The sequence below is a fragment of the Streptomyces olivochromogenes genome (genome assembly GCF_021538895.1).
Lineage (GTDB): Bacteria > Actinomycetota > Actinomycetes > Streptomycetales > Streptomycetaceae > Streptomyces > Streptomyces olivochromogenes_A.
In genome coordinates this window covers 1-57671 of sequence record NZ_JADDRL010000045.1, presented here as the reverse complement: position 1 = coordinate 57671, position 57671 = coordinate 1, and the positions used below count along the sequence as shown (strand labels likewise).

Annotated in this window: 44 protein-coding genes (1 of these 44 running past the window's edge); 16 read left to right on the top strand and 28 right to left on the bottom strand. The window is 71.7% G+C overall.

What is annotated here, in order from left to right; genetic code table 11:
* Together glmS and IPZ69_RS23040 are read right to left on the bottom strand one after the other, a co-directional pair.
* Positions 1–1621, bottom strand: partial view of a glutamine--fructose-6-phosphate transaminase (isomerizing) gene (gene glmS / locus IPZ69_RS23045; protein ID WP_235456191.1) — the 5' portion only. The gene continues 197 nt to the left of window position 1, outside the view; only the first 1621 of its 1818 coding nucleotides appear in the window; it begins with the start codon at positions 1619–1621; its stop codon lies beyond the left edge, outside the window.
* Positions 1622–1647: 26 nt separating this feature from the next.
* Positions 1648–1905, bottom strand: a complete 258-nt coding sequence (locus IPZ69_RS23040) for a hypothetical protein (protein ID WP_235456190.1) — start codon at positions 1903–1905, stop codon at positions 1648–1650.
* A gap of 186 nt (positions 1906–2091) precedes the next feature.
* Here IPZ69_RS23040 and IPZ69_RS23035 point away from each other — a divergent pair, with 186 nt between their 5' ends.
* Positions 2092–3657, top strand: coding sequence for a purple acid phosphatase family protein (locus IPZ69_RS23035; RefSeq protein WP_235456188.1), 1566 nt, complete (start codon positions 2092–2094; stop codon positions 3655–3657).
* Between the two features lie 32 nt (positions 3658–3689).
* Here IPZ69_RS23035 and IPZ69_RS23030 read toward each other — a convergent pair whose 3' ends face one another.
* A complete protein-coding gene (locus IPZ69_RS23030) occupies positions 3690–4577 on the bottom strand; it encodes a DUF4429 domain-containing protein (RefSeq protein ID WP_235456187.1) in 888 nt (295 codons plus the stop codon).
* 62 nt (positions 4578–4639) lie between these two features.
* On the opposite strand from IPZ69_RS23030, the gene IPZ69_RS23025 reads away from it, so the two are divergent.
* Positions 4640–6241 (top strand): beta-N-acetylhexosaminidase, encoded by a 1602-nt coding sequence (locus tag IPZ69_RS23025; protein WP_308407533.1) that lies wholly within the window; start codon positions 4640–4642, stop codon positions 6239–6241.
* Positions 6242–6314: 73 nt separating this feature from the next.
* Here IPZ69_RS23025 and IPZ69_RS23020 read toward each other — a convergent pair whose 3' ends face one another.
* The 10 genes from IPZ69_RS23020 to IPZ69_RS22975 all read right to left on the bottom strand — a co-directional run bounded on the left by IPZ69_RS23020 (position 6315) and on the right by IPZ69_RS22975 (position 19193).
* A complete protein-coding gene (locus IPZ69_RS23020; RefSeq protein ID WP_235456186.1) occupies positions 6315–8084 on the bottom strand; it encodes an IucA/IucC family protein in 1770 nt (589 codons plus the stop codon).
* Positions 8081–8620 (bottom strand): GNAT family N-acetyltransferase, encoded by a 540-nt coding sequence (locus tag IPZ69_RS23015; protein ID WP_235456185.1) that lies wholly within the window; start codon positions 8618–8620, stop codon positions 8081–8083. Before IPZ69_RS23015 ends, IPZ69_RS23020 begins: the two co-directional genes overlap by 4 nt.
* The gene (locus IPZ69_RS23010; protein ID WP_235456184.1) at positions 8617–9903 is read right to left on the bottom strand and encodes a lysine N(6)-hydroxylase/L-ornithine N(5)-oxygenase family protein; all 1287 of its coding nucleotides are present in this window, start codon (positions 9901–9903) and stop codon (positions 8617–8619) included. Before IPZ69_RS23010 ends, IPZ69_RS23015 begins: the two co-directional genes overlap by 4 nt.
* A complete protein-coding gene (gene desA, locus IPZ69_RS23005) occupies positions 9887–11353 on the bottom strand; it encodes a lysine decarboxylase DesA (protein WP_235456183.1) in 1467 nt (488 codons plus the stop codon). Before desA ends, IPZ69_RS23010 begins: the two co-directional genes overlap by 17 nt.
* 138 nt (positions 11354–11491) lie before the next feature.
* Entirely contained in the window at positions 11492–12331 is an 840-nt protein-coding gene (locus IPZ69_RS23000; protein ID WP_235456182.1) for a siderophore-interacting protein, read from the bottom strand.
* A gap of 9 nt (positions 12332–12340) precedes the next feature.
* The gene (locus IPZ69_RS22995) at positions 12341–13390 is read right to left on the bottom strand and encodes an ABC transporter substrate-binding protein (RefSeq protein WP_235456181.1); all 1050 of its coding nucleotides are present in this window, start codon (positions 13388–13390) and stop codon (positions 12341–12343) included.
* Positions 13391–13529: 139 nt separating this feature from the next.
* Positions 13530–14690: an acyl-CoA dehydrogenase family protein gene (locus IPZ69_RS22990; protein ID WP_235456180.1), complete on the bottom strand. Its 1161-nt coding sequence runs from the start codon at positions 14688–14690 to the stop codon at positions 13530–13532.
* Between the two features lie 5 nt (positions 14691–14695).
* The gene (locus IPZ69_RS22985) at positions 14696–15616 is read right to left on the bottom strand and encodes a hydroxymethylglutaryl-CoA lyase (RefSeq protein WP_235456209.1); all 921 of its coding nucleotides are present in this window, start codon (positions 15614–15616) and stop codon (positions 14696–14698) included.
* A gap of 17 nt (positions 15617–15633) precedes the next feature.
* The gene (locus tag IPZ69_RS22980; RefSeq protein ID WP_235456179.1) at positions 15634–17565 is read right to left on the bottom strand and encodes an acetyl/propionyl/methylcrotonyl-CoA carboxylase subunit alpha; all 1932 of its coding nucleotides are present in this window, start codon (positions 17563–17565) and stop codon (positions 15634–15636) included.
* A gap of 11 nt (positions 17566–17576) precedes the next feature.
* A complete protein-coding gene (locus IPZ69_RS22975) occupies positions 17577–19193 on the bottom strand; it encodes a carboxyl transferase domain-containing protein (RefSeq protein WP_235456178.1) in 1617 nt (538 codons plus the stop codon).
* Positions 19194–19288: 95 nt separating this feature from the next.
* Here IPZ69_RS22975 and IPZ69_RS22970 point away from each other — a divergent pair, with 95 nt between their 5' ends.
* From IPZ69_RS22970 to IPZ69_RS22955, 4 genes are all read left to right on the top strand, one after another.
* Complete coding sequence (locus IPZ69_RS22970) at positions 19289–19885, top strand: SACE_7040 family transcriptional regulator (protein WP_235456177.1); 597 nt, start codon at positions 19289–19291, stop codon at positions 19883–19885.
* Positions 19886–19980: 95 nt separating this feature from the next.
* Positions 19981–21138, top strand: coding sequence for an acyl-CoA dehydrogenase family protein (locus tag IPZ69_RS22965; RefSeq protein ID WP_235456176.1), 1158 nt, complete (start codon positions 19981–19983; stop codon positions 21136–21138).
* Between the two features lie 47 nt (positions 21139–21185).
* Positions 21186–22052, top strand: coding sequence for an acyl-CoA thioesterase (locus tag IPZ69_RS22960; protein ID WP_235456175.1), 867 nt, complete (start codon positions 21186–21188; stop codon positions 22050–22052).
* Positions 22053–22402: 350 nt separating this feature from the next.
* Positions 22403–22816 carry a hypothetical protein gene (locus tag IPZ69_RS22955; RefSeq protein WP_235456174.1) on the top strand — a complete coding sequence of 138 codons (414 nt, stop codon included), beginning with the start codon at positions 22403–22405 and terminating at the stop codon, positions 22814–22816.
* A gap of 84 nt (positions 22817–22900) precedes the next feature.
* Here the strand turns inward: IPZ69_RS22955 and IPZ69_RS22950 are convergent, their stop codons facing one another.
* Complete coding sequence (locus tag IPZ69_RS22950; RefSeq protein WP_235456173.1) at positions 22901–23689, bottom strand: phosphatase; 789 nt, start codon at positions 23687–23689, stop codon at positions 22901–22903.
* Positions 23690–23788: 99 nt separating this feature from the next.
* Complete coding sequence (locus IPZ69_RS22945) at positions 23789–25393, bottom strand: PucR family transcriptional regulator (RefSeq protein WP_235456172.1); 1605 nt, start codon at positions 25391–25393, stop codon at positions 23789–23791.
* A gap of 201 nt (positions 25394–25594) precedes the next feature.
* Between IPZ69_RS22945 and IPZ69_RS22940 the strand changes: the two genes are divergently transcribed.
* From IPZ69_RS22940 to IPZ69_RS22930, 3 genes are read left to right on the top strand one after another with little or no spacing between them, the layout of a single operon-like run.
* Entirely contained in the window at positions 25595–27073 is a 1479-nt protein-coding gene (locus IPZ69_RS22940; RefSeq protein WP_235456171.1) for a sodium:solute symporter, read from the top strand.
* A gap of 56 nt (positions 27074–27129) precedes the next feature.
* A complete protein-coding gene (gene speB, locus IPZ69_RS22935) occupies positions 27130–28098 on the top strand; it encodes an agmatinase (RefSeq protein WP_235456170.1) in 969 nt (322 codons plus the stop codon).
* A gap of 22 nt (positions 28099–28120) precedes the next feature.
* Positions 28121–29806, top strand: coding sequence for a thiamine pyrophosphate-binding protein (locus tag IPZ69_RS22930; protein WP_235456169.1), 1686 nt, complete (start codon positions 28121–28123; stop codon positions 29804–29806).
* Positions 29807–29971: 165 nt separating this feature from the next.
* Here IPZ69_RS22930 and IPZ69_RS22925 read toward each other — a convergent pair whose 3' ends face one another.
* Positions 29972–30322, bottom strand: coding sequence for a peptidase inhibitor family I36 protein (locus IPZ69_RS22925; RefSeq protein WP_235456168.1), 351 nt, complete (start codon positions 30320–30322; stop codon positions 29972–29974).
* 401 nt (positions 30323–30723) lie between these two features.
* Between IPZ69_RS22925 and IPZ69_RS22920 the strand changes: the two genes are divergently transcribed.
* The 3 genes from IPZ69_RS22920 to IPZ69_RS22910 all read left to right on the top strand — a co-directional run bounded on the left by IPZ69_RS22920 (position 30724) and on the right by IPZ69_RS22910 (position 36591).
* Positions 30724–31647 (top strand): serine hydrolase, encoded by a 924-nt coding sequence (locus IPZ69_RS22920; RefSeq protein ID WP_235456167.1) that lies wholly within the window; start codon positions 30724–30726, stop codon positions 31645–31647.
* Between the two features lie 53 nt (positions 31648–31700).
* A complete protein-coding gene (locus IPZ69_RS22915; protein ID WP_235456166.1) occupies positions 31701–32762 on the top strand; it encodes an esterase-like activity of phytase family protein in 1062 nt (353 codons plus the stop codon).
* An 88-nt stretch (positions 32763–32850) separates the two neighbouring features.
* Complete coding sequence (locus tag IPZ69_RS22910) at positions 32851–36591, top strand: ABC transporter ATP-binding protein (RefSeq protein ID WP_235456165.1); 3741 nt, start codon at positions 32851–32853, stop codon at positions 36589–36591.
* Between the two features lie 49 nt (positions 36592–36640).
* On the opposite strand, the gene IPZ69_RS22905 is transcribed toward IPZ69_RS22910, so the two are convergent.
* The 4 genes from IPZ69_RS22905 to IPZ69_RS22890 form a co-directional block, all read right to left on the bottom strand.
* Positions 36641–38065: a S28 family serine protease gene (locus tag IPZ69_RS22905; protein WP_235456164.1), complete on the bottom strand. Its 1425-nt coding sequence runs from the start codon at positions 38063–38065 to the stop codon at positions 36641–36643.
* A gap of 96 nt (positions 38066–38161) precedes the next feature.
* Positions 38162–38515, bottom strand: coding sequence for a hypothetical protein (locus IPZ69_RS22900; RefSeq protein WP_235456208.1), 354 nt, complete (start codon positions 38513–38515; stop codon positions 38162–38164).
* Between the two features lie 217 nt (positions 38516–38732).
* On the bottom strand, positions 38733–39359 hold the full coding sequence (locus tag IPZ69_RS22895) for a hypothetical protein (RefSeq protein WP_235456163.1): 627 nt from the start codon (positions 39357–39359) through the stop codon (positions 38733–38735).
* 89 nt (positions 39360–39448) lie between these two features.
* Positions 39449–41311 (bottom strand): glycoside hydrolase family 3 protein, encoded by a 1863-nt coding sequence (locus IPZ69_RS22890; protein WP_235456162.1) that lies wholly within the window; start codon positions 41309–41311, stop codon positions 39449–39451.
* Positions 41312–42057: 746 nt separating this feature from the next.
* On the opposite strand from IPZ69_RS22890, the gene aroA reads away from it, so the two are divergent.
* Positions 42058–43296 (top strand): 3-phosphoshikimate 1-carboxyvinyltransferase, encoded by a 1239-nt coding sequence (gene aroA / locus IPZ69_RS22885; RefSeq protein ID WP_235456161.1) that lies wholly within the window; start codon positions 42058–42060, stop codon positions 43294–43296.
* Between the two features lie 13 nt (positions 43297–43309).
* Here aroA and IPZ69_RS22880 read toward each other — a convergent pair whose 3' ends face one another.
* From IPZ69_RS22880 to IPZ69_RS22860, 5 genes are all read right to left on the bottom strand, one after another.
* Entirely contained in the window at positions 43310–44542 is a 1233-nt protein-coding gene (locus tag IPZ69_RS22880) for an MFS transporter (protein WP_235456160.1), read from the bottom strand.
* Between the two features lie 108 nt (positions 44543–44650).
* Positions 44651–45451 (bottom strand): sugar phosphate isomerase/epimerase family protein, encoded by an 801-nt coding sequence (locus IPZ69_RS22875; RefSeq protein WP_235456159.1) that lies wholly within the window; start codon positions 45449–45451, stop codon positions 44651–44653.
* An 18-nt stretch (positions 45452–45469) separates the two neighbouring features.
* A complete protein-coding gene (locus IPZ69_RS22870; RefSeq protein WP_235456158.1) occupies positions 45470–46405 on the bottom strand; it encodes a bifunctional helix-turn-helix transcriptional regulator/GNAT family N-acetyltransferase in 936 nt (311 codons plus the stop codon).
* Positions 46406–46501: 96 nt separating this feature from the next.
* The gene (locus tag IPZ69_RS22865) at positions 46502–46699 is read right to left on the bottom strand and encodes a hypothetical protein (protein ID WP_235456157.1); all 198 of its coding nucleotides are present in this window, start codon (positions 46697–46699) and stop codon (positions 46502–46504) included.
* Positions 46700–46882: 183 nt separating this feature from the next.
* Entirely contained in the window at positions 46883–47929 is a 1047-nt protein-coding gene (locus tag IPZ69_RS22860) for a LacI family DNA-binding transcriptional regulator (RefSeq protein ID WP_235456156.1), read from the bottom strand.
* Between the two features lie 304 nt (positions 47930–48233).
* On the opposite strand from IPZ69_RS22860, the gene IPZ69_RS22855 reads away from it, so the two are divergent.
* Genes IPZ69_RS22855 through IPZ69_RS22845 form a run of 3 tightly spaced genes read left to right on the top strand, consistent with a single transcriptional unit; the run spans position 48234 to position 51378 of the window.
* Positions 48234–49385, top strand: a complete 1152-nt coding sequence (locus tag IPZ69_RS22855; protein WP_235456154.1) for a Gfo/Idh/MocA family protein — start codon at positions 48234–48236, stop codon at positions 49383–49385.
* Entirely contained in the window at positions 49382–50533 is a 1152-nt protein-coding gene (locus IPZ69_RS22850; protein WP_235456152.1) for a dihydrodipicolinate synthase family protein, read from the top strand. Before IPZ69_RS22855 ends, IPZ69_RS22850 begins: the two co-directional genes overlap by 4 nt.
* 41 nt (positions 50534–50574) lie before the next feature.
* Positions 50575–51378 carry a sugar phosphate isomerase/epimerase family protein gene (locus IPZ69_RS22845; RefSeq protein ID WP_235456207.1) on the top strand — a complete coding sequence of 268 codons (804 nt, stop codon included), beginning with the start codon at positions 50575–50577 and terminating at the stop codon, positions 51376–51378.
* 25 nt (positions 51379–51403) lie between these two features.
* On the opposite strand, the gene IPZ69_RS22840 is transcribed toward IPZ69_RS22845, so the two are convergent.
* The 3 genes from IPZ69_RS22840 to IPZ69_RS22830 all read right to left on the bottom strand — a co-directional run.
* The gene (locus IPZ69_RS22840; RefSeq protein ID WP_235456151.1) at positions 51404–52804 is read right to left on the bottom strand and encodes a DUF6177 family protein; all 1401 of its coding nucleotides are present in this window, start codon (positions 52802–52804) and stop codon (positions 51404–51406) included.
* The gene (gene eccCb / locus IPZ69_RS22835; RefSeq protein WP_235456150.1) at positions 52801–56775 is read right to left on the bottom strand and encodes a type VII secretion protein EccCb; all 3975 of its coding nucleotides are present in this window, start codon (positions 56773–56775) and stop codon (positions 52801–52803) included. The genes IPZ69_RS22840 and eccCb overlap by 4 nt, the downstream gene beginning before the upstream one ends.
* Positions 56776–56827: 52 nt before the next feature.
* The coding region (locus IPZ69_RS22830) for a hypothetical protein (RefSeq protein ID WP_235456149.1) at positions 56828–57671 on the bottom strand (844 nt) is incomplete at its 5' end.

Below are 57671 nucleotides of genomic sequence, written 5' to 3'. Positions count from 1 at the left end.
TGCGGGCCTTGATCTCCTCCAGGGCGGCGCGGTTCTTCTCCAGCAGGTCGTCGTCGGGGACGATCGCCACGGTCGGCAGGGCGGGCTCGATCAGCGCCAGCGGGCCGTGCTTGAGCTCGGAGGCCGGGTAGGCCTCGGCGTGGATGTAGGAGACCTCCTTGAGCTTGAGGGAGGCCTCACGGGCCACCGGGTAGCCCCGGACGCGGCCGATGAAGAGCATCGAGCGGGCCTCGGCGTACTGCTCGGCCAGCTTCTTGACCTCGTCCTCCTGCTCCAGGATCTCGGTGATCTGCGCGGGCAGCCGGCGCAGGCCCTCGATGATCCGCTTGCCGTCGCGCACCGAGAGGTCACGGGTGCGGCCGAGGTGCAGGGCGAGCAGCGCGAAGGCGACCGTCGTGTTCGTGAAGCACTTGGTGGACACCACGCACACCTCGGGCCCGGCGTGCACGTAGATGCCGCCGTCCGCCTCGCGGGCGATCGCGGAACCGACCACGTTGACCACGCCGAGGACCCGCGCGCCCTTGCGCTTCAGCTCCTGCACGGCGGCCAGCACGTCGTACGTCTCACCGGACTGGGAGACCGCGACGTACAGCGTGTCGGGGTCCACGACCGCGTTGCGGTAGCGGAACTCGGAGGCCGGCTCGGCGTCGGCGGGGATGCGGGCCAGCTCCTCGATCATCTGGGCGCCGATCATGCCCGCGTGGTACGAGGTGCCGCAGCCGAGGATCTTCACGCGGCGGATCTTGCGCGCCTCGCGGGCGTCCAGGTTCAGGCCGCCGAGGTGCACGGTGGAGAAGCGGTCGTCGATGCGGCCGCGCAGCACGCGGTCCACGGCGTCGGCCTGCTCGTGGATCTCCTTGTGCATGTACGTGTCGTGGCCGCCCATGTCATACGACGCCGCCTCCCACTCCACGGTGGTCGGCTCGGCCGTCGTCCGGGTGCCCTCGGTGGTGTACGTGCGGAAGTCGTCGGCCTTGAGGGTGGCCATCTCGCCGTCGTCGAGGGTGACTATCTGGCGGGTGTGGGTGACCAGCGCGGCGATGTCCGAGGCGACGAACATCTCCTTCTCGCCGATGCCGAGGACGACCGGGGAGCCGTTTCGCGCCACCACGATGCGGTCGGAGAAGTCGGCGTGCATCACGGCGATGCCGTAGGTGCCCTCGACGAGCCGGAGCGCCTGGCGGACCTTCTCCTCCAGCGTCTGAGCCTGGGAGCGGGCGATCAGGTGGGTGAGGACCTCGGTGTCGGTCTCCGAGAGGAACTCGACGCCGTCCGCCTCCAGTTTGCGGCGGAGGTCGGAGGCGTTGTCGATGATGCCGTTGTGCACGACGGCGACCTTCTGGTCGGCCGACATGTGCGGGTGGGCGTTCACGTCGGACGGGGCGCCGTGGGTGGCCCAGCGGGTGTGGGCGATGCCGGTGGTGCCCTTGAAGCGCGCCGGGACCTTGGCCTCCAGGTCGCGCACCCGGCCCTTGGCCTTGACCATCTTCAGGCCGGCCGTCTTCGGGGAGGTGACGACGATGCCCGCGGAGTCGTATCCGCGGTACTCCAGGCGCTGCAGGCCTTCCAGGAGCAGCGGCGCGACGTCACGCTTCCCGATGTATCCGACAATTCCGCACATGTATAGGTATCTCTCAGCCTGGCGTCTCAGCCGTAGACCATGCGGCGCAGCTGCCTGAGCGTCAGCTCCGGCGGCGCCACCGCGCGGTATTTCAGGTCCGCCTCGATCCTGTCGAAGATCGTCGCGTTCACCAGGCCCTGGGCCTGGAGCTCGCGGTGGCGGCGACGGACGTAGTCCTCGGTCGTCTCGTCGAAGAACGCGAGCACGTCCTGGATGACACGCAGCGCCTCGCCCCGGTTGAGGGGCGTGGATCGCGTGAGGTGATCAACCAGTTCATCGTGCACCCGGTAGATCCTGAGGTACCGGCGCGATATTCGCAAGAATCCTGCCCGATTCCGGGCACGGGCTTCTGGAAAAGCTTTGGTCGAACATTGAATCCCTCATGGACCCCTGTTCGTGATCTGTCCATCCTGTGTCTTGCGTCTCGTCGCCCTGAGCCACGAGTTTCAGACGCCATGGACATTCCTCGCATGGGAGTACCCGAGAAGCTGGCCGCGCGCATGAGCATGGCCGAGCAGCATGAGTACCTGCGCGCCAGATTCTCGCGGCGCACGATGATCAGGGGTGGCGCCGTCACGCTGGGCGCCGTCACGGGTGGCGCGTTCGTGCAGGGCGGCACTGCCCAGGCCGCCGTCCCGACCCAGGCCACCGCCCCGGCCACCGAGAGCGTCGACGGCGCCCTGGTCGCCCCCTTCGGCCGCCACCTCGCCTACGGCAACGACCCGCGCACCGAGATGACGGTCTCGTGGCAGGTCCCGGTCGCCGTCAAGAAGCCCTTCATCCGCATCGGCGCCCACCCCTGGGACCTGTCCCGCAAGATCGAGGCCGAGGTCCGCACCCTCTACACCCCGGCCGGCGTCGGCGCGAGCGGCGACCACACGCAGTACTACCTGCACGCCCAGCTCACGCACCTGCGCCCCGGTAAGACCTACTACTACGGCGTCGGCCACCAGGGCTTCGACCCGGCTCAGCCGCACCTCGCCGGCACGGTGGGCACCTTCACCACCGCCCCCGCCCACAAGGCGCCGTTCACCTTCACGGCCTTCGGCGACCAGGGTGTCAGCTACCACGCCCTGGCCAACGACAGCCTGATCCTCGGCCAGAACCCGGCCTTCCACCTGCACGCCGGTGACATCGCCTACGGCGACCCGGCCGGCCAGGGCAAGACCACCGACACCGGCTTCGACTCGCGCACCTGGGACCAGTTCCTGTACCAGACCGAGTCGGTCGCCAAGCAGATCCCGTGGATGGTCAGCTACGGCAACCACGACATGGAGGCCTGGTACTCGCCCAACGGCTACGGCGGCGAGGAGGCCCGCTGGACGCTCCCGGACAACGGTCCGGACCCGAAGAACCTGCCGGGCGTCTACTCCTTCGTCTACGGCAACACGGCGGTCATCTCGCTGGACCCCAACGACGTCTCCTTCGAGATCCCGGCAAACCTGGGCATCTCCGGCGGAACCCAGACGACATGGTTCGAGGGGCAGCTCAAGAAGTTCCGCGCCTCGAAGGACATCGACTTCGTCATCGTCTTCTTCCACCACTGCGCCTACTGCACCTCCACCGCACACGCCTCGGAGGGGGGCGTGCGCCAGGAGTGGGTGCCGCTGTTCGACAAGTACCAGGTGGACCTGGTCATCAACGGCCACAACCACCAGTACGAGCGCACCGACGTCATCAAGGGCAACGAGGTCACCAAGAAGCTGCCGATCGGCGGCACGGCGTACTCGGAGACCGAGGGCGTGGTGTACGTCACGGCGGGCGCGGCCGGCCGCAGCCTGTACGCCTTCAGCGCCCCGGACTCCTACGAGGGCCACGAGCACGAGGTCGACTCCGTCGCCTCGTTCATCAACCTCAAGGACGGCAAGCAGAACGAGACCGTCACCTGGTCCCGCGTCCGCTACCTGAACTACTCCTTCCTGCGCGTGGACGTCACCCCCGCGCCGAAGGGCCACTACACCACCCTGAAGGTCCAGGGCATCGCCGAGAGCGGCGACCGCATCGACCACTTCACGGTGGCCCGCCGGGCGAAGTAGCCCCGGCGGCGCCCACGCCGGGCCGGCGGTCCTCACATCCGCTTGAGGACCGCCTGCTTGGCCAGCGTGAACTCCTCGTCGGTCAGCACGCCCGTGCGGTGCAGCTCGCCCAGCTCCCGCAGCCGCCGCAGCAGCGCGTCGTGGTCGTCCTCGGCCGGGGGCGCGGACCGCTGCGCCGGGAGCTCGGGCAGCTCGGGTCGTACGTCGGCCACGGCGGCGCCCGACGGATGCGGCAGCCGCGCCTGCACGGCCGCCGCCACCAGCGCCATCAGCGGGTCCTTCTTGAAGCCCCACAGCTCGACCGCGTTGGGGTCGTACTTCGGCGGCGCCTTGCTGGGCGCGCCGCGCACCGTGAAGCGCAGGTGGCCGTTCTCCAGCCCGGCGGCCGGCTGCCACTCCACGCCCGTGATCTCCGTGACGTCCAGCGAGCGGGCCCCGGCGGCGGCCTTGGCGTCCTCCGTCTTCCAGTTCCACTCCAGGCGCACGTGCTCGCCGTCGAAGCCCGCCGTGCCGTCCCCGGCGGAGACGGACAGCGGGACGGACGGGCCGGGCAGCAGGTACCCGGGCACCGGGTCGGCCGGAACCTCGTCCAGCAGCAGGGCGTTGCGGACCTCGTCCACGAAGTACTCGGCGACGCCGTAGCGGTCGGACTCGACGGTCAGCTGGTAGGGGTCGTGTGGCTCGGTGAGCCGGCCCCCGGTCGCCTGCAGCAGCGGGTCGGCGCCGTCGCGCAGCCGCAGTCGAAGCCGCCCCGACCTCTTGCCCTGCTCGAACGAGATCCCGGCCAAAGCGCCCAGCGGGACGACCAGTTCACCCAGCGTCTTGCGGAGGAGGCTGACGTTCTTGTCCCGTCCGGGGGTCAGTCGCAGGGCGTCGGCGTCGAACGCCCACGTGCCGTCCTTCTGGATGATTTCCGCCATGGGGGGATTGTTTCACCGGATCTGCGGGAGAGTGGTCTCTACCAATCCTGAAGGGAGCGCATGTGAGACGGCACCACAGCACGACTCCCCGTACGGCACGCATCCTCGGGTCCCTGCTCCTCCTGGCGGCCGCGGGCGTCTTCACCGTCGGCGCCACGACGGCACCCGCCAAGGCGACCGCGACCCCGCTCGACCGGGTGGTACCGGCACCCGCGTCGGTCACCCCGGGCGGATCCCCCTACCGCATCACCCGCGACACCTCCATCCGCGTCAGCGGCACCGGCGAGGCCCGCCGCGTCGGCGAGTACCTGGCCGGCCTCCTGCGGCCGTCCACCGGCTACCCGCTGCCGGTCACCGACAAGGGCAGCGGCGGCATCCAACTCCGGCTCGCCGCCACGACGTTCGGCGCCGAGGGCTACCGGCTCGACAGCGGCCGCGGCGGCGTCACCATCACCGCGAGCGCACCCGCCGGTCTCTTCCACGGCGTGCAGACCCTGCGCCAGCTGCTGCCCGCCGCCGTGGAGAAGAAGTCCGTACAGCCCGGCCCCTGGCCGGTCACGGGCGGCACCGTCCAGGACGCCCCCCGCTTCCCCTACCGGGGCGCGATGCTCGACGTCTCCCGGCACTTCTTCACCGTGGACCAGGTCAAGCGGTACATCGACCAGCTGGCCCTCTACAAGATCAACGAACTGCACCTGCACCTCGGCGACGACCAGGGCTGGCGCATCGCGATCGACTCCTGGCCGCGCCTGGCCACCTACGGCGGCTCCACCCAGGTCGGCGGCGGCCGGGGCGGCTACTACACCAAGGCCGACTACCAGGAGATCGTCCGCTACGCCGCCTCCCGCTACCTGGAGGTCGTCCCTGAGATCGACATGCCCGGCCACACCAACGCGGCCCTCGCCTCGTACGCCGAACTGAACTGCGACGGGGTCGCACCCCCGCTCTACACCGGCACCGACGTCGGCTTCAGCTCGCTGTGCGTGCCGAAGCAGGTCACGTACGACTTCGTGGACGACGTCGTACGCGAGCTGGCCGAGCTCACCCCCGGCCGCTACCTCCACATCGGCGGCGACGAGGCGCACTCCACCAGCCATGCCGACTACGTGACGTTCATGAACCGGGTGCAGCCGATCGTCGCCAAGTACGGCAAGACGGTGATCGGCTGGCACCAGCTGACCGGCGCCACCCCCGCCAAGGGGGCACTCGCCCAGTACTGGGGCCTGGACGACACGAGCGCCGAGGAGAAGGCCCAGGTCGCCCAGGCCGCGCGCAACGGCACCGGGCTGGTCCTGTCCCCGGCCGACCGCGTCTACCTCGACATGAAGTACACGGCCGACACGCCCCTGGGCCAGGACTGGGCCGGACTGGTCGAGGTGAAGCGGTCCTACGACTGGGACCCCGGCGCCTATCTGCCGGGCGTTCCGGCCTCGGCCGTCCGGGGCGTGGAGGCCCCGCTGTGGACCGAGACCATCACCCGGTCCGCCGACATCGAGTACATGGCCTTCCCCCGGCTCCCGGGCGTGGCCGAACTCGGCTGGTCGCCGGCGGCCACGCACGACTGGAACGCCTACCGGGTGCGGCTGGCCGCACAGGGTCCCCGGTGGGACGCGCTCGGCATGACCTACTACAAGTCGCCCCAGGTTCCCTGGCCGACGCGTTGACCGAAGGCTGACGGGCACCCCGGAGGACCGTACTCCGGGGTGCCCGTCCGTCCGTGGACGACCGTCGACCGGGTCAGAGCCCCGCGAGGGGGTTCCTCAGGTTCCCGACGAGCTGGAGCGCGCCGGACGGATCCGCCAGGTCCACCATCTGCCGGTTGTCGCGCAGCTGGAGCCGATTGAGGCAGGACAGCGCGAACTCGGGCGCGAACATGTCGTACTGCCGGAACCGGTCGGTGAGTTCGGGCGCCGACTCCTGGTACTCCCGGGTGACCTCCGCGACCGTGCCCCAGAACGCGTCCTCGGCCAGGATGTCCTCCTCGGCCAGGATCGAGGCGAGGAAGCGGAAGAAGCAGTCGAAGACGTCCGTGAAGATCGACAGCAGCTTCATGTCCTCCGGGACCTCGGCCCGCACGCGCCGCACCTCGGGCGGGAGCGCCGCGTCCGCGTCCATGACCACGATCTCCTCGGCGATGTCCTTGTAGATCGCGCGTCGCACCACGCCGTCCTTCAGGACCAGGATCACGTTCTCGCCGTGCGGCATGTAGGCCAGGTCGTAGGCGTAGAAGCTGTGCAGGAGAGGCGTGTAGTACGCCCGCAGGTACTGCCGCAGCCACTCCCTCGGCGTCAGCCCGGACCGCTCGATCAGCGCGCCGGCCAAGGAAGCGCCGTCGTGGTCCACGTGGAGCAGGGAGGCCATCGTGGCGAGCGACTCGCCCTCCCGCAGGGAGGGGACCGGGCTCTCGCGCCACAGCGCGGCCAGCATCTTGCGGTACGGCGAGTGGCGGTCCGTCGCCGCCTCGTACTCCAGGTGCCGGTAGCCGACCGCCGCCCGCTCGCGGATGATCGACAGGCCCGTCGACTTCAGCACCGGGTCACTGTCGATCAGCTGGGCCAGCCAGTCGTTGATCGCCGGGGTCGCCTCCATGTAGGCGGCCGACAGCCCGCGCATGAAGCCCATGTTGAGGACGGACAGGGCCGTCTTCACATAGTGCTTCTCCGGGTGCGACCGGTTGAAGAACGTCCGGATGGACTGCTGGGCCAGGTACTCGTCGTCGCCCTCGCCCAGGCAGACCAGGTGCCCGCGGGCCACCTCGGCGGCGAAGGTGACGGTGAGCTTGTTCCACCACTGCCACGGGTGGACCGGGATGAGGAGATGGTCGGCCGGGTCCAGCCCCTTGTCCCGCAGGACGCCGTCGAAGCGCTCGACGGTCTCCTCGCCCAGCTCCTGCCGGACGAAGGACTCGTACTCGATCCCCGCGCCGGCCGTGAACGCCGCCCGGGAGCGGTGCGCGGCCAGCCACACCAGCCGGACCGGGTTCGCGGTCTCCGGGGCGTACGACCGGTACTCGTGGATGCCGAAGCCGAGCCGCCCGTTGTTGGCGACGAAGCAGGGATGGCCCTCGGTCATCCCGGTCTCGATCGCCTGGAAGCCGCCGCGCGCCAGCTCGGCCACCGGCATCCGCGGCTTCGCGAGCTTGTAGCAGGTGCTGGAGAGGGTGGAGGAGATCTCCTCCAGGTAGACCGGGAGGATCTCGTCGCTCAGGCCCAGCGACTGGCGCAGCTCGATGAAGAAGTCCATTGCGGACAGCGGGAGTTCGGTGTCGTCACGGTGCCGGGAGACGGACCCGGCGTCGATCTGCCAGTGGTCGAGGGCGCGGCGGACGGCGGTGAAGCGGTAGCGGGTGCGGCCGTCGTCGCTGCGGACGACGTACGCGTCCCCGTCCGCCTGCGGGGTGAGGAGGCGCTCGTGGGCGAACTCGGCGAGCGCCTTGCGTATCAGGAGGCGGTTGGCCGTCTCCCAGCGCTCGGGGGACAGATGGGCCACGGCGTCGGCGAGGCTCATGCGGCCACCGCCCGCTCGAACCCCTCGCGCGTGCAGAAGCTCAGCAGCGCGTCCTTCTCCGGCTTCCTGATCTCCCGCTCGGGCACGAACCCGACGGCCGCGTTGAGGGCGTGCACCGCCTTGTTGCGCACGTCCGGCTCCACGACCACCCGGCGCGTCGCCGGGTCCTCGAAGAGCCTCGCCATCACGGCGGTGATGACGGCCCTGGTGAACCCGTGCACGGGCGCCTGGGTCGCCGGCACCAGGAAGTGCATCCCGACGTCCCCCGGCTCGGGCTCGTACAGCCCCACCAACTCCCGGTGCGCAGGGTCGTACCGCTCCATCAAAAAGGCGGGCTTCCCGTCGAGCAGCCCGAGCAGCGCGTGATGATGCTCATCGGCCGCGATCTCCATGTAGGCGCGCTCGACATCCTCCAGCCTGGCGTCCTGCATCATCCAGAACGCCGCCTTGGGATGCGTGACCCACCCGTGCAGCAACTCGGCGTCCTTCAGGGGGTCGAGGGGGCGGAAGGTGAACATGGTGCTCAAGACGGTCATGCGGCGAACTCCTGGAACGCGATCGTCTTCTCGACCGGGTAGTACTCGGTGCCGAGCAGTTCGCGGATGATGTACGCGTTGCGGTAGGGGCCCATGCCCAGGTCGGGGGACGTGATGCTGTGGGTGTGGACGCCGGCGTTCTGGAGGAAGACGCCGCGGCCCGTGGTGTCGATGGAGTAGTTGCGGGCGACGTCGAAGCGGCCGTGGCCGTCGAAGCGGAGGCGGTCGGTCAGCGGTTCGAGGAAGGCCGGTGGGCGGTAGTGGTAGCCGGTGGCCAGGATCAGGCCCTCGGTGCGGATCTCGAAGTCCTTGTCCTGCTCGTCCTGGTGGAAGCCGAGCGTGTACGCGTCGTCCTCGTGCCGGGCGCTGGTCAGCGTGGAGTTGGTGAGCAGGCGGGTGGGGACCGGGCGGTCGCCGCTCTCGACGTTCTTCTGGTAGAGCAGGTCGAAGATGGCGTCGATCAGGTCCGAGTTGATGCCCTTGAACAGGCCCTTCTGCTGCTTCTCCAGCCGGTAGCGGGTCTCCTCGGGCAGCGCGCGGAAGTAGTCGATGTAGTCCGGGGAGGTCAACTCCAGGGTCAGCTTCGTGTACTCCAGCGGGAAGAACCGCGGGGAGCGGGTGACCCAGTTGAGCTCGTAGCCGTGGACGTCGATCTCGGAGAGCAGTTCGTAGTAGATCTCGGCGGCGCTCTGGCCGCTGCCGACGATCGTGAGGGACTTCTTGGCCGGCAGCTCCGCCTTGCGGTGCATGTACTGCGCGGTGTGGATGACGTCGCCGCCCAGATCCTGGCAGGCCTCGGGGACGAAGGGGACCGTGCCGGTGCCGAGTACCAGATGACGGGCCCGGAACGTCTCGCCGGCCTCGGTGCGGACGACGTACACCTCGTCCTCGTACGTCACCTCGGTGACCGTCGTGCCGAAGCGGATGCTGGAGAGCTTCGAGGCGGCCCAGCGGCAGTAGTCGTCGTACTCCACCCGCAGCGGATAGAAGTTCTCGCGGATGTAGAACGAGTACAGCCTGCCCTTCTCCTTCAGGTAGTTGAGGAAGGAGTACGGGGAGGTCGGGTCCGCCAGGGTGACCAGGTCCGACATGAACGGGGTCTGCAGGTGGGCGCCGTCGAGAAACATGCCCGCGTGCCACTCGAAGTCGGGCTTGGACTCCAGGAAGACACCGTCGAGTTCGGCGACGGGCTCGGTGAGGCAGGCGAGGCCGAGGTTGAAGGGGCCGAGCCCGATCCCCACGAAATCGTGGGTGCGGAGCGGGGCTTCAGGACGCGCGGTCAAGGGACTCTCCCAGGTACTGCTCGGCGTGGCCGGCGATCAGGTCGAGGACGGCCGCGATGTCGGCCGTCGTCGTCTCGGGGTTGAGCAGGGTGAACTTCAGGTAGTGGCGGCCGTCGACCTTGGTGCCCGCGACCACGGCGTCGCCGGAGGCGAACAGGGCCCTGCGGGCGTACAGGTTGGCGCGGTCGATCTCGGCCGGGTCGGTGACGGCCGCCGGGATGCAGCGGAAGACGAGGGTGGAGAGGGTGGGCTCGACGACGACGTCGAAGCGGGGGTCGGCGGCCAGCAGCTGCCAGCCCTCGGCCGCCAGGTCGCAGACCTCGTCGAAGAGTTCGCCGATGCCGTCGGCGCCCATGACGCGCAGGGTCATCCACAGCTTGAGCGCGTCGAAGCGGCGAGTGGTCTGCAGGGACTTGTCGACCTGGTTGGGGATGCGCTCGTGCACCATGCGCCGCGGGTTGAGGTACTCGGCGTGGTAGGTCGCGTGCCGCAGGGTGGCGGCGTCGCGGACCAGGACGGCGGACGAACTCACCGGCTGGAAGAAGGACTTGTGGTAGTCGACGGTCACGGAGTCGGCGCGCTCGATACCGTCGATGCGGTCCCGGTACTTGCGGGAGGCGAGCAGTCCGCAGCCGTAGGCGGCGTCCACGTGCATCCACACGTCGTGCCGCGCGCACAGCTCGGCGATCTCGGGCAGCGGGTCGATGGAGCCGAAGTCGGTGGTGCCGGCGGTGGCGACGACGGCCATCGGGACCAGGCCGTCCCGCCTGCAGCGCTCCAGTTCATGGGCGAGCGCGACCGTCTGCATGCGCTTGTCGTGGTCGACGGGGATCGACACGACGCTGTCGGCGCCCAGGCCGAGGAGTTTGGCGGACTTCTTGACGCTGAAGTGGCTGACCTCGGAGGCGAAGACGCGCAGTTTCCCGGGGTTGACCCCGCTCTCCCACCCTGCCTGCCCCGGCTTCGACTCCTCCCGGGCCAGCAGCAGGGCCTGGAGGTTGGACTGGGTGCCGCCGGAGGTGAACACGCCGTCGGCGGCCGGGCCGAGGCCGATGCGGGCGGCCGTCCAGTCGACGAGCCTGCGCTCGATGAGGGTGCCGCCGGCCGACTGGTCCCAGGTGTCCAGGGAGGAGTTGACCGCGGAGAGCACCGCCTCGCCGAGCACCGCCGGGATGACGACGGGGCAGTTGAGGTGGGCGAGGTAGCGGGGGTGGTGGAAGTAGACCGCGTCGCGGAGGTAGACCTCCTCCAGCTCGTCCAGCGCCGCGGTGGTGTCGTGCAGGGGACGGTCGAGGTCGATCTGCTCGATGCGGGGGGCGAGGGCGTCGACGGTGACGCCGGTGAACGGACGGCCGGTGGTGCCGAGTTTGGCCGCCACCCGCTCGACTCCTTCGGTCACGGAGCGGCGGTAGTGCTCCGCGGTGAGGTCATTGAGCAGGTGCGAGCGCATGTGGGGGTCCTCCGGGGGGACGGTCCGTGCGGGATGGGGAGAGGGACGCGGATCCGCGGCTTCAACTTAGGTTAGCCTAACCTAAGTTGATCGAGTGGAGACGCGCCCCTCCCGTGACCGCCGTCACTCCGACGGCGGTTACGCGGACTCGCGCAGTTGCTCCTCGCTCATTCCCAGCCGCCAGTAGCCGACGAAGGTGACGCGCCGCCGGTCGATGCCGCGCTCGCCGACGAAGTGCCGGCGCAGCTCCTTCACCCGGCCGGACTCGCCCGCGATCCAGACGTACGGGCTTTCGGCGGGCGGGAGTTGTGCGGCGCGTACGGCGTCGACGGCCCTGGGGGAGTCCTGATCGCCCACGAGCCAGGTGAGGTCCACGTCGGCCTCGGTGTCGACGTGCTGGACGTCCCCGGCGTGCGGCACCTCCAGCCAGACGCGGGCACGGGTGCCGGCCGGCAGGGACTCCAGGATCGCGGAGGCGGCGGGTACGGCGGTCTCGTCGCCCCAGATGGCGACGAGGTCGGTGTCCTCGGGCGGCCGGAAGCGGATCGCGCGGTTGTCGGCGATCGCCGGGCCGAGCAGCAGGACGCGGTCACCGGCGGCGGCCCGGGAGGCCCAGTGCGAGGCGGGTCCGGCCGGGGTGTGCAGGACGAAGTCGATGTCGATCTCATCGGGCTTGCCAGGCTCGCCGTGCCCGCGGCGCAGGGCCCGCAGGGTGTACGAGCGCATCACCGCCCGTACGTCGTCCGGGAGTTCGCGCCAGGCGGCCCACCAGCCGTCGCCCAGCTCGATGGGTACGACGGGCTCGGTCTGGCCGGGGTGCGGCAGGAACAGCGACAGCGACTGGTCGCGGCCCCGGGAGTGGAAGGCGTACAGATCGGGCCCGGCGAAGGTGACCCGGACCAGGGACGGGCCGAGCCGCCTCGTCCGTACGACCTGTAGGGAGAAGAAACGGAACGGGGCGGCTACGGCGGTGGTCACGGTGCCTCCTCAGCTGACCTTCTTCGCGTTCTCGATGGCCGTCGCGAGCTCCTCCAGGAGCGGGGCGCACTTGTCGTAGGACAGGATCGGCTCGGGATTGCGGGCGATGACCTGCTTCGCCTTCACCGCGGGCAGCTTCTTCCAGGTGCCCTCGGTGATGTCGGCGGGCTGGATGGCCGAGGTGCGGTTGTCCATCAAGATGATGTCCGCGTCGTACTTGTCGACGTTCTCCCAGCTCAGCGACTCGTACCAGCCGCCGCCCTGCTTCTTGGCGCTCTCCGGGGGCTCGACGAAGTGCACGCCGAGGGCCTTGAAGTACTCCAGGTCGACGGAGAGGTTGGTGCCGGAGACGTAGAACAGGTCCTGGCTGGCGGAACCGGCCATCACCTTGATGTCGGGCTTGGCCTTGGCGGCGGCGCGCAGCCGGGCCGCGGCGTCCTCGAAGCGCTTCTTGGCCTGCGTGACCTTGGCCGAACCGACGTCGCCGCCGAGCGACTCGGCGAGCGCCAGCATGCGCTGGAGCGGCTCGGTCAGCTGGCGGTCGTAGACGGAGACGCCCACGCTCGGGGCGCCGACCGCCTCGATCTTCTTCTTGGACTCCTCCGGCACGTACCAGAGGGTGCCGGCGTCGTCGAACATCGTGGACAGGAGCGCGTCGGGCGCGAGGGAGACGTACTTCTCGATGTTGAACTGGCCCCACTCGTTGCCGAGGACGGTCACCTTGCTGATGTCCATGTCGCCGGCCTGGACGTCCGCCTTGCCGTCCTTGGTCTTCGTGGGGCCGAAGACGCCCTTGGCCTGGACGCCGTAGTCGTACAGCGCGGCGGCCACGCCGACGAACGCGACGATGTTCGAGGGCACCTTGTCGGACTTGGCGGTCTGTCCGCGGTCGTCCTTGAACGTCCAGGGACCGGACTTGGCCGCCTTGGTCCCGTCGTCCGAGCCCTTGTCTTTCCCGTCGTCGTCACCGCAGGCCGCGAGCGCGGCACCGAGGCCGAGGGCGCCGCCCGCGGCGAGGATGCCGCGGCGAGTGAGGTGGGTGGCACGGGCATGGGGCATGGGTATGACTGCTTTCGAACGGGGCGAGGCGCCCGCCGGACATATCGAAGGTAGGTTAGCCTAACCTCACCTGATGTCCAGAGGGCGGGGCGCCTCGCGTCACGACCCGTCAGCAGTCGGGGCCCCGGGGCCCGGGAACTCAGCCCACGAGCCCCAACTCCCGTGCGATGAGCATCCGCTGCACCTCGCTCGTGCCCTCGCCGATCTCCAGGATCTTGGAGTCGCGCCACATGCGGGCCACCGGGTACTCGTTCATGAAGCCGTAGCCGCCGTGCACCTGCGTGGCGTCACGGGCGTTGTCGACCGCGATCGTGGAGGAGTACAGCTTGGCCAGGGCCGCCTCCTTCTTGAACGGCTCGCCCGCCACCAGCCGGGAGGCCGCGTCGCGCCAGGCGAGGCGGGCCGTGTGGGCCTTCATCTCCATGTCGGCGATCTTGAACTGGATGGCCTGGTTGGCACCGATCGGCCGGCCGAAGGCCTGGCGCTCCTTGGCGTACTTGACCGACTCGTCCACACAGCCCTGCGCGAGGCCCGTCGCGAGCGCCGCGATGGCGATGCGGCCCTCGTCGAGGATCCGCAGGAACTGCGCGTACCCCCGGCCGGGCTCGCCGAGCAGGTTGGCGGCGGGCACGCGGACGTCCTGGAAGGACAGTTCGCGGGTGTCCGAGGCGTTCCAGCCGACCTTCGAGTACGGGGCCGCCACCGTGAAGCCGGGCGTGCCCGACGGGACGATGATCGCCGAGATCAGCGGCTTGCCGTCCGGCTTGCGGCCGGTGACCGCGGTGACCGTCACCAGACCCGTGATGTCCGTACCGGAGTTGGTGATGAAGCACTTGCTGCCGTTGATCACCCACTCGTCGGTCTCCGGGTCGAGACGGGCCGTCGTACGGGTCGCGCCCGCGTCCGAGCCGCCGTCCGGCTCCGTGAGGCCGAAGGCGCCCAGCATCTCGCCCGAGCACAGACGCGGGAGCCACTCGCGCTTCTGCTCCTCGGTGCCGAACAGATGGATCGGCATCGCGCCCAGCGAGACGCCCGCCTCCAGCGTGATGGCGACCGAGGAGTCCACCCGGGCCAGCTCCTCCAGCGCGAGGCCCAGCGCCAGGTAGTCGCCGCCCATGCCGCCGTACTCCTCCGGGAACGGCAGCCCGAACAGACCCATGCGGCCCATCTCGCGGACGATCTCGTACGGGAACTCGTGCCGCTCGTAGAAGTCGCCGATCTTCGGCGCCACGACATCGTGCGCGAACTCCTCCACCGTGCGGCGGAGTTCCTCCAGCTCGGGGGAGAGACGGTGGTCCATGCTGATCACTGGTCCTTGTGGGAAAGAGCGCGGACGGTGCGGGAGGGGCTGGGTCGGCCCAGCCGCTCGGCCATCCACACGCTGGTTTCGGTGAGGCGGCCGAGGTCGACCCCGGTCTCGATGCCGAGGCCCTGGAGCATCCACACGAGGTCTTCGGTGGCGAGGTTGCCGGTGGCGGACTTGGCGTAGGGGCAGCCGCCGAGGCCCCCGGCGGAGGCGTCGATGGTGGTGACACCGTGTTCGAGCGCCGCGTAGGTGTTGGCGAGCGCCTGGCCGTACGTGTCGTGGAAGTGCACGCCGACGACGTTCGTCGGCACGCCCTCCTCGTTGAGCACGGAGAGCAGTTCGAGGACGTGGCCCGGCGTGGCGACGCCGATGGTGTCGCCCAGGCTCAGCTCGTCACAGCCCATGTCCACCAGCGCCTTGCAGACGCGTACCACCTGGTGGATGGGGACCGCGCCCTCCCAGGGGTCGCCGAAGCACATGGAGACATAGCCGCGCACGTGCACGCCCTTGTCCTTGGCGCCCCGCACCACCGGGTCGAAGACCGCGAGGGACTCGTCCAGCGAGCGGTTGAGGTTGGCCTTCGCGAAGGACTCCGTGGCGCTGGCGAAGACGGCGATCCGGCGGGCGCCGAGCGCCAGGGCGCGGTCCAGGCCGCGCTGGTTGGGCACCAGCACCGGCAGGGCCACCTGGAGGTCGCTCACCTGCGGGAACAGCTCTTCGGCGTCGGCCAGTTGGGGCACCCACTTGGGGTGGACGAAGCTCGTCGCCTCGATCGTCGTCAGGCCCGCGTCGGCCAGCCGGCGGATGAACTCCGCCTTGACCTCGGTCGGCACGGTCGACTTCTCGTTCTGCAGCCCGTCGCGCGCGCCGACCTCGTGGATCCGGACCCGTGCGGGCAGGTCCTGGGCCGGTACGACCATGGGCAGTTGGTCGACGGTCACTGAGCCGCCTCCTCGTGGGGTGCGATCACCGCGAGCACCTGGTCCATGGCGACCGTGGTGCCGGGGGTGACGTCCAGTTCGGCGACGGTGCCGGCGTGCGGGGCGGAGACGACGTGCTCCATCTTCATCGCCTCCACCACCAACAGGCTCTGGCCGGCGGTCACTTCGTCGCCGACGGCGACCTTCACCACGGTGACCGTGCCGGGCATGGGCGCGGTGAGCGAGTCGGCGCCGGCGTGCCCGGCCCGGGTGAGGGACGCGGCCACCGGGTCGTGATCGCGCACGTGCCAGGCGTCGCCGTCGCGGCCCAGCCAGTCGGCGGCGCGGTGGAAGGTGTGGCGGACGCCGTCGAGGGTGACGGAGACCGCGTCTTCGGTGACCGTGTGGGTGCCGCGCGGGGCGAACTCCACGGGGTCGCCCACCCGCAGGGGGAAGGCCACCGGCTTCGGCGTGCCGCCGAGGCGCCAGCCGCTCGGCACGGAGAAGGGATCGGTCCAGCCGTCCCCGCTCGGACGCAGCGCGTCCAGCCGCACGGCCGCGGCCGCCTCGTACACCTCCTCCGGTACGTCCGTGGCGACGAGGTCGTCGACCACCCGCTCGACCAGGCCCGTGTCCAACTCGCCCGCCACGACCGCCGGATGGGCGAGCAGCCGGCGCAGGAACCCGGCGTTGGTCTGCACGCCCAGCGTGACCGTCTCGGCGAGCGCCGCCCGCAGTCGGCGCAGCGCGGTGTCGCGGTCGGGGCCGTAGGCGATCACCTTGGACAGCATCGGGTCGTACAGGCTGCCCACCTCGGTGCCCTCGGCGAGCCCGGAGTCGGTGCGCACCCCGTCGCCCTGCGGCTCGCGCAGCCTGAGGACCGTGCCGCCCGAGGGCAGGAACCCGCGCGCGGGGTCCTCGGCGCAGATACGGGCCTCGACCGCGTGCCCGGTCAGCCGGATGTCCGGCTGCGCGAACGGCAGCGGCTCGCCCGCCGCCACCCGCAGCTGCCACTCCACCAGGTCGAGCCCCGTGACCAGCTCGGTGACCGGGTGCTCCACCTGGAGGCGGGTGTTCATCTCCATGAAGTAGTACGAGGACGGGTCGCCGCCCGGCACGATGAACTCCACCGTGCCCGCGCCCCGGTACCCGCAGGACCGGGCCGCCTGCACCGCGGCCTCGCCCATCGCGGCCCGGGTCTCCTCGTCGAGGAGCACGCTGGGCGCCTCCTCGACGATCTTCTGGTGCCGGCGCTGCAGCGAGCACTCGCGCTCGCCGAGGTGCACGACGTTGCCGTGACCGTCGGCCAGCACCTGGATCTCGATGTGCCGGGGCCGGTCGACCCACCGCTCCACGAGCAGCGTGTCGTCGCCGAAGGAGGCGCGGGCCTCGCGGCGGGCGGCGGCGATCTCCTCGGCCAGCAGGTCGGCGTCCCGCACCAGCCGCATGCCCTTGCCGCCGCCGCCGGCGGACGGCTTGAGCAGCACCGGCATGCCGATCTCCCGGGCCGCGTCGGCGAGCTGGGCGTCGGTGAGCCCGCTGCCGCTGGAGCCGGGGACGACCGGCACCCCGGCCACCCGCACCGTCTCCTTGGCGCGGATCTTGTCGCCCATCAGGGAGATGGCCTCGGCGGGCGGGCCGATGAAGACCAGCCCCGCCCGCGCGCACGCCTCGGCGAAGCCGGCGTTCTCGGCGAGGAAGCCGTATCCCGGGTGGACGGCCTGGGCGCCGGTGCGGGCGGCGGCCTCCAGCAGCCGCTCGACGTTCAGATAGCTCTCGGCGGCCGGCGCGGGGCCGATCCGTACCGCCGTGTCGGCCTCCCGCACGTGCCGCGCGTCCGCGTCGGCGTCGGAGAAGACGGCGACGGAGCGCACGCCCATCGAGCGCAGCGTACGGATGACACGGACGGCGATCTCGCCGCGGTTGGCCACGAGCACGGTGTCGAACACGGGTCCCCTCCTCACATCCGGAAGACGCCGAACTGGGGGTCACCCAGGGGCGCGTTGGCACAGGCGGTCAGCGCGAGGCCCAGCACCTGCCGGGTCTCCAGGGGGTCGATGACCCCGTCGTCCCAGAGCCGGGCGGTCGCGTAGTAGGCGTTGCCCTGGCGCTCGTACTGGGCGCGGATGGGCGCCTTGAAGGACTCCTCGCCCTCGGCCGGCCAGGACTCGCCGCGCGCCTCCAGCTGGTCGCGCTTGACGGTCGCGAGGACCGAGGCGGCCTGCTCGCCGCCCATGACGGAGATCTTGGCGTTGGGCCACATCCACAGGAAGCGGGGGGAGTAGGCCCGGCCGCACATCGAGTAGTTCCCCGCGCCGTACGAGCCGCCGACCACGACCGTCAGCTTCGGCACCCGGGTGCAGGCGACCGCCGTGACCATCTTGGCGCCGTGCTTGGCGATGCCGCCCGCCTCGTAGTCCTTGCCGACCATGAAGCCGGAGATGTTCTGCAGGAAGACGAGCGGGATGCCGCGCTGGTCGCACAGCTCGATGAAGTGGGCGCCCTTCTGGGCGGACTCGGAGAACAGGATGCCGTTGTTCGCGACGATCCCGACCGGGTGCCCGTGGATCCGGGCGAAGCCGGTGATCAGGGTCTGCCCGAACTCCGACTTGAACTCGGCGAAGCGGGAGCCGTCGACCACGCGCGCGATGATCTCGCGGACGTCGTAGGGGGTGCGGGAGTCGACGGGAACCGCGCCGTACAGCCCGTACGGATCGACCTTCGGCTCGACGGCCGGCTCGACCCCCCAGGGCAGCGGCCGGCGCCCGGGCAGGGTGGCGACGATGTTCCGCACGATCCGCAGTGCGTGGGCGTCGTCCTCGGCGAGGTGGTCGGTGACACCGGAGACGCGCGAGTGGACCTCGCCGCCACCGAGCTCCTCGGCGGTGACGACCTCACCGGTGGCCGCCTTCACCAGCGGGGGACCGCCCAGGAAGATCGTGCCCTGGTTGCGGACGATCACGGCCTCGTCGCTCATGGCCGGTACATAGGCCCCACCGGCGGTGCAGGAGCCGAGCACGGCGGCGATCTGCGGGATGCCGGCGCCGGACATCCGGGCCTGGTTGTAGAAGATCCGCCCGAAGTGCTCGCGGTCCGGGAAGACCTCGTCCTGCATGGGCAGGAAGGCACCTCCGGAGTCGACGAGGTACACACAGGGGAGCCGGTTCTCCAGGGCCACTTCCTGGGCCCGCAGGTGCTTCTTCACGGTCATCGGGTAGTACGTGCCGCCCTTGACGGTGGCGTCATTGGCGACGATCACGCAGTCCCGTCCGCTGACCCGGCCGATCCCCGCGATGACGCCGGCGGCCGGTGCCTGACCGTCGTACATCCCGTCCGCGGCGAGGGGGGCCAGCTCCAGGAACGGCGAGCCCGGGTCGAGAAGGGTGTCCACCCGGTCCCTGGGCAGCAGCTTCCCGCGCGCGGTGTGGCGGGCGCGCGCCCTCTCCCCGCCGCCGAGCGCCGCGGCGGCCAGCTTGCCGCGCAGCTCGTCGACGAGCGCGAGGTGGGCCTGTTCATTGGCCCGCCAGGCCTCCGACGCGGGATCTGCCGCGCTCGTCAGCTCCGGTGCCTCTTGCATCCTCCGGTCCCCTCACCCAGTGATCGACTGTTAATGAGCGTTAACCATTTCCCACAGGTTAACGAGCGCTAACCTCCCTGTCTAGAATTGCCGGCATGGCCACCAGAACCGACGCCCCCACCCGCCGTGAGCAGATCCTCAAGGAGGCCGCTCGCCTCTTCGCCGAGCGCGGTTTCCACGGGGTCGGGGTCGACGAGATAGGCGCCGCGGTCGGTATCAGCGGTCCCGGTCTCTACCGTCACTTCGCCGGCAAGGACGCGATGCTCGCCGAGCTGCTGGTGGGCATCAGCGGCCAGCTGCTCAAGGGGGCGAAGCGCCGCCTGGCTGAGGCCGACGGCTCGTCCGGGCCCACCGAGGTGCTCGACTCCCTCATCGAGGGCCACATCGACTTCGCCCTCGACGACCGTCCCCTGATCACCCTGCACGACCGCGAGCTGGACCGCCTGCGGGACAGTGACCGCAAGCTGGTGCGCCAGCTGCAGCGGCAGTACGTCGAGCTGTGGGTGGAGGTCGTCCGCCAGGTCTACCCCGCGCTGGCGGAGCCGACCGCCCGCTCCGCGGTGCACTCCGTCTTCGGGCTGCTGAACTCCACCCCTCACCTGGGGCGGTCGGGCTCGCTGCCGGGGCGCGGGGCCACGGCGGCGCTGCTGCACCGGATGGCGCGGGGGGCGTTCGAGGCCGTGGGGGCGTGACGAGCGTTACCCCTGGCGCACCCTGGACGCTCGCCCTACCGGCCGGTACGGTTGCCTGAGCAAGCGCTTAGACAGGTCAGATGGAGGTGGGCGGCGTGCGCCGTACGGTGTTCAACGAGGATCACGAGGCGTTCCGGGAGACCCTGCGCGCCTTCATCGAGGCCGAGGTCGTTCCGGTGTACGACGAGTGGTTCGCCGCCGGCCAGGCGCCTCGCGACTTCTACTACAAGCTGGGCGAGCTGGGCATCTTCGGCATCAACGTGCCCGAGGAGTTCGGCGGCGCGGGCATGGACAGCCACAAGTTCGAGGCCGTCCTCTACGAGGAGACCGCCCGCGCGGGCGTCCAGTTCGGCGGCTCCGGCGTGCACGTCCTGCTCGCCCTGCCGTACATCAAGATGCTGGCCGACGACGAGCAGAAGAAGCGCTACCTGCCGAAGTTCGTCACCGGCGAGGAGATGTGGGCCATCGCGATGACCGAGCCGGGCACCGGCTCCGACCTCGCGGGCATGAAGACCACCGCCAAGCTCAGCGAGGACGGCACGCACTACGTCCTCAACGGCGCCAAGACGTTCATCACCGGCGGCGTCCACGCCGACAAGGTCATCGTCTGCGCCCGGACCTCCGCCCCGACCGCCGAGGACCGCCGCTTCGGCATATCCCTCTTCGCCGTCGACACCAAGTCCGAGGGCTACTCCGTCGGCCGCAAGCTGGACAAGCTGGGGCTGCGCACCTCCGACACCGCCGAGTTGGCCTTCGTCGACGTCAAGGTGCCCGTCGAGGACCTGCTCGGCGAGGAGAACAAGGGCTTCTACTACCTCGGCCACAACTTGGCCTCCGAGCGCTGGGGCATCGCCTTCGGCGCCTACGCGCAGGCCAAGTCCGCGGTCCGGTTCGCCAAGCAGTACGTCCAGGAGCGCACGGTCTTCGGCAAGCCCGTCGCCCACTTCCAGAACACCAAGTTCGAGCTGGCCGCCTGCCAGGCCGAGGTGGACGCGGCCGAGGCCGTCGCCGACCGCGCGACGGAGGCCCTGGACGCCGGTGAGCTGACCCCGGCCGAGGCCGCCTCCGCCAAGCTGTTCTGCACCGAGGTCGCGCACCGCGTCATCGACCGCTGCCTCCAGCTGCACGGCGGCTACGGCTACATGAACGAGTACCCGATCGCTCGCCTGTACGCCGACAACCGCGTCAACCGTATCTACGGCGGCACCAGCGAGATCATGAAGTCGATCATCGCGAAGGACATGGGCCTGTGACACGGCTCCGTAAGGCCTGCGACATCCGTGCACGGTACAAGTGACGTATGAGCCAGGCACTTCAGTCCCTGCTTGAGCTGCTCGATCTGGAGCAGCTCGAACAGGACATCTTCCGCGGCCAGTCCCGGGCCGCCGTCGTCCCGCGCGTCTTCGGCGGGCAGGTGGCGGCCCAGGCGGTGGTCGCCGCCGGGCGTACGGCGCCCGCGGACCGGCACGCGCACTCCCTGCACGCGTACTTCCTGCGCCCCGGTGACCCGGGCGCCCCGATCGTCTACACGGTCGACCGCATCCGCGACGGGCGTTCGTTCACCACCCGCCGGGTGGTCGCGGTCCAGCACGGGCAGCCGATCTTCCATCTCTCGGCGTCCTTCCAGACGGACGAGGAGGGTCTGGACCACCAGGCCCCCATGCCGCCCGCGCCGGATCCCGAGACGCTGCCCACCTCCCGGGAGCGGATGACCGGGTACGCCCACCTGCCGCCCCAGGTCGTGGAGAAGTTCCTGGAGGCGCGCGAGGCCGTCGACCTGCGCTATGTCGAGGAGCCGCCGTTCGGGAAGTTCGGCGAGCCGCGCGAGCCGCACTCGCAGGTGTGGTTCCGCACCAACGGCAAGCTCGACGACGACCCGCTCCTGCACGTCGTCCTCGCCACCTATGTCTCCGACATGACCCTGCTCGACTCCGTGCTGCTCGCGCACGGCCGCGGCGGCTGGGCCGTCGGCGACGTCGTCGGGGCCTCGCTGGACCACGCGATGTGGTTCCACCGGCCGTTCCGCGCCGACGAGTGGCTGCTCTACGACCAGGACTCCCCGTCCGCGCACGGCGGTCGTGGTCTCGGGCAGGCCCGGATATACACCCAGGACGGTCGGCTCGCCATCTCCGTCATCCAGGAAGGCGTCGTCCGCGTCCCTCGATGAGAACCCGGCCGGACCGCGATGCGGTGTGACGACCGAGGTGGGGCCCCTGTGACCCGAGAGGCTGCCCGAGGTGACGAGTTGCGGGTGGGGTACTAGGCTCTATGAGTGAAAGCCGCATTGCACGGCACGCCCGGCCGACCTGGTTCCCGTGGCGTGGGACCCGGCCGCAGTGAGCGCCCGCGAAACGTTGCGCGGGCGGACTGAAGGCGTCGGCGGTGAGCCCGTGCGCTTCAGTTGAATACGCGGCGACACCTGAGACCGTGCCGCAGCTCTCTGCTTGCGGTGACGGCCATCCACCTCGCGCATCCCGTCCGGTATCGCGAGAGACGATGGAACGGAAGGTTTTTCCCATGCGAGCACAACGCGTGAGGCGTCTCCTCGCGGCGTCCGCCGCCGGCATCCTGATGGCCGGCGGGGCCGCGATCGGCGCGGCCGGCACCGCTTCGGCCAGCAGCGACCACGGCGGCGGCTGTGGCCACCACGGCGGATACAGCTGGTGGAATGGCGGCTGCGGCGGCGGCTACGGCGGAGGCCATGGCGGCTACGGCGGCGGCTATGGCGGTGACCACGGCGGCTATGGCGGAGGCCACGGCGGCTACGGCGGTGACCACGGCGGCTACGGCGGCGGTGGCCACGGTGGCGGCGGCTACGGTGGCGGAGGCCACGGCGGCGGTGGCGGCGGTTACGGTGGCGGTGGCCACGGTGGCGGCGGCAACGGCGGTGGCGGAGGCCACGGCGGCGGTGGTGGCGGAGGCGGCCACTGAGGCCGGTGCCCAACGACAGTGAGAGCGTGATGTGCGGCCCCGTCAGAGGGGCCGCACATCACGCTCTTTGTCTCGGGCCCCGGCTCAGGCCAGCCCCGCCTCGGCGAGCAGATACGCCGTCATGGGGTCGTAGTGCCGCGGGCTGAGCACATGGTCGTCGAGCGGCACCGCCACCTGGACGGTGCCCTCCGACTCGGCGAGGAACAGCGCCGGGTCGTTGCAGTCGGCGTAGCCGACGGAGTCGACGCCCGCCCGGCCCGCGTATCCGGCCCAGCCGTGGTCGGCGACGACCAGGTCGGGCAGCGGGCGGCCCGCGCGCTCAAGGCCCGTCAGAATCGCCCGCATCGGCTCACCGGAGTGGGTGTGCCACAGCGTGGCCCCGTGTTCGAGGACGGCCACGTCCGCGAACTGCATGACGTACCCCTCCTCCGTCTGCAGCCCCTCCGGGATGACCACGATCTCGCAGCCGGCGGCGCGCAGCGCGGCGGCCGTGGCCCGGTGCACGTCCAGCAGGCCGCCGGGGTGACCGGTGGCGAACAGCACCCGCTGCTGCCCGTCGGCCGCCTTCCGCAGCCGGCCCGCCAGCCGGACCAGGGCGTCCACGGTCAACTCGGGGTCGATGGTGTCCTGTCCGTACCGGTACTCGGGATCGTCGTTGACGCCGACCCGCTCCGCCATCACCGCGAGGACGTCCTGCTCGTCCCGCCACCGGTCCCCGAGCTCCAGTCCGAACCAGAAGTTGCGGTCGCCGTTGGCCAGCCTGCGGTAGTGGTTCAGGTTGTTCTCGCGCGGGGTGGCCACGTCGCCCGCGATGCGGGTCTTCACGAGGTGGTCGACGAGCTCGGCGCGGCTGGGTGTCCCGGGTATCGGCATGCCCCCCATTGTGGGGCAGTGCGCTGCGCGTTTCCCTGACGTATCGCTCGCTGGGACGTGGGTCACTCCCGGTTCGCCCCCGCCTCACTTCCGCCGCGCTCACAGGTGTTTCAGCGCGAACCACAGCTCCATCCGTACGTCCGGATCGTCGAGGTCCGCGTCGAGGAGTGCAGCGCAGCGCGCGATCCGCTGCCGCACGGTGTTGCGGTGCACGGACAGCGCCACCGCGGTCCGGTCCCAACTGCCGTGCAGGGACAGCCAGGTGCGCAGGGTCTCGGCGAGCGCCGGGACGGCGGAGACCGGGGCGAGGACGGCGCGGGCGTACGCCTCGGCCTCCCGGGACGGGACGAGTCCGTCGAGGCTGGGGCGGGTGCCGTGGCGGACCAGCGCGGTGCGGGTGGCCCGGGCGCGGGCCAGGGCACGGGCGGCCTGGGTGTCGGCGGACGGCCACTGGGGCGGGGGCACGGCCGCGCTGACGCCGAGGAGCCAGCCGGGCTGCGGCGCCGGCGCGCGGTCGGCGGGCACGAGGACCCGTACGACGTCCTTGGCGAGGTCCACCAGCGCCGATCCGAGGGCGGCCCCCAGCGCGGAGGCAGCCATCGCGTCGGGCGGCCGGCCCTCGGGCCGGGCGTGCACCACCAGCCAGCTCTCGGCCCCGAGCAGCGGCGCCACGTCGGCCGGCGGCACCCCGAGGAGCAGCCGTACGAGCGCGGCGGCGCGGGCCGCTCCGGCGCCGCTCTGGTGCTCGCCGGTCAGCAGGGAGAGCAGCACGGCGGCCACGGACGCGATCGTGTGATCCCCGGGCTCCCGCCGCGGCGCGGCGACCCCGAGCACGAATCCCTGTCCGGCTCCGAGGGCGTAGGCGGCCAGCCGAGTGCCGGCGACGGTGTCGGTGGCGGACGCGGGAGCGGGGCGGTCGGCCGGCGGGCCGTGGCCGGTCGAGGGGCGATCGGCCGACGGGCGGGACGTGGTGGGGCCCTCGGGGGCGCCCGGACGGTCGGTGGCGGGGCCGGTGCCCGGGGTGTGGGGCGGCGTGGGGCTCGGGCGGACCACCCCGGTCAGGACGGTCAGTGCCTGTCGTGCCTCGTCTCCCGGCGCCCGCCCGGCCCCCGCGATCTCGGCGCCGTCCGGTCCGTACAGCGCGGCCCAGCCGCCGACGCGCTGGGCGAGCTGGCGCAGGACCGACGGGACGGGGTCGGGGCGGGAGGCGGCGGCCGCGAGGCTCTGCTGGGCCTCCGTCACCCGGCGCAGTTCGGCCAGGCGGGCCTGCGCCATCAGCTGCCAGACCGCGCGGGCCACGCCCGAGAACGTGGTCTGCGGCGGCACCTCCAGGAGCGGGAGCCCGTGCGCCTCGCAGGCCTCGACCAGGGTCCGCGGAACCGTGTCGTGGACCGGCGCGAGACCGAAGCCGAGGGCCGCGCCGCCCGCCGCCACGATCCGGGAGACGTAGCCGTCGAAGTACTCGCCCAGGGTCCCGGCCCGGTCCGCCGCCTCCGGGACGTGGACCCCCGCCGACAGCAGCAGCTCACCACCGAGCAGATACGGATACGGGTCGGCCATCTCCGAGGTGTGCGCCCAGTGGATCACCACCCCGTCGGCCGCGGGGCCCGCGATCTGGCGCAGGGCGAGGTCCTCCCTCGCCAGCAGCGCGGTCAGCGGGACCGGTGGGGTGGGTGGGACTGCTGGTGCAGACGTGTCCGGCATGGTGTGCGTACCCTCCATCCCGCGCTGCTCGAATGGATGAAACGTACACTTCGCAGCCGCTTTCCGGCCACCTAGTGTCAAGTCCGGACCGGCAGCCACGGGTACGGGCGGATGTCCCCGTGAGCCCTGCCGACCTCCCAGGAGAACCCCCACGTTTCTGCACGACACGCCACCGGGATGTGCGCGAAGGAGGGCCCCTACATGGCCGTCGACTACACAGTGATCGTCGTCTATCTGGCCGGCATGCTGGCCATGGGCTGGTGGGGCATGCGCCGCGCCAAGTCCAAGAGCGAGTTCCTGGTGGCCGGGCGCCGCCTCGGGCCCGCCATGTACTCCGGCACCATGGCCGCGATCGTCCTCGGCGGCGCGTCCACCATCGGCGGCGTGGGCCTCGGCTACCAGTACGGCCTCTCCGGCGCCTGGATGGTCTTCACCATCGGCCTCGGCCTGCTGGCGCTCTCCGTCTTCTTCTCCGCCCGCATCGCCCGCCTCAAGGTCTACACCGTCTCCGAGATGCTGGACCTGCGCTACGGCGGCCGGGCGGGCGTGATCTCCGGCGTCGTCATGTGGGCGTACACCCTGATGCTCGCGGTGACCTCGACCATCGCGTACGCCACGATCTTCGACGTCCTCTTCGACATGAACCGGACCGTCGCGATCGTCCTCGGCGGCTCGATCGTCGTCGCCTACTCCACGCTCGGCGGCATGTGGTCGATCACGCTCACCGACATGGTGCAGTTCGTGGTCAAGACGATCGGCGTGCTCCTGCTCCTGCTGCCGATCGCGGTCGTCAAGGCCGGCGGCTTCTCCGAGATGAAGGCCAAGCTGCCCACCGAGTACTTCGACCCGCTGGGCATCGGCGGCGAGACGATCTTCACGTACGTGCTGATCTACACGTTCGGCATGCTCATCGGCCAGGACATCTGGCAGCGCGTGTTCACCGCCCGCAGCGACCGGACGGCCAAGTGGGGCGGCACGGTCGCGGGCACCTACTGCCTGGTGTACGCCCTGGCGGGTGCCGTCATCGGTACGGCCGCCAAGGTGCTCTACCCCAAGCTCGGCAGCCCGGACGACGCCTTCGCGACCATCGTCAAGGACGAGCTCCCCGTCGGCGTCCGCGGGCTGGTGCTGGCCGCCGCCCTGGCCGCCGTGATGTCCACGTCCTCCGGCGCGCTGATCGCCTGCGCGACCGTCGCCAACAACGACATCTGGTCGCGGCTGCGCGGTGCCGTACGCCGCGGCGAGGGCGCCGAAGCCGCCGGGACCGCGCACGACGAGGTGTCCGGCAACCGCGCCTTCATCCTGCTCATGGGCGTCGCCGTGATCGGCACCGCGATCGCGCTGAACAACGTGGTCGAGGCGCTCACCGTCGCCTACAACCTGCTCGTCGCCGGCCTGCTCGTGCCGATCCTCGGCGGCCTGCTGTGGAAGCGCGGCACCGTGCAGGGCGCCCTCGCCTCGGTGATCGTCGGCGGCCTCGCGGTGATCGGCCTGATGGCGGGCTACGGCATCCTCGCCAACGAGCCCGTCTACCTCGGCCTGTCCGCCTCCCTGGTCGCCTACGTCGCCGTCTCCCTGGCCACGAAGCCCACCGACGCGGCCGTCCTCGCCACCTGGCGCGAGCGTCTCGCCGGGCGGACCCCCGAACTCGCGTCCGAGCCGGTCCCGGCTCACCAGTAAAGTCATATGGAAAGCAGTGAATGCGCGGCAAAGCGCAGGAAAGAAGGCATTTCACGATGAGCAGCAACGAGACGCCCCGCGGTCCCGTCGATTCCTCCCGCATCCCGCGGTACGCGGGTCCCGCGACCTTCGCCCGGCTGCCCCGCCTCGACGAGGTCGGCACCGCCGACGTCGCCGTCGTGGGCGTGCCGTTCGACTCCGGCGTCTCGTACCGGCCGGGCGCCCGCTTCGGCGGCAACGCCATCCGTGAGGCGTCCCGGCTGCTGCGCCCCTACAACCCGGCGCAGGACGCCTCCCCCTTCGCTCTCGCCCAGGTCGCGGACGGCGGCGACATCGCCGTGAACCCGTTCAACATCAACGAGGCCGTGGACACCATCGAGGCCGCCGCCGACGAGCTGCTCGGCACCGGCGCCCGTCTGATGACCCTGGGCGGCGACCACACCATCGCCCTGCCGCTGCTGCGCTCGGTCGCCAAGAAGCACGGCCCGGTCGCCCTGCTCCACTTCGACGCCCACCTCGACACCTGGGACACCTACTTCGGCGCCGAGTACACGCACGGCACCCCGTTCCGCCGCGCCGTGGAGGAGGGCATCCTCGACACCGAGGCGCTCTCCCACGTCGGCACCCGCGGCCCGCTGTACGGCAAGCAGGACCTGACCGACGACGAGAAGATGGGCTTCGGCATCGTCACCTCCGCGGACATCTACCGCCGCGGCGCCGACGAGGTCGCCGACCAGCTGCGCCAGCGCATCGGCGACCGCCCGCTGTACATCTCCATCGACATCGACTGCCTGGACCCGGCGCACGCGCCCGGCACCGGCACCCCCGAGGCCGGCGGCATGACCTCCCGCGAGCTCCTGGAGATCCTGCGCGGTCTGGCGTCGTGCAACCTGGTGTCGGCGGACGTCGTCGAGGTGGCCCCCGCGTACGACCACGCGGAGATCACGTCGGTGGCGGCCTCGCACACGGCGTACGAACTGACCACCATCATGAGCCGCCAGATCGCGGCGGCCCGCAACTCCTGATTCCCGAGGAGACCGAGACCAAGTGACCCACGACCACGACCTGGTGCTTCGCCCGACGCCCGCGCAGACGGAGGCCGCGCTCAACCTGCCCCCCGGCCGCAACGGCGGAGACCTGGTCGTGGAGACCCTGTCCGGTCTCGGCGCGACGACCGTCTTCGGCCTGCCGGGCCAGCACGCCCTCGGCATGTTCGACGCGCTGCGCCGCTCGGATCTGCGGTACATCGGTCTGCGGGTGGAGAACAACGCGGGCTTCGCGGCGGACGCGTACGGCCGGGTCACCGGCGAGGCCGCGCCGCTGCTGCTGTCGACCGGCCCGGGAGCCCTCACCTCCCTGGCCGCGCTCCAGGAGGCGGCGGCCGCCAGCGCCCCCGTCCTGGCGATCAGCAGCCAGATCCCCACCGCCGGCCTGGGCGGCGGCCGGCACGGCTATCTGCACGAACTCCCGGACCAGGCAGCCTCGTTCCGGGGCGTCGTCAAGTCGGTCCACACGGTCCGCACCCAGTCCCAGATCCCGTCCGCGATAGCGGCGGCCTGGAAGTCGGCGCTGACCGCCCCGCACGGGCCGGTGTGGGTGGAGATCCCGCAGGACGTACTGCTGGCCGAGACCTCGCTGCCGACGGTGACGGGGGTCGACGCGACCCCCGACCAGCCGGCCCCGCGCCCCGAACTGACCGCCGTGGCCGCCGACCTGCTCGCGCGGGCCGCCCGGCCGGCGATCATCGCGGGCGGGGGAGTGGTACGGGCGGACGCGTCCGGCAAGCTCAGGCAGCTGGCCGAGCGGCTCGACGCCCCCGTCGTCACCACCTTCGGCGGCAAGGGGGCGTTCCCCTGGACGCACCCCCTGTCCCTGCAGTCCTGGCTGGAGGACCGCCACACCACGGACTTCCTGGAGGACGCCGACGTACTCCTCGTCGTCGGCTCGGGCCTCGGTGAACTCTCCTCCAACTACTACACGTTCAAGCCCCGGGGCCGGGTGATCCAGATCGAGGCGGACCTCGGCAAGCTGGAGTCCAACCACCCGGCGCTCGGCATCCACGCGGACGCGCGCCTCGCGCTGCAGGCGCTGCTGGAGACGGTGCCTGAGCGCACGGACCCGACGGCCCCCGAGCGGGTGCGGGAGGTGCTCGCCCGCGTCGCGGAGCGCATCGCGTCCCAGGAACTCACCCTGGAACAGGACGTGTTGGCGTCCGTCCGGCGGGCCCTGCCGGCCGGCTCCCCGTCCTTCTGGGACATGACGATCCTGTCGTACTGGGCCTGGTCGGCCTTCGACCCGGGGCACACGAACCTGATGCACTCGGCCCAGGGCGCCGGCGGCCTCGGCTACGGCTTCCCGGCGGCGCTGGGCGCGGCCGCCGCCGACCCGACCCGCCCCGTGCTGGCGGTGTCCGGCGACGGCGGCGCGCTGTACTCGATCGCTGAGCTCGCGACGGCCAAGCAGTACGGCCTCCCGGTCACCTGGCTGATCGTCGACGACGGCGGCTACGGCATCCTGCGCGAGTACATGACGGACGCCTTCGGCGAGGCGACGGCGACGGAACTGACTCGCCCCGACTACGCGGCACTCGCCGAGTCCTTCGGCGTCCCGGGCATCCGCACGACCCCCGAGGCCCTGGAGACCGACCTGGCGAAGGCACTGGCGTCACCGGGCCCTTCGGTGGTCGTACTCCCGGCACTGCTGCGGATGTTCGCGCCGACGCACCTGAACTGACCTCGTGGGCACCTCGACTTCACAGCGGGCTCTCATGTGCGCGACGAGCGGGAGAGGCTGAAGGCGGCTCTGCGCGGGGCCGTCGACGCCCTCGTACGCGCCCGGATCGACTGGCGGAGAAGGCCGGGCGAGTTTCTCGCCCGGCAGCGGATCAGCTCCGGCGGTTCAGCAGGCCCCCGGTCCCACCCCGTCGATACGGCCGCCGAAGTCGCCCTGGTAGCGGGAGCGCCAGTCGCCGTTGAAGACGTCGCGCTTTTCGACCGGGGACCAGTTGATGAAGCAGGCGCGGGTGGAGGCGACGAACGAGCCCACGTGGTCATGGAGGTTGGGCGGCATGTCGCGGTAACCGCTGCGGGACGTCCACTCCCAGTAGTCGCCGTCGAAGTCCTCGTCGCTCCAGAAGCACACCGAGCCGTCGGGGCACGAGGGGGCGGCCGCCGCGGCGGCGCTGTGGGCGGGCGCGACCAGGGCGGTCAGGGCGAGGGCGGCGGCCAGGGACCAGGAACGAAGCTTCATGTGGTTCTCCGTGAAGGGGAGTTGGGACGCCTCGGCGGATGCGCCGAGGCGTTTCCCATGCTCCTGTCGACGGAGCCGGACACGCCCGGGCTCAAGATCGACTTCACCGGTGTGAGCGAACAAGTAGCACTAGTGCGATCGGCGGGAGATGCCGACGTGCCCATATGAACGGCAGCGGCGACCACGTGCAGGACGCTCAGTGCCGCGTACAGCCGCCCCGCCACCTTGTGACCGGACTCACCGGTCCCTCTCTCCTCTGGCATGTTCAAATCATTGCCGCATCCTCTCGATCGAACTCGCGCATCGGGAACACGCGTACAACTTTCGACCGCGTCAGCGAGTCATGGGAGACGAGCGTGCAGGGGTGCGCTCGATGACGTTCAAGGGGATGGGGAACCTCCATGACTCACCGCATGTCCCGGCGTACCCGTGTGCTCGGCACGGGCCTTGCCGCCGGGATGTTCATATCGGGTGTGGCGGCGGCCGCGCCGGCCGTCGCGGCGACGCCCACGGTCAGCTGCACCTCCGCCAAGGCGGGCCTGGCCGACAAGCTGAAGAAGGACATCACGGCGGCGCTCGCGAACCGCCGGGGCACGGTCGCGGTGGGCCTGTACGACCGCTCCACCAAGACCACCTGCACCCTGCGCCCGACCACCGCCTACGACTCGGCCAGCACGGTCAAGGTCACGGTCCTCGCCACGCTGCTGTGGGATGCCAAGAAGCACAACCGGTACCTGACCAGTACCGAGCAGTCGCTTGCCACGGCCATGATCACCAAGTCGGACAACACCGCGACCAGCAGGCTGTGGAAGCAGCTGGGCATGACGAAGATCAAGGGCTTCCTGGCCGCCGCCGGCATGACCAAGACGACGCCCGGCACGGACGGCTACTGGGGTCTGACCCGGGAGAACGTCACCGACGAGCAGAAGCTGCTCAAGCTCATCACCGCCAAGAACACCGTGCTGAGCGACAACTCCCGTGCCTACATCCTGAAGCTGATGGGCCAGGTCATCTCGTCGCAGCGCTGGGGCACGCCCGCCGGGGCACCCTCCTCGGTCGCGGTGCACGTCAAGAACGGCTGGCTGCAGCGCTCCACGCACGGCTGGCGGGTGCACAGCCTGGGCACCTTCAACGGCGCCGGCCACGACTACATGATCACCGTGCTGACGCAGGACAACAGCACCATGGACTACGGCGTCACCACCATCCAGAACGTGGCCAAGGCCATCCACAAGGACCTGGTGCCGACGACGACCGCCGCCGCGCGCTACATCCCGACCAGCTCGCCGAGCGAGGCCCACGTGGCGGTGCCGCCGCAGGGCTGACGCTTCACGAGGCGGTCTCCCGCCCGTCATCGGGCCGTCCTACGGTGCCGCCCATGCGCCTGAGAACCGTACTCGCCACGCTCACCGCCGGCCTGGCGGCGGCCACCTGTCTGTCCGCCGCCGGGTCCGCCGGTGCCGATTCCGTCGCGAACAACGCCTGCTCGCCCGCCGTCTCCATCGACCGCTTCTCCGACGCGCTCGACAAGACGACGTACAACGGCACCTTCGTCGGCAACTTCTCCGCCCTCGCGGTGGACGGCGACGGATCGCTGGCCGCCCTGGAGGACCGCTCCTCCCTCTTCGGCCTTGACCCGAAGACCCTCCGGCCGACCTCGGCCGTCCACCTGGCCGACGAGAAGGGTGCCGACCTCGATTCAGAGGGGCTCGTCATCGACCTCCCCCACTCTCGGCTTCGCTCGAGCGGGGGGACCCCCATCGGCACCCTGCTGATCACCTCCGAGACCGAGCCCTCCGTCCGCCGCTACTCCCGCGACGGCAAGATCCTCGACCGCCTCCCGGTCCCGGCCTCCCTCCAGGTCGCCCCGGCGGGTCGTGCCACCGGCAACCAGACCTTCGAGGGCCTGACCCTGCTCCCCGGCGGACGTACGCTCCTCGCCTCGATGGAGTACGCGATCTCCGGTGACTCCGCCGGCATCGTCCGCTTCCAGACCTGGAGGCGGCACCACGGCCGCTTCGAACTCGCCGCCCAGTACGCCTACCGCACCGACGCCGGTCTCGGCGTCCCCGAGGTCCAGGCCGCCCCCGACGGGCGCCTCCTCGTCCTGGAGCGCGGCTTCACCGCGGGCGTCGGCAACACGGTCCGCCTCTACCTCGCCGACCCGCTACGCGCCACGGACACCAGCGGCGTCGAGAACCTGACCGGCCAGGACGGCGTCCGGCTGATCAAGAAGACCCTGCTGGCGGACATCGCCGACTGCCCCTCCCTCGGCGCCACCGCCAAGCAGCCCCAGCCGAACCCCCTGCTGGACAACATCGAGGGCATGACGATCACGGGACGTGACCGCATCGGCCGTCTGAAGGTCCTGCTGGTCAGCGACGACAACCAGAACGCCGCGCAGACGACGCGGTTCTACTACCTGCGGATACGCGTCTGACCCGTTTCCGTGTGTTGCGGAGGGATGAAATCCGCTTCGCTGTGCGTTGGTGCTTTCCGGGAGACCACAATCAACGGAGGGCATCGGCGTGGCAGCGCAGCAGGGGGAGATACAGGGCTGGGCGCGGAGACTCGCGGGCTACGCCTGGCGCTACCCGAAGGACGTGGTCCTCGCGCTCGGCTCCTCCCTGGCCGGCATGGCCGTCATGGCCCTGGTCCCGCTGATCACCAAGGTGATCATCGACGACGTGATCGGCGACCACACCCGCGCCATGGCTCCCTGGGCCGGCGCCCTGATCGGCGCCGCCGTCCTCGTCTACGCCTCCACCTACGTCCGCCGCTACTACGGCGGCCGTCTCGCCCTCGACGTCCAGCACGACCTGCGGACGGAGATGTACGACACCATCACCCGGCTCGACGGACGGCGTCAGGACGAGCTGTCCACCGGCCAGGTGGTCGGGCGTGCCACCAGCGACCTCCAGCTGATCCAGGGCCTGCTCTTCATGCTCCCGATGACCATCGGGAACCTGCTGCTCTTCCTGATCTCCCTGGTGATCATGGCCTGGCTGTCGCTCCCGCTGACGCTGGTCGCCCTCGCCGTGGCCCCCGCGCTGGGCTGGATAGCCCGCCGCAGCCGCACCAGCCTGCACCCCGCCACCTGGTACGCGCAGGCCCAGGCCGCCGCTGTCGCGGGCGTGGTCGAGGGCTCCGTCAGCGGTGTACGCGTGGTGAAGGGCTTCGGACAGGAGGAGCAGGAGACCGGCAAGCTGCGCGAGGTCGGCCGCCGCCTGTTCGCCGGGCGGCTGCGCACCATACGCCTGAACAGCAAGTTCACCCCCGCCCTGCAGGCCGTCCCCGCCCTCGGCCAGGTCGCCATGCTGGCGCTGGGCGGCTGGCTCGCCGTACGCGGGCACATCACCCTGGGCACCTTCGTCGCCTTCTCCACCTACCTCGCCCAGCTGGTCGGACCGGTCCGCATGCTGGCCGTGGTCCTCACGGTCGGCCAGCAGGCCCGTGCGGGCACCGAGCGGGTCCTGGAGCTGATCGACACCGAGCCGACCATCAAGGACGGCACCAAGGAACTGCCCGCCGACGCCCCGGCGACCGTCGAGTTCGACGACGTGTCCTTCGGGTACGACCACGAGCGCCCCGTTCTCAGGGGCCTGAGCTTCGAGATCCGCCCCGGCGAGACCCTCGCGGTGGTCGGCTCCTCCGGCTCCGGCAAGTCGACGGTCTCCCTGCTGCTGCCCCGCTTCTACGACGTCACCCACGGCGCGGTCCTGGTCGGCGGCCACGACGTGCGCGAGCTGACCCTGGACTCCCTGCGGGCCGCGATCGGCCTGGTCCCCGAGGACTCCTTCCTCTTCTCCGACAGCGTCCGCGCCAACATCGCCTACGGCCGTCCGGACGCGACCCAGGAGGAGATCGAGAAGGCCGCCCGCGCCGCCCAGGCGGACCGTTTCATCGCCGAGCTGCCCGAGGGCTACGACACCACGGTCGGCGAGCACGGCCTCACCCTCTCCGGCGGCCAGCGCCAGCGCATCGCGCTCGCCCGCGCCCTGCTCACCGACCCGCGCCTGCTCGTCCTCGACGACGCCACCTCCGCCGTGGACGCCCGCGTCGAGCACGAGATCCACGAGGCGCTCAGCCACGTCATGCGGGACCGGACCACCCTCCTCATCGCCCACCGCCGCTCCACCCTGAACCTCGCCGACCGCATCGCCGTCCTCGACGCCGGCCGCCTGGCCGACATCGGCACCCACGAGGAACTGCAGGACCGCTCCGCGCTCTACCGCCGCCTGCTCACCGACCCCGACGAGCTCGGCGGCGTCTCCCCGGGCCACGCCCTGCCCGCCGCCCCCGCGGAGGACACCTCGGTCCGCGAGGAGCTGGACGCCGAGTTCGACGCCGAGCGGGGGGTGACCCCCCGCCTGTGGACCGGCGACCGCGAGCGCAAGGACCTGGCGCTGTCCGGGACCCCGGCGACCCCGGAACTCCTCGCCCTGGTCGACGCCCTGCCCCCCGCCGTCGACACCCCCGACATCGACGAGGCTCACGCGGTCCGGCCGGAGAGCTCCTACGGCCTGCGCCGGCTGCTGCGGGGCTTCGGCCTCCCGCTCCTGGCCAGCCTGGTGCTCGTCGCGGTGGACGCGGGCGTGGGCCTGCTGCTGCCGATCCTGATCCGGCACGGCATCGACCAGGGCGTCACCAGGATGGCCCTCGGCGCCGTCTGGGCGGCGTCGCTGCTCGGCCTGCTCGCCGTGCTCGTCCAGTGGGCGGCACAGATCGGCGAGACCCGGATGACCGGCCGCACCGGCGAACGGGTCCTGTACTCCCTGCGCCTGAAGATCTTCGCCCAGCTCCAGCGCCTCGGCCTCGACTACTACGAGCGCGAGCTGAACGGCCGGATCATGACCCGGATGACGACGGACGTCGACGCGCTGTCGACGTTCCTGCAGACCGGCCTGGTCACCGCGTTCGTCTCGGTCGTCACCTTCTTCGGCATCATGGGCACCCTGCTGGTGCTCGACGTGCAGCTGGCACTCGTCGTCTTCGCGACGCTCCCGCCGCTGGTCGTCGCCACCTACTTCTTCCGCCGGGCCAGCGTGAAGGCGTACGAACTCGCCCGCGAACGCGTGTCGCTGGTCAACGCCGACCTGCAGGAGACGGTGTCCGGGCTGCGGATCGTGCAGGCCTTCCGGCGCGAGCGGGACGGCGGTCGGCGGTTCGCCGAACGCAGCGACAGCTACCGCGGCGCCCGTATCCGCGGCCAGTGGCTGATATCCGTCTACTTCCCCTTCGTCCAGCTGCTGTCCTCGGTGGCCGCGGCCTCGGTGCTGATCGCGGGCGCGAGCCGGGTGGAGGCGGCGACGCTGACGACCGGCGCGCTGGTCGCCTATCTGCTCTACATCGACCTGTTCTTCGCCCCCGTCCAGCAGCTCTCCCAGGTCTTCGACGGCTACCAGCAGGCGACGGTGTCGCTGGGCCGCATCCAGGAGCTGCTGGTGGAGCCGACGTCCACGAAGTCCGCCGAGCGGCCGCTCGACGTCCGCTCCCTGCGCGGCGACATCGCCTTCGAGGACGTGAGCTTCGCCTACGGCGACGACGAGGCGGCGCTCACCGGCATAGACCTGACGATTCCGGCCGGCCAGACGGTCGCCTTCGTCGGCGAGACCGGCGCCGGCAAGTCGACGCTGGTCAAGCTGGTGGCCCGGTTCTACGACCCGACCGGCGGCCGGGTCACGGCCGACGGCCAGGACCTGCGGGCCCTGGACCTCACCTCGTACCGGCACCGGCTCGGCGTGGTCCCGCAGGAGGCGTACCTCTTCCAGGGCACCGTCCGCGACGCCATCGCCTACGGCCGCCCCGACGCCACCGACGCCGAGGTGGAGGCGGCGGCCCGGGCGGTCGGCGCGCACGACATGATCGCCACCCTGGACGGCGGTTACCTGCACGAGGTCGCCGAGCGCGGCCGCAACCTCTCGGCGGGCCAGCGCCAGCTGATCGCGCTCGCCCGGGCCGAACTCGTCGACCCGGACGTGCTGCTCCTCGACGAGGCGACGGCGGCCCTCGACCTGGCCACGGAGGCCCAGGTCAACCAGGCCACCGACCGGCTGACCGGCCGCCGCACCACCCTCGTCGTCGCCCACCGCCTCACCACCGCCGCCCGCGCGGACCGCGTCGTGGTCATGGACCACGGCCGGGTCGCCGAGGACGGCACCCACGAGGACCTGCTGGCCCGCGGCGGCCGCTACGCCGACCTGTGGCACAGCTTCGTCGGCCAGGCGGAACCGGAGGAGCCGGAGGAGCCGGTGGGCGTGGCCGGCTGACCGGAGCGGCGCGACGGTCACGAGGTGACCGCCGCGCCGGGGAGGGGACCTACGGGCGCAGCGCGGGCTCGCGCTCCACGTCCCGCACGTCCAGCTTCGCGTCGTAGCGGGCCAGCGGCCTGGCCGCCGACGGGTTCGCCCGGACCGCGGCCGGGGCGACGCCCGCCCACTGAAGGATCCGCGCCGTGGCGAGGGCCTTCTCGTCGGGGACCAGGCCCGCGACGTTCGCCCCGTGGTTCAGGCCGGGGGCGGTGAAGACGTACGCGTCACGGGCGCCCTTGCCCGGGCGGAAGCGCTCCGAGCCCCACGGGTCGTTCTGGCCGTAGACGAAGAGCATGTGCGTGGCGTGGTGCCGGACCCAGGTGTCCACGTCCCGCATCACACCCGGGTGGAAGCGCATCGGGATCGACCGCGGCACGAAGTTCCGCGGCGGCTGGTAGCCGTAGCGGATCAGGCCCTTCTCGATGTACGGGAAGTGGATCGTGGGGGCGCCCAGTTGGGTGCCCGCCTGGTAGTAGTACGGCGTGTACTGCTCCAGGCCCTGGTCGGCGTAGGCGGAGAAGCCGGAGATCGTGTCGACCGAGTTCCAGATCTCGTCGTCGGTCGCGGTCGCCGCGTTCGCGGGGATCGTGTCGCAGTCCTTCAGCAGGCTGTACTGCCAAAAGCCCCACACGTAGTCGAGAACCACGGCCTCGTACGCCTTGTCGAGGCTGCCGACGGTGGTGAAGGTGAGGCCGTTGTCGGCGGCGTACTGCGCGTACTTCTTCTCCAGCGGCTCGCGGCGCACCAGCGCCTCCCGCTGGACGGCGTTCAGCCGGTCGCGGCACTCCTTGGTGCCGACGTTCGTGAAGAAGCGGTCGTAGGCCGAGTCCTCGTTGTTGACGACGTCGTTGGGGGCGACGTAGGCGACCACGCCGTCCATGTCCCGCGGGTAGAAGCGCTCGTAGTACGTGGCGGTCATGCCGCCCTTCGAACCGCCGGTGGCGATCCACTTGTTGGAGTAGACCGACTTCAGCGCCGCGAAGATGCGGTGCTGGTCGCTCGCCGCCTGCCAGATGTCCAGCTTGGACCAGTCGGCCGGATCGGGGCGGGACGGGGTGAAGAAGCGGTACTCCATGGAGACCTGGTTGCCGTCCACGATCTGCGTCGGCTCGCGGCGGCTCGGGGTCGTGGAGACGTTGTAGCCGCTGGTGTAGAAGACCGTCGGGCGGCTGACGTCCTTGTGCAGCACGGTGATCCGCTGCTGGAACGTGCCCTTGGACGGGTTCCGGTGGTCGATCGGCTGGGTGTAGTTCAGGACGAAGTAGCGGTATCCGGTGTAGGGCTTCTCCTGGATCAGGCTCATGCCCGGTATCGCCAGGAGACGGTCCTTGATGTCGGTGGCCTCCGGCTGGGCCGCGGTGGCCGCCCCCGCCGTGCTCAGCGTGCCTATGAACACCATGAGCGCGAGCAGCCATCTGAGCGCCTTGCGCATGCACACTCCCCTGTGAGACATATGTGCGCCGGAAGCTATCGGAGCAACTGCCGTCACACCAGGGGGAATTGCGTTATCGCAGGGCAGGCCGCCGGTTCAGCACAGGATCCAGCCGGAGCTGACCGTCCCTTGGCCCACCGAGCCCTTCACCCACACGCACCGGTGGCCGGCGTGCACCGTCACCGGGCCGGCCCGGCGGGTGAAGCGGCCCTTGTCGACGACCGGGCGGTTGCCGCGCGCCTGCACGCTGACCGACATCAGGCGCCGGCTGCCGGGGTTCTTCGGGAAGGTGACCGCGCAGACGTAACCGTCGTACTTGTAGACGGCCACGGTGCCGGTGGAGAAGGGCAGTGTCTTGACCTTGCGTCCGGTGCAGGCGCCCTCCGTGGCCGCCTGGGCGCTGCCCGGTGCCACGAGCGCGAGCACTCCGGACGCGGCCAGCACGGCCATGACGAGCGCGAGCCGTCGCCGTATGCCACCCCTGTCACTACTGCCACCACTGTTCACTTGTCGTCCCTCCCGTACCGCGGCGCTGCATCAGCCGCGCTCCAGCCATGAACGTACTGATGTACGGACGCACGACGTATGTCGGATGGTTGCACGATCGTCAGCGGAACATGCCGCCGGGGTCCGCGGCCGTGCGTTCCCGGCGCGTGGACCGGCCCGGTCACACCCGCCGTGCGCAGCCCACCGGCTCCGCGCCGCCGAGTTGGACGTACAGGGAGGTCGAGTCCGGGCACTGGGAGCGGTCGGCCACCGCCTCGGTGACCTTGTACTGGGGTTGGTGCGGGCCCGATCCGTCGCAGGCCGTCTCGCGGACCTGGCCGCCGCCCGAGCCGTAGACGCAGTCGCCGACGATGGTGCGGGGGCCGCCCCCGCCGCCGGGGTCGCCCGGGTGCGGTGGCTCCAGGTTGCGCATACAGGCGTAGCCCTGGGGGACGGCCCCGTCGCCGTCCTCGTCGCGGGAGGGGTGCTGTTCGCTGATGTGGAGCACGAAGTCGGTGGTCGAGGGGCACAGGGGGCCGTCGCCCACCGCGCCGTCGTAGCGGGCGATGACGCGGGCGGCGGCGCGTTCGCTGGTGCACGGCACCTCGCCGAAGCTCGTGGTGCCGAAGGAGCTGCACTCGTCGACCGCGAGGAACTGGGCGCCGTAGGCGGAGGACGCGCTGGGCGCCGGGTTGCCGACCGGCCCGTCCTCCCCTGCGGAGCCGGTTCCGCGCTGGCAGCCCGTCAGCAGGGCGACGAGCAGCACCGGCAGCGCGCACACCGCCCCCACGGAATACGTCCTGCGCATCGCCATCCCCCCAGACACCCCTGTCCAGCGTGGCCCGCGTCGGCGGGCACACGCCAGACAAGTGGGAGGGTTTCCGCCAGTTGGCGGCGTTACGCCCGGTCTGTGGCGTACATCTGGTACGTCAGTCCGTGGCCGATCGGATACAGCACCTGCGTCGGATCGTCTGCCCGCTGCACCGGCACCGGCAGCCTCCCGCGCGGGCCGACCCGCCCGGCGAGCACCCGTGCGGCCGCGCGCAGTTCGACGTCGGTCCAGGAGTAGGTCGCCACGAAGGCCCGCACGGTGGGGAGTTGGGCCACGTCGTAGGGGTTTCTGACGGCGATCGCCACGACCGGGCGCCCCGCCGCGAGCAGCCGCTCCACCAGCGTCTTCTGACTGCCGCCCGCCGTGACGTTGTACGTCCCCACCACCACCGCGTCCACGTCCTGCGCGGCCGCCACGGCCTTGGCGATGGTCGCGGCGGAGGGGGCCGTGCCGGTGGACAGGGCGGTGGCCGTGAAGCCCAGTTCGGTCAGGGCGCCGGCCAGAACGGTGGTCGGCGGGCCCGTGGTGCCCGAGGGGGAGGCCGGATCGGCGCCGACGACCAGGATCCTGGGGTGCGTACTGCGGGAGAGGGGAAGGATCCCGCCCTCGTTGACCAGGAGGGTCGTGGTCCGCTCGGCGATGCGGTCGGCCGCCGCCCGGTGTCCGGCCGTGCCCACCACCCGGTCGACGCGCGCGTCGCTCACGTACGGGTCGTCGAGCAGGCCGAGCTTCGCCTTCAGGCGCAGGATGCGCAGGATCGACTCGTCCAGCCGCGCCTCGGTCAGCTCGCCGTCCCGCACGGCCTTGAGCACGGCGTTCCACGCGACGTCCAGGGTCGGCGGGTTGAGGAGCTGGTCGACGCCCGCCTTCAGGGCGAGCACCGGTACCCGGTCGTCGCCGTACTTCGTCCGCACGCCCTCCATGCCCAGCGAGTCGGTGACCACCACTCCGTCGTAGCCCAGTTCCTCGCGCAGGATGCCGCTGAGGATCGGGTGGGAGAGGGTGGCCGGGTCGCCGGAGTCGTCGAGGGCCGGGAACTGGATGTGCGCGGTCATGATCGAGTCGATGTCGGCCTCGATCGCCGCCCGGAAGGGCACCGCGTCCAGCCGCTCCCACAGGTCGCGGCTGTGCGTGATGACCGGGAAGCCGTAGTGGCTGTCGACGGCGGTGTCGCCGTGCCCGGGGAAGTGCTTGGCGGTGGCCGCCACCCGGGACGACTGATACCCCTTCACCTCGGCCGCCACCAGATCGGCGACCGCGTCCGGGTCGGCGCCGAAGGAGCGTACGCCGATGACCGGGTTGGCCGGGTTGACGTTCACGTCGGCGTCGGGGGAGTAGTCCTGGTTGATGCCCATGGCGCGCAGCTCGGCGCCGGAGATAAGGCCGAGGGTGCGGGCGTCGCCGCGGGAACGGCCGGCGCCGATGGCCATCGCGCCCGGGAAGAGGGTGGCCGGCTTGCCGACCCGGCAGACGATGCCGTGCTCCTGGTCGGTGGCGATGAGCAGGGGCAGGCCGCGCGGCTGGTCGAGCGACGCCTTCTGGATGCCGTTGGAGAGGGCGGCGATCTGGTGCGGGTCGCGGGTGTTGTGGGTCCAGGTGAAGTAGATGATGCCGCCGACGCGGTACTTGGCGATGAGCTCGGCGGCGGTGCGTACGCCGATCTCCTTGAGGTTGGCGTCGATGTCGGCCTGGTCGGGGGCGGTTGCCGAGTGGCCGTACACCCGCATCACGAAGAGCTGGCCGACCTTCTCCTCCAGGCTCATACGGGCGATGAGGGCGCGGAGGCGGCGGTCGGGGTGGGCGGTCGCGCGGGCGGTGGCCGCGTGGGCGGCTCCGCCGACGCCCAGGGCCGCGGTGAGGCCCGCGGTCGCGGCGAGGACGGCGCGTCTGGAGGGGGTCGCGGTGCTTCCCGTGCCGGAGTCGTGCACGTGCGCTCCTTCCGGAGGAGAACGCTGAAGGAAACTTCCGAGGAATCACCAATATCCGGGAAGTTTCTGCCAGTCAAGGCACCGCACAGTAACCGTCGAGGGGCCGCCATCGGCGCAGTTGGAGGGGGGCGCGCCGATGACGGCGTGCTGCCGGCCGCAGTACGGCGGAGAGGGTGGTCAGCGATCGCAGCCAGCAGCGAGGGCCGACACCGTACTGCGAAGACTCGTCCGACAGCCTGCCGATTCGACGACCCCGACCGGGCCCGGGTTCCCCACCACGCCCCGATTCCCGGAAGTTGGTGAGGGGGAGCAGGGGGAGACGGCTGCGACGGCACGGGGGCCGCTCGGTGGGGGGGTGCGGCGGGTTCGGTCCGGTCGGCGGTTGCACTGGCGTGCGGCCTGGTCGATGGACGTTGTGGAGCGCGTGATCCGGTCGGCGGGTGGCTCGGCTGGTTGTCCGGTCGGCGGAAGGCTTGGCGTGCGGTCCAGCACGTGGGCCGGCCGGCGGAAGGCTCGGCGTGCGGGCCGGTCGATGGATGTTGTGGAGCGCCCGATCCGCGCGGCGGACGGCTCGGCTCGTTGTCCTGGCGGCGGATGCCTCGGTGTGCGGGCCGGTCCGTGGGCGCCCCGGTGCTTGGGCGGGTTGGCGGGTGGCTCGGGGTGTGGGTCGGCCGGTGGGGGTTTCCGTGTGGTCCAGTCGGCGGACGGTTCGGCGGTTGGGGTGGGGGGCGTCGGATCATGTGGGCATGCCCGTAGTCGACGTTCCCGGTTCCAAGTCCATCACCGCCCGCGCCCTGTTCCTGGCGGCCGCGGCCGACGGCGTCACCACGCTCGTACGGCCGTTGCGCTCGGACGACACCGAGGGCTTCGCCGAGGGGCTGACCCGGCTCGGCTACCGCGTGGGCCGTACCCCGGACACCTGGCAGATCGACGGCCGCCCCCAGGGGCCCGCGGTGCGCGAGGCCGAGGTCTACTGCCGGGACGGCGCGACGACGGCCCGCTTCCTGCCCGCCCTGGCGGCCGCGGGCCACGGCAGCTACCGCTTCGACGCCTCCCCCCAGATGCGCCGCCGCCCCCTGCTCCCGCTCACCCGGGCCCTGCGCGACCTGGGCGTGGACCTGCGCCACGAGGAGGCCGAGGGCCACCACCCGCTGCGTATCGAGGCGGCCGGCGTCGAGGGCGGGGAGGTGGTCCTGGACGCGGGCCAGTCCTCGCAGTACCTCACCGCGCTGCTGCTGCTCGGCCCGCTGACCCGCAAGGGACTGCGCGTCCGGGTCACGGACCTGGTCTCGGCGCCGTACGTGGAGATCACGATCGCGATGATGCGGGCCTTCGGCGTGGAGGTACGGCGGGAGGGCGACGTCTTCGTGGTCCCGCCCGGCGGCTACCGGGCCGCGACCTACGCGGTGGAGCCGGACGCGTCGACCGCCAGCTACTTCTTCGCGGCGGCCGCCGTGACACCCGGCGCCGAGGTGACGGTGCCGGGGCTGGGGACGGGCGCGCTGCAGGGCGACCTGGGCTTCGTGGACGTACTGCGGCGGATGGGCGCGGAGGTCGAGGTCGCCGCGGATCGCACGACGGTGCGCGGGACGGGCGTGCTGCGCGGCGTCACGGTCAACATGCGGGACATCTCCGACACGATGCCCACGCTGGCGGCCATCGCCCCGTTCGCCTCCGGCCCGGTCCGCATCGAGGACGTGGCCAACACCCGCGTGAAGGAGTGCGACCGGCTGGAGGCCTGCGCGGAGAACCTCCGGCGGCTGGGGGTGGCCGTGACCACCGGCCCGGACCTGATCGAGATCCGGCCGGGCGAGCCCCGGCCCGACGTGCGGATCACCTCGTACGGTGACCACCGCGTCGTCATGTCCTTCGCGGTGACCGGGCTGCGGGTGCCGGGGATGTCGTACGACGACCCCGGCTGCGTACGGAAGACGTTCCCGGGATTCCACGAGGCGTTCGGGCAGTTGGCGGCCGCGCTGGCCTGAGTCCGGCCGCGGGTCACGACCCGGGCGTGGCCCCGTCGCGCAGTTCGGGTGTCGACGCGGCCACCGCCGCGACCGCCAGCACGCACATCAGGCCGCCGCTGATCAGGGCGGTGGTGCCGGAGGACCAGCCGGCGATCAGACCGCCGCGCACATTGCCGAGGCTGGGGCCCGCCTGCCCGACGATCGTCTCGGCCGCCGTGACCCGGCCCAGGAGGGCGTCGGGGGTACGGGTCTGCACGATCGTGGAGCGGGAGACCACGGAGGTGGCGTCGGCCGCCCCGGCCAGGACCAACAGCCCGAGGCCCACCCACGGGTCGGTGGACAGCCCGAACAGCACGAGCGCGGCGCCCCACGCTCCCGCCCCGCACAGCATCACCGCGCCCGGCCGGCCGAGCCGGGTCACCGCGCCGGACAGGCCCGTCGCCCCTATGCCGCCGACCGCCATCGCCGACAGGAACAGGCCCAGCGTGCGCGGGTCGTCCCCGAAGCGCTCGGCGTTGACCAGCGGGAAGAGGCTGACCGGGAAGGACAGGACGGTGGCCGCGAGGTCGGTGACGAGCGCCCCGCGCACCACCCGGTGCCCGGCCAGGAAGCGCAGCCCGTCCAGCACACCGTGCAGCCCCGACCGCGACGGCTCGCCCTCGGGCGGCAGCGCGGGCAGGCCGAAGGCGCCGTAGAAGGAGAGACCGAAGCTCAGGGCGTCCAGCAGATAGCAGGCGCCGATGCCCAGCCAGCCCAGCAGGACGCCCGCCAGCGCGGGGCCGACCAGCATCATCGACTGGGCGGTGATCTGGTTGAGGGCCAGTCCGGCGGCCACCTGGTCCTTGGGCAGCAGCCGGGGCACGAACACGCCCGCCGCCGGGGCGCCGAGCGCGCCGAAGCAGGACTGCGCGGCGACCAGCGCGAGTACGGCGGCGACCGGGACGTGGCCGGTGAAGCCCTGCACGGCCAGCAGGACCGAGCAGGCCGCCTGGCCGGTGGTCGCCGTCAGATAGATCCGCCGCCGGTCGGCCCGGTCCACCCACGCCCCGGCGAACAGGCCGAAAGCGACCATCGGCAGCGCCTGCGCCAGCCCGACCGCACCGGTCCACGCCGTGCTGCGGGTCATGTCCCAGACCTGGTACATGACGGTGACCATGGTCAGGAAGCCGCCGAGCGAGGACACCGTCCGGCCGATCAGCAGCCGCCGGAAGACGGGGGAGGTGCGCAGCGGCCTGACGTCGATGAGGGAACGCGTCAGGCTCATGAGGGCATGACGGGGCGCGGCGCGGAGGGTGGCTGAGTCACCGGCGGAGACTAACCGGGCCCTCGCCGCCCCGACCAGTCGATATTCGTGTGACGGCCCGGGCGTGCCTCAGGCGGCGTCGCTGAGCAGCCGGGCGAGGTGGTCCCGGCCCGCGCCCAGCAGCTCCGGAAGCGGGGTCACCGCCTCGTACCACCGCTTCTCGTACTCCCAGCACAGCCAGCCGTCCCAGCCGTGCCGGGAGAGCACGTCCACGCACTCGGTCAGCGGCAGCACGCCCCGGCCGAGCGGCAGCGGGGTGGTGTCCTCGGCCGAGGCGATGTCCTTGACCTGGACGTATCCGAGGTACGGGGAGAGCGCCGCGTACGTCTCCGAGGGCTGCTCGCCGCCCAGCCAGGTGTGCATCACGTCCCACAGCGCGCCGACCTGGCGGTGGCCGACCCGGCCCAGGACGCGGATCGCGTCGGCGCCGGTGCGGTGCGAGTCGTGGGTCTCGACGAGGATGCGGACGCCGAGGGCGGAGGCGTGCTCGGCGGCGGTGCCCAGCCGGCGGGCGGCCGTGGCGTCGGCGTCCTCGCGCGACTGGTCGGGGTCGGCGCCGGGGAAGACGCGGACGAAGGGGGCGCCCAGGTCGTGGGCCAGGTCGAGGAGCCGCCGGACCTCTTCGACCACAGGTCCGTCCTCGCCGGGCGCGGCGACGCGGGTGTATCCGGCGACCGACAGGATCTCGACCCCCGCCGCCTTGAACTCGGCGGCCACGTCCGCCCGTTCGGCCGGTCCGAGGCCCGGGTTCACCGGCTCCTCCGGATGGGCGCGCAGCTCGACTCCGTGGTAGCCGTGCGCGGTCGCGAGCGCCAGTACCTCCGGTACGGGCAGGCCGGGGACACCGAGGGTGGAGAAGGCCAGCTTCATGCTCAGCGACACTACCGGTCACTCGCCCGATTCGTGCAGATCCAGGCGCCAGTCCTGACCGTTCAAGTCCTTTCCGAAGGAGCGGTGCGGCTGCTCGCCGACGAGGGCGAAGCCGTGGCGCTGGTAGATACGGCGGGCGGAGGAGAGCACGTCGTTGGTCCACAGGACCAGCTCGCGGTAGCCGACGCCGCGGGCGAAGTCGACGACCGCCTCGACCAGCCGGTCGCCGATGCCGAGCCCGCGCGCGTCGGGCTCGACGAGCAGGAGCCGCAGCCGGGCCGTGCCCGGGGCCTCGTCCCGTACGCACATCACGCATCCCACGGGCCGCCCTCCCCCGCTCTCGGCGATCCAGACCCGCTCCAGATGCGGGTCGTGGTCCTGCGCGAAGTCGGCGACGATCCGCGCGACCAGCCCCTCGTAGTCGGCGTTCCATCCGTACTCGGCGGCGTACAGCGCGGCGTTGCGCTGCACGATCCAGCCGAGGTCGCCGGGGCCGGGCTCGCGCAGCACGACGTCCGGGGGCTCCCCGCCGCGCCCCTCGCCGAGGATGGCGCGGATCGTGCGCATCGCCTCCGCGAGCCGGGGCCGGTCGGCCGGCGGCACGGTCCCCAGCAGCGAGCCGACCGTCTCCCGCGCCCGCTCGTCGAGCAGTTCGGCGGCCTCCCGCCCGCGCGGGGTGAGCGCGATGTGCCGGCGGCGCGGGTCCTTCTCCGAGGCCGACCGTTCGACGAGCCCGTCCTGCTCGAACTTGTTCAGGATCCGGCTCAGATAGCCGGCGTCCAGCGAGAGCTCGGCGCGCAGGTCCGCCGCGTCGGTACGCGGGGAGTGCGCCAGTTCGTACAGCACGCGGGACTCGGTGAGGGTGTACGGGGCGTAGAGGTGGCGGCCGTAGTCGAGGGCGCCGATGACGTTCGTGTAGAAGCGGTTGAAGGCGCGGATGTCCTGGACGCTCATGGTTGGTCGGCTCCCCGGATGGTTGACTCAGTCAGAGATACCGTCGCTCCGAGGCTAAGCCGCCGGGGCGTGGCGCGTCCATGCCCGTGCGGCGGTCTACCGCGTGCCGTCGCTGTCGTGGGTGTCGTGGGGCCCGGACGCGCCCTCGTCAGCGACGGCATCGACGCCGGCGGCCCGCAGCCGCCGCGCGAGCAGCTCCGTCTCGGGCCGGGTCCCGCCGTACTCCCCGCAAAGCACCTGCTCCGGCACCCCTTTGACCTCGGCCAACCCGAGCCCGAGGGTCTTCCGGAGCACCCGCAGGACGGCCCCCCGGGCGACCGGAGAGGTCCCCAGCGCAGCACGGCCCGCCCCTGCGCGGCCAGCATCCGCTCCCGTACCTCGCCCGGTATCCGCCCGCCGCACACGAACACCGCCGCGCCGCACTCCGGGCAGGCGACCTCGGCCTGATCCAAACGAAAGACCCTACTTCCGGGCCCTTTACTTCCGGGGCCCGCCCGAGGACCCCCGCACCATCAGCTCCCCGCGCACCGTCGCGATCCCCCCGGGCGGCGGTTCCTCGCGGCCCATCGCGATGCGGCCGGCGCGCGCCCCGGCCTCGGACAGCGGGAGGCGCACCGTCGTCAGGGACGGCACCGTGTCGACGCTGAACGGGAGGTCGTCGAAGCCGGCGACGGAGACGTCGTCGGGGATGCGCAGGCCGGAGTCCCGCAGGGCCGCGCACGCGCCCAGCGCGACGGAGTCGTTCGCGGCGACCACCGCGGTCAGGGACGGGTCCCTGCGCAGCAGTTCCAGCGTCGCCTCGTAGCCGGAGCGCCGGTCGTAGCGGCCGTGCACCGTCCAGCGCGGGTCCTCGGCTATGCCCGCCGCCTCCAGGGCGGCCCGGTGTCCCTCCAGCCGGTGCCGGGTCGTGGTCCGCTCCTCGGGGCCCGCGATGTAGCCGAGGCGCCGGTGGCCCAGGCCGATGAGGTGCTCGGTCAACTGCCGGGCGCCGCCGCGGTTGTCGAAGGTGAGGGCGACGGCCTGGGTGTCGGGGGCCGGCGGGCGTCCGCAGAGTACGACCCGCGTGCCCGCCTCCGTCAGCTTGCGGAGCTTGGCGGCCACCGCCGCCGCGTGCGGGGCGTCCTCCACGGCCCCGCCGGTCAGCACCACCGCCGCGGCCCGCTGCCGCTGGAGCAGGGTCAGATAGGTCAGTTCGCGCTCCGGCGAGCCCCCCGTGTTGCAGACGACGGCCAGCCGCTCGCCCCCCGCGCGCCCGCCGGGGCCGCCGATCTCGCCCTGGATCGCGCTGGCCATGATGCCGAAGAAGGGGTCCGCGATGTCGTTGACGAGGATGCCGACCAGGTCCGAGGTCGCCGCCGCCAGCGCGCTCGCCGGGCCGTTGAGGACGTAGTCGAGTTCGTCCACCGCCCGCAGCACCCGCTCGCGCGTGGAGGCGGCCACCGGGTAGTTGCCGTTCAGCACGCGCGACACCGTCGCGGGCGAGACCTGGGCGCGGGCCGCCACGTCCGCCAGGGTCACCGTCATCTCGTCGTCCTTTGGTCGCGCTTCTCGTCGTACGTCCACGTGCGGCGTACGACGTCTTACACAGGCCGCGCACAGGTCTCGGTTGCACGGCCTCGGTAGGTGCAGTTCGAGCGAACCTTACGGCCCTCGACCCTCGTTGTTCGCCCCCTCGAACAACTCGATGTGGATACGGCCTTGTCCGGGTCACGGATCCGAGGCTAGTTTGCCTAGCTAGAAAGCGCTTGCTGCGTGACTCGTCCGCGAGATCGGGGACATCGGGGAAGACCGGGCAATCCAGGCGTCGCACGCCTGAGAGGGGAATGTCGTGACACGCAAGACGGTGCGTATCGCCATGAACGGCGTGACCGGGCGGATGGGCTACCGCCAGCACCTCGTCCGCTCGATCCTCGCCCTGCGCGACCAGGGCGGCCTCGACCTCGGCGACGGCACCGTGCTCTGGCCGGAGCCGGTGCTGGTCGGCCGCCGGGAGCACGCCCTGCGCGAGATCGCCGAGCGGCACGGGCTGGAGCACGTGTCCACGGACGTGCCGGCGGTGCTCGCCGACCCGACCGTGGACATCTACTTCGACGCCCAGGTCACCTCCGCCCGCGAGGAGGCGATCAGGAAGGCCGTCGCCGCGGGCAAGCACATCTACACCGAGAAACCCACCGCCACCGCACTGGCGGGCGCGCTGGACCTCGCCCGCCTGGCCCGCCGCAAGGGCGTCCGGCACGGCGTCGTCCAGGACAAGATCTTCCTGCCGGGGCTGCTGAAGCTGAAGCGGCTCGTCGACGGCGGCTTCTTCGGGCGGATCCTGTCCGTCCGCGGCGAGTTCGGCTACTGGGTCTTCGAGGGCGACTGGCAGCCCGCCCAGCGCCCCTCCTGGAACTACCGCGCCGAGGACGGCGGCGGCATCGTCGTCGACATGTTCCCGCACTGGGAGTACGTGCTCCATGAACTGTTCGGCCGGGTGACCTCCGTCCAGGCCCTGGCCACCACCCACATCCCGCAGCGCTGGGACGAGCGGGGCAAGCCCTACGACGCGACGGCCGACGACGCCGCCTACGGCATCTTCGAGCTGGAGGGCGGCGCCGTCGCCCAGATCAACTCCTCCTGGGCGGTCCGGGTCAACCGCGACGAACTGGTCGAGTTCCAGGTCGACGGGACCGAGGGCTCGGCGGTCGCGGGCCTGCGCAGGTGCCGCGTCCAGCACCGCTCCGCCACCCCCAGGCCCGTCTGGAACCCCGACGTCCCGGCCACCGAGGCCTTCCGCGACGAGTGGCAGGAGGTCCCGGACAACGCCGAGTTCGACAACGGCTTCAAGGCCCAGTGGGAGCTGTTCCTCAAACACGTCTACGCCGACGCCCCCTTCCACTGGGACCTCCTCGCCGGCGCCCGCGGCGTCCAGCTCGCCGAGCTGGGCCTGAGGTCCTCGGCCGAGGGCCGCCGTATCGAGGTACCGGAGATCGCGCCGTGACCGTCCGACTCCCCGACGAGCACGGCGGGTTGCGCACCTATGCACCGCGCACCGAGCCGCTCGCGACCGCACCGGGCACCCCCTTCACCTCCCGTACGGTCTTCGCGGCGGCGCATGTCGTCGCCGACCCCTTCGCGGACGTGTCCCCGGACTCGCCCGCCGCCCTCGACTGGGACGCCACCCTCGCCTTCCGCCGTCACCTGTGGTCGCACGGGCTCGGGGTCGCCGAGGCGATGGACACCGCCCAGCGCGGGATGGGGCTGGACTGGGCGGGCGCGGCCGAGCTGGTCCGGCGGTCGGCGGCCGAGGCGAGGGCGGTCGGCGGCCGGATCGCCTGCGGCGTCGGCACCGACCAGATCACCGGCGGATCCCTCGCCGACATCCGGGCCGCCTACGAGGAGCAGCTCGCCCTCGTCGAGGAGGCGGGCGCACGGGCCGTCCTGATGGCCTCCCGCACGCTGGCCGCCACGGCCCGGGGCGCCGAGGACTACCTCGACGTCTACGGGCACCTCCTCCGCCAGGCAGCCGAGCCCGTGATCCTGCACTGGCTCGGCCCGATGTTCGACCCGGCGCTGGAGGGCTACTGGGGCTCGTCCGACCTCGACACGGCCACCGGCACCTTCCTGGAGGTCGTCGCCGCGCACCCCGACAAGGTCGACGGCGTGAAGATCTCCCTCCTGGACGCCGCGCGGGAGATCGACCTGCGCCGCCGCCTGCCGCAGGGCGTGCGCTGCTACACGGGGGACGACTTCCACTATCCCGAGCTGATCGCGGGCGACGAGCAGGGCTTCAGCCACGCGCTGCTAGGCGTCTTCGACCCGCTGGGGCCGCCGGCGGCGCGGGCGGTCCGCGTCCTGGACACCGGCGACACGGCGGGTTTCCGTGAACTCCTCGACCCCACCGTCGTGTTGTCCCGGCACCTCTTCCAGGCCCCGACCCGCTTCTACAAGACGGGCGTCGTCCTCCTGGCCTGGCTCGCGGGCCACCAGACGCACTTCACGATGGTCGGCGGCCTCCAGTCGGCCCGCTCCCTCCCACACCTCTCCCGTGCCTACGAACTCGCCGACGGACTCGGCCTGTTCCCGGACCCGAAGCTCGCCGAGGAGCGCATGAAGACCCTGCTGTCCCTGTACGGGGTGACCCAGTGACCGCGGTCACCACCGCCCTGGAGCGCTTCTCCGTCAACCAGATGACGGTCAAGCAACTGTCACTGCCCGAACTGGTCGACGCCTGCCGTGGGTTGGGCGTGAGCCAGGTGGGGCTGTGGCGGGAGCCGGTCCGCGAGTACGGCGTCGAGGCCACGGCCGAGCTGGTCCGCGACGCCGGCCTGACGGTGACGACCCTGTGCCGCGGGGGCTTCCTCACGGCGATCGACCCCGACGCCCGCGCGGCGGCCCTGGCCGACAACCGCCGGGCCGTCGACGAGGCGGCCACGCTCGGCACGGACACCCTGGTGCTGGTCTCCGGCGGCCTGCCGGCCGGGTCGAAGGACCTGCGCGCGGCCCGGGAGCGGATCGCGGACGCGCTGGCCGAACTGGGGCCGTACGCACGCGAGCACGGGGTGCGGCTGGCCGTCGAGCCCCTGCACCCCATGTACGCCGCCGACCGCTGCGTGGTCTCCACCCTCGCCCAGGCCCTCGACCTCGCCGAGCGCTTCCCCGCCGACCAGGTCGGCGTGACCGTGGACACGTACCACATCTGGTGGGACGACACCGCCCCCGCGCAGATCGCGCGGGCGGGCGCGGGCGGCCGCATCCACTCCTTCCAGCTCGCGGACTGGACGACCCCCCTGCCGGCGGGCGTGCTCAACGGCCGCGGTCAGATCGGCGACGGCGCCATCGACCTGCGGGAGTGGATGAGGTGCGTGGCGGCGGCCGGATACACCGGGCCCGTGGAAGTCGAGCTGTTCAACGAGGAGTTGTGGGAACGGGATGGCCGGGAGGTGTTGGCGGAGACGGTGGCGCGGTTCGTGGAACACATGACCCAACGCTGAACCTGCACGACGGCTACCGCGGTGCCTACGGTGCTCCGGGTGCGCCTGTCTTCAGGTGCGCCGCCAGCAACCGCAGCGCCGTCCAGGCCTCGGCGTCCGTGCCTTCTCCGAGGGGATAGTGCAGGGCCGGGGCCGAGGGCGGGCCGAGCTGCGCCGGGCTTACGGCGACCGGTGGGCGGCGGGCGTGGGTGAGGCCGATGCCTCGCACGTCACGGGCGCCCAGAGTGAAGGCGAGCGGGACGGGCGGGGCCTGCAGACGCGGGGCCCCGGTGAGGTCGCGGGAGGCTCGGCGCACGGATGTGAGCATGGTGGCCAGACCGTGGTCCGTGACAAGGGCCTGTGCGAGCGACTCGATCCGGTCCGTGGGCGGGATCTCGTCCGCGCCGTAGCCGAGGGTGAGCGTGATGTCCTCCTCGACCCCGCTCTCCGTACGTGTGCACCGGAGTGAGGCCAGCGCCGGGCGGTCGGGATGCCCGACCGCGATCAGATACGTGGGGGCGGGTGCCCGGTCGCGCGCCAGGTCGGTCAACTGGCGTGGCGACCACGGCAGGTTGACAGGCTCCGCGGTACCCCAGCCCACGGGCGGGGTGCCGGTCAGCGTACGCCAGGCCGCCTCCAGGGACCGTCCCAGAACCAGGTCGGTGTCGGCCGGGCGTACGGTGCGGAACGCGACGACGAGCTGCCGTTCGTCCGTCGGCTCCACCCTGGCGAACGCGTCGGCGACCGTCGCCGTGCCGTCAGCCGCGGGTGCGGGCGCGAACGTGCCGTCCTGCCAGCGCAGCACCGCCCCGGACAGGCCGTCGTAGTAGCCCTGTGCCGGATCCTGCACGACCCATCGGTTGGGCACCTGAAGCAGGGTCGCGCGGGCGGGCGGACTGACGCGTACGCCGGGTGGGGTGACGATCTGCAGGGCGCGGCCCGTGGCCGTGGTGGTCCGGAGGACATCGGACAGCCACGGGGTCAGGGCCAGCACGGGCCGGTCGGCCAGGACGACGGCCGTGCTCTCGGTGAGCACGTCCACGATCGGCTGCCCGTCGTCCGGCGCCGTGACGGCGTCGAGGTCGACGACCTCCGTGGTCGCCGACCCCTCGGGCCATGCGCGCCCGTCCAACAGCAGGGCGAGCCGCCCGCACACCGAACCCGCCAGGCGCTCCGCCTCGGGCACCGCACCGGAGGCCCGGACCTCGGTCCACCAGAACGGCACGGCAGTCGCCTGCCCCAGCAGCCGCTCGGCCTCACCGGGCACCTGGACCAGTACCGGCGCCTCCACCGAGACGAGCGGCCGGCCCTGTGGTCCGCACAGGCGCAGGACCGCGCCGTCGGCTCCGGCGCTCACGTCGAGCCCGGGTCCACCGGCGTAGAGCCCGGCCAGCAGGGCCCATGTGTCGGGCATCTTCGGGGTGAGGGCGATGACGTCCTTGGTCACGGAGTCTCTTCGGTCGCGAGGGCGGTCTGGATCAGCAGATGCGGGCGCCCGCGGCGGACGAGCGTGCCCCGTCCCGGCGGCTGCTGGGAGGCGTACAGGCCGGGGAAGAGCTGGCCTTCGGTGCGGTCACCGGTCATGACCAGCGCGGCTGTGCCGGTCTCCCGCAACGTGGTCAACAACGGCTCGTACAGGGCCCGGGAGGCACCGGCGGCGCGGCGGGCCAGGACGAAGTGCAGGCCGATGTCCTGGGCCGAGGAGACGTACGGCAGGAACGGTGCGAGCGGCTGCTGTCCGGCCGTGGTGAGGATGTCGTAGTCATCGATCAGAATGACGATTCGTGGACCCGAGAAGGCGGGCTCGGCGGTGGCGGCGTCGGGGTCGGCCGTCTCCGGCAGGCGCTTCTCCAACTCGGTGGCGATGCCCGTCGCCAGGGCGTTCGCGAGCTTGGCGTTGTGCGCGTAGCCGCCACGGTAGGGCTCGGGGACGACACCGCGGAGTCCGCGGCGCGGGTCGAAGACGCCGAAGACGAGTTCCGTGTCCGAGTACCGCTCGACGAGCTGGGTGGCGACAAGCCTCAGCAGGTTGGTCTTGCCGCACTCGTTGTCGCCGAGGATCAACAGGTGCTGGTCGGTGCCGAACAGGTCCAGGGGGACCGGGGCGAGGGTCTCCTGGTCGACGCCGAGGGGGATCCGCGCGGGTTCGACGGCCGGGGAAGGAAGCCGGCCGATGGGCAGCCGGGTGGGCAACACCCGTACGGGTGGGGCGAGTTCCCCGTGCCAGGTGGCACGGACGGTGCGCGCCGTCTCCTCCAGTGCGGCGGCCAGGCCGCTCGTCGTGGGCCGGTTGTCGACACGGGGCAGCGCGGCCTGGGCGAACAGCTTGCCATCGGTCAGCACCCGGCCCGGGGTGTCGGAGGTCAGCGTCTCGGACAGCTTCCGGTCGATCGACGAGTCCGCCGGGTCGTTCAGGCGCAGCTCGACACGGGTACCGAACATCGACTGGGTGGCGATACGGACGTCGTGCCAGCGCAGCATGCCCGCCACGACGTGGATTCCGTAGCCGCCACCCCGCTTGAGCAGGTCGGACACCGCGTCGTCGAGGTCGGCGAACTCGTCCCGCAGAGCGCCGAATCCATCGATCACCAGGACAACATCGGTGGCGCCCAGACCGGGCAGCCCGCCCTGGGCCCGCAGGTGGCGGAGCTGGTCGACGGAGTCGATGCCGTGCTCGCGGAACAGCTCCTCGCGTTCCGTCAGCATGGTCCGCACCTCGGCGACCGTGCGCGCGGCCCGCTCGTGGTCGGCGCGGCCCGCGATACCGCCGACGTGTGGCAGCCCGGTGAGCGCGGACAGGCCGCCGCCGGCCAGGTCGAGGCCGTAGACGGCGACGTCATCCGGCGTGTGGGTGACGGCGAGCGAGAGGACGAGCGTGCGCAGGAGCGTTGTCTTGCCCGACTGCGGCCCGCCGATCACCGCCACGTGCCCGCCCGCCATCGTCAGGTCCAGCAGCCACCTGCCCTGCCACTGCCGGGCCGGGTCGTCCAGCACGCCGAGGGGCACGCGCATCCCGCCCGCCACGCCCGCCAGGTGCAGCCCGCGCTCGGACACCCGCACCGGCCCGGCCGCCGCGTCGAGGGTGACCAGGTCCGGCAGCGGGGGCAGCCAGATCCGGCGTACCGGCGGTGCGGCCGTGGCGAGCTGGTCGACCATGACGGACAGGACGGTGGGACCCGTCTCGCGTTCGGTGGCGACGGGTTGCTCCACCGCGGCCCGGTCCGGCCCCTGCGGTGTGGTGTACGCCGAGTAGGGCAGGGCCGGCGGTTCGCCGTCGCGTTCCTCACGCGGAGCCGGACCCCGGTGCGCGCCGGAGACGTAACCAGCCTTGAACCGCTCGTACGTGGAGATGTCCACCTTCAGGTAGCCGAACCCCGGCAGCGGTGGCAGATGGAAGGCGTCGGTGGTGTCGAGGACCGTACGGGACTCGTCGGCGGAGAAGGTCCGCAGACCCAGCCGGTACGACAGGTAGGTGTCCAGGCCCTTGAGCTTGCCTCCCTCGATGCGCTGGCTGGACAGCAGCAGATGGACACCGATGGAGCGGCCGATACGGCCTATGGACAGGAACAGATCAATGAAGTCCGGCTTGGCGGTGATCAGTTCGCCGAACTCGTCGATGACGACGAAGAGGTGGGGAAGGGGCTCAAGGTCGGGGCGCTCGGTGGCGCGCAGGGCGGCGTAGTGTCCGATGTCGGCGACGTTCCCGGCTTCCTTGAGCACCTGTTGCCGGCGCTTGACCTCGCCGGCCAGGCTGGTGTGGACGCGTTCGACGAGCCCGGCCTGGTTCTCCAGGTTGGTGATCACGCCTGCCACGTGAGGGAGTTCACCGAAGGGGGCGAAGGTGGCGCCGCCCTTGTAGTCGACGAGGACCAGCGCGAGGTCCTCGGGGGAATGTGTGGCCGTCAGGGCGAGGACCAGGGTGCGCAGCAGCTCGCTCTTGCCGGAGCCGGTGGCGCCCACGCACAGTCCGTGCGGGCCCATGCCGAGCTGCGAGGACTCCTTCAGGTCGAGCAGCACAGGATCGTGACGGTCCGTCAGGCCGATGGGGACCCGCAGGAAGTCCCGTTCGCCGCGCGGGGCCCACAGCCGGTCCAAGTCGAGGCCGGCCGGGTCGTCGATACCCAGCAGGCCCGGGAAGTCGACCGGTCCGGCGACCGGGGTGCCCTCGGTCGCCGACTCCGCGGACAGCCGCAGCGGGGCCAGCATGCGGGCGATGCCCTCGGCCCAGGCGGCGGTCACGGGGTCGATCGTGCCCAGCGCCGTGTCCCCGCTCAGGTCGTCGACGACGACCCGGTCGCCGTCGACGGTGATGCGCACGCTCACCTGGTCGGGCTCGTGCACCTGCTGCTCCAGCAGGTGCAGCACGGTGACACCCAGGTCCGTCAGGTCGACGGCCGAGTCCGGGCGGGGAAGCTCGCCGGCCGGTTCGCCGTACTCGTCGCTGACGACGAGCAGTCGGCCGGTCATCCGTAGCGCGTCCCGGTCGGCGAGCCCACGCCGCACCTCCGCCGCGTACGCGGCGCGCCGCCCCAGCTCGTGCCGGAACCGGTCGGCCAGCTGCGGCAGACTCGGCGCGAACCGGCGGGCGGCGACGGGACCGTCGTACTCCTGGGCGTCGAGGACATGGGGCAGCCACTTGGCCCACTCCCACTGCGCGAGCCGGTCCCCGGGTATGGCGAGACCGAGCGCCACGTCGTCCGGCGCGTGCGTCACGGCGGTCTGCAGGACGAGGGCCCGTGCGACGCGCAGGACGCCCTCCCGGTCGCCGACGACGCTCACGTTCCCGGCGCGGTCCAGGGGAACGGTGAGCGGGAAGTCCGAGGCGATGCGGAAGCGGCTCTGCAGCGCGCGGGCCTCGTTGAGCATGAAGGGATCCGGCGGCGTCAGCACCCCGCCCATGCTGCTCTGGCCGACCGCCACCTCCTGGACGGGGACCTCACCGGTGCCCAGCCGCGGATGCAGGAAGTCGCTGTCCTGGCGGCGGCGCTCCCACAGCCGTGCCGGGTCCCTGACGATGTCGTACAGGGACTCGGGCGGTGGATTCAAGTTACGTGCCGCGAGCCGCCGTTCGCGTTCATGGGTGCCCAACTCATCCCGCAGCTCCTCCAGATACTCCAGATACCGCTCCCGCTGCACCCGACGGGTGCGCTGCGCCTTCCCGCGCTGGGACAGGAACAGAGCCACCGCCCCGAGCAGCGCGAAGACCAGTACGACCGCGCCGAGCACCGCGAACTGACTGTTGCGGACGACCGTCATCATGATCACCGAGCCCATGACACCGGCCATGGGGAGCAACGCCGTCGCCGCGTTGCCGAGTTTACCCTCGGGCAGGTTGGGCGGCGCCTCGATCGTGCGCGGCCCGGCCGGGGCAAGGGGGCGCGTGCTACGGGCGGGTCGGTGGACGAGCTGCTGGGTCACGGACCGGGCTTTCGGAGTCGGCGGGCAGGTCGGGCGGCAGTGCTGTGCCACGTCACCGGACCCTCACCGCCCGGTGCATCGCCTCCGCCGCCAGCCGGAGTGCCGCGTCCTGGGTGGCACGGCCGAGCAGATCCGTGCGGATGGGCCCGCCGCCGGCGAGATGACGGTCGTACGGCAGGACCACGACGGTGACGCCCGGCTCCTTCAGGTGCGCGGTGGCCGCCTTCACGTCCAGGATCATGTCGGGCGAGTTCGCGGTGAGTGCGACCACCGTCGTCGCCAGGGCGGAATGCGGCAGTCCGGCCAGCCAGTCCAGGACCTGGCGGGTGCCGCCGACGCCTTCAACCGTCGTCGGCGCGACCACCACCCGGGCATGGGCGGTGTCCATCGCGGTGCGGGCCACCTCGCCGGGCAGCGTCTCGCAGTCGACGACCGTCACGGCGAAGTAGCGCCGCAGCGCGAGGGTCACCTTGCGGTACGTCCGTACGTCCAAGGGGGCGCCGACCCTTCCCTGGCTCGCGGGCAGCAGCCAGCCGCCGTCGGACACGGGCGCCAAGTAGCCGGTGACATCGGTCAGTTGCATGGCGGGCGTCAGGATCCGGGCGAGGTCGCCGCACGACCAGCGGACGGACTCAGCGCCCATCCGCACCGGCAGGGTGCCCAGCGCGGCGTCCGCCTCCAGGGTGAGCACCGGGTCGTGCCGGTAGTGGTTGAAGGTACGGCCGAGCAACGCGGCGACGGTCGATTTGCCGACGCCGCCGCGGATGGAGGTGACGGCGATGACCCGCCCCGTGGTCACCGGCTGCTGCAATTCCTTGGCGATCCGGGTCTGCTCGGTCACTTCCTGGGATGCGGAGGAGGCGAGCCGACGGAGGGAGCGGCCGGTGCGGTGGGTG

Coding starts and splice junctions, on each gene's coding strand:
- IPZ69_RS22870 (WP_235456158.1), bottom strand. CDS start 46,405: ATGAGCGTCCAGGACATCCGCGCCTTCAACCGCTTCTACACGAACGTC.
- IPZ69_RS22940 (WP_235456171.1), top strand. CDS start 25,595: ATGGCCGTCGACTACACAGTGATCGTCGTCTATCTGGCCGGCATGCTG.
- IPZ69_RS22895 (WP_235456163.1), bottom strand. CDS start 39,359: ATGCGCAGGACGTATTCCGTGGGGGCGGTGTGCGCGCTGCCGGTGCTG.
- IPZ69_RS22875 (WP_235456159.1), bottom strand. CDS start 45,451: ATGAAGCTGGCCTTCTCCACCCTCGGTGTCCCCGGCCTGCCCGTACCG.
- IPZ69_RS22995 (WP_235456181.1), bottom strand. CDS start 13,390: ATGCCCCATGCCCGTGCCACCCACCTCACTCGCCGCGGCATCCTCGCC.
- IPZ69_RS22970 (WP_235456177.1), top strand. CDS start 19,289: ATGGCCACCAGAACCGACGCCCCCACCCGCCGTGAGCAGATCCTCAAG.
- IPZ69_RS22905 (WP_235456164.1), bottom strand. CDS start 38,065: ATGCGCAAGGCGCTCAGATGGCTGCTCGCGCTCATGGTGTTCATAGGC.
- IPZ69_RS22880 (WP_235456160.1), bottom strand. CDS start 44,542: ATGAGCCTGACGCGTTCCCTCATCGACGTCAGGCCGCTGCGCACCTCC.
- aroA (WP_235456161.1), top strand. CDS start 42,058: ATGCCCGTAGTCGACGTTCCCGGTTCCAAGTCCATCACCGCCCGCGCC.
- IPZ69_RS22950 (WP_235456173.1), bottom strand. CDS start 23,689: ATGCCGATACCCGGGACACCCAGCCGCGCCGAGCTCGTCGACCACCTC.
- IPZ69_RS22925 (WP_235456168.1), bottom strand. CDS start 30,322: ATGAAGCTTCGTTCCTGGTCCCTGGCCGCCGCCCTCGCCCTGACCGCC.
- IPZ69_RS22900 (WP_235456208.1), bottom strand. CDS start 38,515: ATGGCCGTGCTGGCCGCGTCCGGAGTGCTCGCGCTCGTGGCACCGGGC.
- speB (WP_235456170.1), top strand. CDS start 27,130: ATGAGCAGCAACGAGACGCCCCGCGGTCCCGTCGATTCCTCCCGCATC.
- IPZ69_RS22990 (WP_235456180.1), bottom strand. CDS start 14,690: ATGGACCACCGTCTCTCCCCCGAGCTGGAGGAACTCCGCCGCACGGTG.
- IPZ69_RS22915 (WP_235456166.1), top strand. CDS start 31,701: ATGCGCCTGAGAACCGTACTCGCCACGCTCACCGCCGGCCTGGCGGCG.
- IPZ69_RS22960 (WP_235456175.1), top strand. CDS start 21,186: ATGAGCCAGGCACTTCAGTCCCTGCTTGAGCTGCTCGATCTGGAGCAG.
- IPZ69_RS23020 (WP_235456186.1), bottom strand. CDS start 8,084: ATGAGCCTCGCCGACGCCGTGGCCCATCTGTCCCCCGAGCGCTGGGAG.
- IPZ69_RS22845 (WP_235456207.1), top strand. CDS start 50,575: ATGACGGTCAAGCAACTGTCACTGCCCGAACTGGTCGACGCCTGCCGT.
- IPZ69_RS22955 (WP_235456174.1), top strand. CDS start 22,403: ATGCGAGCACAACGCGTGAGGCGTCTCCTCGCGGCGTCCGCCGCCGGC.
- IPZ69_RS22975 (WP_235456178.1), bottom strand. CDS start 19,193: ATGCAAGAGGCACCGGAGCTGACGAGCGCGGCAGATCCCGCGTCGGAG.
- IPZ69_RS23015 (WP_235456185.1), bottom strand. CDS start 8,620: ATGACCGTCTTGAGCACCATGTTCACCTTCCGCCCCCTCGACCCCCTG.
- IPZ69_RS22860 (WP_235456156.1), bottom strand. CDS start 47,929: ATGACGGTGACCCTGGCGGACGTGGCGGCCCGCGCCCAGGTCTCGCCC.
- IPZ69_RS23030 (WP_235456187.1), bottom strand. CDS start 4,577: ATGGCGGAAATCATCCAGAAGGACGGCACGTGGGCGTTCGACGCCGAC.
- desA (WP_235456183.1), bottom strand. CDS start 11,353: ATGCGCTCGCACCTGCTCAATGACCTCACCGCGGAGCACTACCGCCGC.
- IPZ69_RS23035 (WP_235456188.1), top strand. CDS start 2,092: ATGGGAGTACCCGAGAAGCTGGCCGCGCGCATGAGCATGGCCGAGCAG.
- IPZ69_RS22945 (WP_235456172.1), bottom strand. CDS start 25,393: ATGCCGGACACGTCTGCACCAGCAGTCCCACCCACCCCACCGGTCCCG.
- IPZ69_RS22920 (WP_235456167.1), top strand. CDS start 30,724: ATGACTCACCGCATGTCCCGGCGTACCCGTGTGCTCGGCACGGGCCTT.
- IPZ69_RS22985 (WP_235456209.1), bottom strand. CDS start 15,616: ATGGTCGTACCGGCCCAGGACCTGCCCGCACGGGTCCGGATCCACGAG.